Here is a 56253-nt window from a genome sequence, read left to right as displayed (position 1 = left end):
GGAGTTCACCGTCGCGGAACTCCGCCGCGTCTACGAGATCGTTTGGGGCACCAGCCTCGACCCGCGGAACTTCCATCGGAAGGTCACCGGAGCGGACAGATTTCTCATACCGACCGACCGGACGACGACCCGGGACGGCGGCCGTCCGGCCCGTCTGTACCGGCGCGGGGACGCCGAACAGCTGCGTCCGCCGATGTTGCGGCCCCGGGGCCGTGACCTGGGGTGACGTCGCGGTCATCGGGGGACGGTTGCTATTTTCGCTGCCTATGAACGGTGAGTCGCCCGAAATGCTCAGCCTGCTCGTTCGGGACATCGGCGAGGCCGGCGTCGCGGAGATGGCCGGGTCGCCGGGGCTGGCCGCGGCCGTCGACCAGCATGTCGCGGGCCTCATGGAGGAGCTCGGCCCGCCCGGTGAGCCGCCCGGCGAGGACGACCTGATGGGGTACCTGCGGGATTTCGCCGAGGACGCGTTCAACCGGGGCTGGTGGCCGGACAACACCCGCGACTGGGAGTTCGTCCGCATCGTGGCCCTTTGCTGGATGATGAGGGACGCTGCGTAGGCTGGGGCCCAACACCCCTGTGCTGACTGGAGGACATCGGTGTCCGAGGCAACGACTCCGCGCTTCCGCTCCGTCCTCGACCGGTTCGTGGCTTACAAGCCCGGCAAGGTCGCCATGTCACCCGACGGCCGTTCGTTCAAGCTGTCGTCCAACGAATCACCGCACGGCCCCCTCCCTTCGGTCGTGGAGGCGATCGGCGAGGCGGCGCGGAACGTCAACCGGTACCCCGACAACAATGCGACCGCGCTCACAGAGGCGATCGCCGCGCACTACGGCGTCCCCGCCGACCATGTCGCGGTCGGCTGCGGCTCGGTCGGCATGACCCAGATGCTGCTGGAGGCCGTCGCGGAGCCCGGCGCCGAGGTCGTGTACGCGTGGCGCTCGTTCGAGGCGTACCCGCTGCTGGTGTCGCTGTCGGGCGCGACGCCCGTCCAGGTGCCGCTGCGGGACGAGACCCACGACCTCGCCGCGATGGCCGACGCCATCACCGACCGGACCCGCCTGATCTTCCTCTGCAACCCGAACAACCCGACGGGCACGGTCGTCCGGCGCGCGGAGATCGAGGCGTTCCTGGACCGCGTCCCGGCCGACTGCCTGGTCGTCCTGGACGAGGCGTACCGCGAGTACGTCCGCGACGACGAGGTCCCGGACGGCCTCACCCTCTACGGCGACCGCCCGAACCTCGCGATCCTCCGCACGTTCTCCAAGGCCTACGGCCTCGCCGGCCTCCGCATCGGCTTCCTCGTCGCGCACCCCCTGGTCGCCGGGGCGATCCGCAAGACGTTCCTCCCGTTCAGCGTGAACTCCGTCGCCCAGGCGGCGGGCGTCGCGTCCCTGGCGGCGACCGACGAACTCCTGGAACGCGTCGAGGGCACGGTCAAGGAACGCGACCGGGTCCGCGCCGCCCTCCTCGCGGACGGCTGGAAGGTCCCCCCGACCGAGGCCAACTTCGTCTGGCTACGCCTGGGCGACCGAACCATGGAGTTCTCCGACGCCTGCGACGCCCAGGGCGTCAGCGTCCGCCCCTTCCCCGGAGAAGGCGCCCGAGTCTCCATCGGCTCCCCCGAAGAGAACGACGCCTTCCTCGCCGTGGCCACCACCTTCCCCCACCGCAACTAACCCCACCGCGGCCGTCTTCGGGGCGGTGGGGTGGGAGCGGGCGAAGCCCCGGGCGTGGCCCGGGGCTTTGCTGGTGTCAGGGGGTCTTGGTGGGACCCAGTTTTTCGACTATGAGGCGGTAGAGCTGGCGGGGTCGGCCGGGCTGCGGGGTGCGGTTCGGGGGGAGCGGCCAGGCGAGCCCCTCTTCGACGAGGGTGCGCAGGAGGCGGCGGGCCGTGCGCGGGGTGACGCCGAGCATCTTTCCGGCGTTCTCCGCGTCCACGATCAGCGGCTGTTCCTGGTCGCCGAGCTTGTCGGCGAGGCGGGCGAGGATTTCGAGGCCTTTGGGCTTGGCCTGGGGTTGGGTGCGTGGCGGTGTTCGGGGAGCGGGGACGAGGGCTCGGCCGTCGCGGTCCAGGGCGAAGCCCTGGGCGCGCTGGGAGCTCTGGGAGCGGGCGAGGGCGGCGCGGGCGTGGTTCTCCGCCTCGTGGGCGGTGCGACCCATGCCGATGCCGACCTCGATGGCGAGGCCGAGTTCCTCGCGGACGCGTTCGACGAACGGCGGCGTCCGGAAGCCTTCGGTGGACGCGGTGACCGAGCCGCGCGTCGCGATGACGAGGTAGCTGTGGTCGTCCAGCGGCCAGACGGAGGCGTTCATCCGGTGCGCCTCCTGGAGGAGGACGCGGTGCAGGGCGAGTTTCAGCTCGTCGCGCCAGTAGCGAGGGGTGACGCGGCGGGGTGTCTCGCGGAGGGTCGGCACGTCCACCAGGACGACGACCAGTTGTGACTCTTCCAGGCGGTGGTGGGCGCCGAGCAGTGCGGCGGTCTGCAGGGAGCTGCGGATGGCCGCGCCGGTGGGACGGACCCGGATGGTCGGCACCCCGGCCATCTCCATCCGTTCCGCGGTGGCGTGCACGCACGTCATCGCGACCGTCGTGGCGCCGCGGCGCCGCGGCGCCACAGCCGTTCGTGGAAGGCGGCGAGCGTGCCGGGGCCCGCGGACTCCTCACGCAGATGCACCTGTTCGGTGCCCAGACTGATCTCGGAATACGCCTCCTCGACCTCGGCACGGCCGAGCACGTCGATGCTCACCCTGGCCGGGTCGAATCGGTCGTCGAGTGAGGCGCGTAGTAATGCGCCCTGGAGTGCGGCGCCGTTCAGCGGCACATACGTGGCGGGCATGGTGAGTACGCCCGCCTTGCGGGCGAAGTCGTACGGGACGGGACTGGCGAACAGGCATACGTCCACGCCCGATCCCAGCCGTACTACCTTGTCTGCGGCCTCCTGTTCGTCTCTGTATGCGGCGGCCACCAGCCGGCTCGGTACCGGCGTGGGGCCGTGGCCCATCAACATGACTCGTTCGACCAGGTCATGCGGGCCTACGACGCCGATCGTGAGGTCGGGGGTGACCGACCCCGTTCGTGCGGCCGTCATCGATGATCGCTCGCTTCCGGTCCATCCTCTCGGCGGGGGTCCGGCCCCGACCACGCGTTCGCGCACGATCCGCCCAACGGTTGTCTCATGGCTTTCGCCCCTGCCTTCTGACCCAGCACCGCGGTCCTCGTTCGGTATTCGCCTCCGCTCAGGCCCCCCAGCCGTGCGGCCTCGGCCGCCGACCGCCCCGGAAGGGATGGGAGCCCCTTAGCGGGCAGATCGGGTCGGGGCCACGGTGTGTGACGCTCAGACGCGAAATCGAATCAAGGGTGCGGCGAAAAAGTAACCTACGGGACCCCCTAGTCAGTAATTTGTCACCATTCGGCCAGTCTTGATCCTGCATCTTCGGTCGTCCGAAGTTGAAAAACAAGACCCGAAATCTACCGGGAAGGGTGCTTCTGGCGCAGTTGCACCCGAGGCGACTTCCATGATGCCCCTTCGAGGCGCGTGAGACCGAAACCCGTCCGTCCTGATGACGCCACGGACCGAAAGACGAGTGATCCGTTGGCACCTGGGCGTTCGAGGAGACCGGTGATTTTCTACCGGGTTTCGGCCCGTCCGTACCGGACCGTTCCAGGGGTTTCTTCCCAGTTCAGCGAGGTATGCGGCGGCCGGTGAGCGTGTTATGCGCGAGCCATGAGTAGCCGGAGCATCACACAACGCTGAACATTTTCCGCGCCCGAAGTTACTCGGGTCGTCAGGAGCCGCGCCCGAGTTGGTCAGGACGGGGCCACATTCGGCCGAAAGAGGCCGTCGGCGCGGCGTCGCTCGGAACGACGCCGCGCCGGGAACGGCTAGCCGACCTCGCGGACGATCTCCGCGCCGAGCTGGGAGAGGCGCTCGGCGGTGTGGGCGTGGCCGCGGTCGAGGTAGTAGGCCGAGGTGATCGTCGTCTCGCCCTCGGCGGCGAGTCCGGCGAGCACGAGGGCGCTGCCGCAGCGCAGGTCATGGGCCTCGACCTCGGCGCCGCGCAGGCCGCGCGGGCCGTTCACCTTGGCGCGGTTGCCGTCGACCTCGATGTCCGCGCCCATCTTGGTCAGCTCGTCGGCCAGCTTGAACCGGCCGTCGAAGATCCGCTCATAGATGTAGGAGGGGCCCTCGGCAAGGCAGGACAGCGCCATGATCGGCGACTGGAGGTCGGTGGCGAAGCCCGGGTACTCGTCGGTGATGACGTTTATGGGACGCAGCGTCCGGTTCCGGCGGACCTGAAGGACCGCGCCCTGCTGGTGGAAGTCGACGCCCATCTGCTCCAGCTTGTCGGCGGCGACACCGAGGTGCTCCAGCGTGGCGCCGACGAGGTTCAGGTCGCCGCCGGTGATCGCGGCGGCCATCACGAACACGCCGGTGTCGATCCGGTCGGGCATCACCGTGTGCTCGACGGCCGTCAGCTCGTCCACGCCCTCGACGGTGATGAACCCGGTCCCACCGCCGCTGATCTTGGCGCCCATCGCCTGCAGGATCGCGATGTTGTCCAGCACCTCGGGCTCCAGCGCCGCGTTCTTGATCAGCGTGGTGCCACGGGCCAGGGCCGCCGCCATGATCAGGTTCTCGGTGCCGGTGTGGGACGGGGTGTCGCAGTAGAGCGTCCCGCCGCGCAGGTCACCGGCCTTGATGTGGATGATGCCGTCGCCGTTGTCGGCCACCTGCTCGGTGACCGTGGCGCCCATCCGTTTGAAGCCGTTGTAGTGGAAGTCGAGGTTGCGGCTGCCGAGATTGCAGCCGCCGACGCCCTCGATGACCGCCTCGCCGAGACGGTGCAGCAGGGCCGGGACGAACAGGAACGAGCCGCGGAACCGGGACGCGATGTCGGCGGGCAGCACCGGGCTGCTCAGCGACGAGGCGTCGATCACCAGCGTGCGTTCGGTCTCGTGCAGTTCGGCCTTGGCGCCGATGGCCCGCGCGAGTTCCACCGCGCGCCGGACGTCCTCGATGATCGGTACGTTGCGCAGAACGGTCCGTCCCGTGCTCGCCATCAGCGAGGCGCCGATCATCGGCAGAACGGCGTTCTTGGCTCCCTGGACGAAGACGGTGCCGTGCAGTTGACGACCGCCGCGCACGCGGTAGCGAACCTCGTGGCCCATGCTGCCTTACTCCTTTTTCGGTGCGGGAAACGTGCCTGCCAGTGGGAGCACGAGGGCCGAGCGCGCCGAACGGTCCCCCCTCTGCGCCAACGCGACCCCAGTAAACCATCGGGCCGGGGGTGTGAGATCCGGCCCGCTGTTCTGTGGGCATCAGTCTGTCCGTTGGGATGCCCGCCGAACAGAGAAAGTTCGCGGTCACCGCAACCGAACTACCCGGATCATGTTCAGGAATGCTGTTCTGACGGGCGACGGTGTTCCAAGACTTCCACCGGATCGCCAAGGGTGAGCCGACCGAGAGTGCGGGGCACACAGTTCTGACCGAACCGGATTCCACGGTCGCGGGTGCGGTAGGTGGCGAGCGTCCGTAGCGGTTCGCGGCCCCGCTCACCGGTGTCCTGGTCGGTGGTGGTGACGACGCAACGGCCGCACGCTTTGACCATCTCGATGACGGTCTCCCCGATGCGCAGCAGACGGACCTCGTCCTCGGCGAACGCGCCGAGCCCCTCGATGACGAGGCTCGGTCGGAACCGGTTCATCGGGAGCGGCTCGTCCAACCGGGAGTTCAGGTCGTCGAGCGACTCGGCGGAGATGACCAGCAGCGGGTACGCGTCGGCGAACATCAGCTCGCCCTGACCGCGTGAGGTGGCGCGGTTTCCCGTGAAACGAACCAGACGGCAGTCCTGGTCGAGGAAGGACGTGAACCATTCCGCCGCCTCATCGCCCTGGTCGACGCCCTGGCACTCCGTCCGGTGGACGGTCACGTCCAGAACGTCGCCGTCGTCCACGGCCTTGTGGACGAGCGGTGCCGCCGCGCCCACACCGTTCACCGTGAGGACCTCGCCGTCATAGGACGGACGCAGCAACGCCATCCGCCCGAGATCCCGCTGGGACATGAACCGCCCGCCCGGACCGACGAGCATGAACTCGCGGTCGAACGGCACGCCCCTGGCGGTCAGTTCCGCGCTTTGCAGTGCGGTGCCACGGGCGCCTTTGAGTGGATAGGCGTTGATCTCGGTGAGTGTCGCCGTCGATGTCGGCGTCGATGTCGCCGTCAATGTGCCTCCGGTCGCGTGTCGGTCACTGGAGAGCGGTCAGGCGGGCGAAGACGGGACCGAGCCGCTCGACGAACCGTTCGGGACGGCAGACCTCGTCCAGGCGCGCCTCGTCCAGCTTCAGGCCCTTCTCGGCGGCGTGCCTGCGGAGCGTCTCGCGGAACGGCGTGCCGGTCTCCCAGGTGTCCATCGCCGCCTGCTGGACGAGCGGGTACGCCTCGTCGTCGCGCGACATTCCGGCCTCGACCAGCTCCAGCAGCACGGTCGAGGTGTAGATGAGACCGCCGGTCGATTCGAGATTGGCCCGCATCCGCGCCTCATCGACGACAAGTCCGGACATGAGGCGGTTCGTCAGGTTCAGCATGTAGTCGAGCGCGATGGACGCGTCCGGCAACGCGATCCGCTCCGTCGACGAGTGCGAGATGTCGCGTTCGTGCCAGAGCGGAATGCCCTCCAGCACCGGGACGATCTGCGCCCGCACGATCCGCGCCATCCCCGCCAACCGCTCGGAGATGATCGGGTTCTTCTTGTGCGGCATCGCCGACGAGCCCTTCTGGCCCTTCTCGAACGGCTCCCACAGCTCGCGGACCTCGGTGCGCTGGCCGTGCCGCACCTCCAGCGCGATCGCCTCGCACACCGTCGCCATGATCGCCAGCGTCGACACCCACTCGCTGATGCCGTCCCGCAACACGACCTGCGTGGACACGTCCGCGGGCCGGAGGCCGAGCTTGCGCGCCACATGCAGTTCGACGGCCGGGTCGATGTTGGAGTACGTGCCGACGGCGCCGGAGATCGCCATCACGCCGACGGCCTCACGGGCCCGCCACAGCCGATCCCGGGACCGGGCCATGGCGAACGCGAAGTCGGCGACCCGGTGACCCCAGACGTCCGGTTCGCCGTGGATGCCGTGCGTCCGTCCGACCCGCAGCGTCGCCTTGTGCGCCAGCGCGTGGTCGCGCAGCGTCGCGACGAGCGTGTCCGCCTTGGCCAGCAGGATGTCGGTCGCCTCGACCAGCTGGATCGCCAACGCCGTGTCGAGCAGATCGGACGACGTCATGCCGAAGTGGACGTACCGGGCCGCCTCACGGGGCTCGGTGTTGTCCGCCCATGCCGACAGGAACGCGATCACGTCATGCTGTGTGACCGCCTCGATCGCGTGCACCGCCTCCGGCGTCGGCGGCGGCGCCGCGCGGACCGGCTCCACCACCTCCGGCGGGATCGTGCCGGCCTCGGCGTGGGCCTCGACCACCAGGGTCTCGACCTGGCACCACAGCTCGTACTTGTGCGCGTCGCTCCAGACGCGTCCCATCTCCGGAAGCGTGTACCGTTCGATCACCCGACGATTGTCCCAGGTCGCACGGCCCGCCGTCCGGGCGGGTCGTCACGCGTCGTCCACAGGGCGCGGCGCGGCGTCGCCCACCGCGCGCAGCGCGATGTCGGTGCGGTGATGCGAACCCCGCATACCGATCCTCGACACGGCGGCATAGGCGGTCTCGCGGGCCGCGGCAAGGCCGGGGCCGGTGCCCACGACGTTCAGGACGCGCCCACCCGAGGAGACGAGCCGTCCGTCCTCGTCCCGGGCCGTGCCCGCGTGCAGGACGTACGCGCCGTCCACCGCGGCCGCCTCGTCCAGCCCGGTGATCTCGTCGCCCTTCACCGGCGCGGCCGGATACCCCTCGGCGGCCACGACCACCGTCACCGCGGCGCCGGGGTGCCACTCCGGCCGGAACGCCGGGTCGAGGCCGCCGAGCGCGCACGCCTGGAGGAGCTTCCCGATCGGGGTCGCCAGCCTGTCCAGGACGACCTGCGTCTCCGGGTCGCCGAACCGCGCGTTGAACTCCACGACCCGCACGCCCTTGGACGTCAACGCCAACCCCGCGTACAGCACCCCCACGTACGGGGTCTCGCGGCGGCGCAGCTCGTCCACGGCGGGCTGGACGACCGTGGTCATGACCTCGTCCACCAGCTCGGGCGGCGCCCACGGCAGGGGCGTGTACGCGCCCATCCCGCCGGTGTTCGGACCCTCGTCGCCGTCGTACGCGCGCTTGAAGTCCTGCGCGGGCAGCAGCGGGACGGCGTGCTCACCGTCGCACAACGCGAACAGGGAGACCTCGGGACCGTCCAGGAACTCCTCGATCACCACCCGCTCGCACCCGGCGGCATGCCGGGACGCGGCCGCCCGGTCGTCGGTGACGACGACGCCCTTCCCCGCCGCGAGCCCGTCGTCCTTCACCACGTACGGCGGGCCGAACGCGTCCAGCGCCTCCTCGACCTGCGCGGACGTCTCGCACACCCGCGCATCCGCGGTGGGGACGCCTGCCTGCGCCATGACGTCCTTCGCGAAGGCCTTCGACGCCTCGATCCGGGCGGCGGCCGCATCGGGCCCGAAACACGGGATGCCGACCCTGCGCAGCGCGTCGCCGACCCCCGCGACCAGCACCGCCTCCGGCCCGACCACCACGAGTTCCACGCGCAGCCGTCCCGCCAGCTCCGTCACCGCCACGGGATCGGTCGGGTCGAGCCAATGATTCTCCGCGATCTCCGCCGTGCCCGGGTTGCCCGGGGCACAGTGCAGAGCGGTGACGACGGGGTCGCGATGCAGGGCGCGGGCGAGCGCATGCTCGCGGCCACCCGATCCAAGGACGAGTACTCGCACGTGACGCGAGCTTACTGGGCCCGCCCCACCGGTAAGGGGCTGAGGCGACCGTCACACCGCGCGGTGTGAACCTCGCCGTTCCGGACGGCGTCCTAAATGTCGGCTGGTAAGCTTCCACGGGCTTGACGGCCCGCTGTCTGGACGCGTGAAAGGAGGTGGTCGGGATGAGTCCTGGTGATCCTTGCGGTTCGCCGGAAAACCCTCACAGTCCGAGCAGGACTGTCCGACCGTCCGCCTCTCTCTGGCGTCCGGCCACGCCTCCAGCGCGCTCCCCTCTCTAACCCCCGGGTCGAGCGCGCGCTGCGTGCGTGGCCGGCGGGTTAGGAGCACCTCATGGCCATGACACGAGTCCGCCCCGGTCGCGTGCTGTTCAAGACGCGTGGCCGCCCGAACGGCGTCCCGGCGCCGCAGCGCGACTCCGCCGTGATCGACTGGGCCGCCTACATCGACGGGCACCGGGCCTCGACCGAGACCGTCGCCGACGCCATCCGCCTCATCCGCGACGGCCGCCTCACCTCCGACGGTGACAGCGCCGGATTCGTCTGGGTCGGCCTGCACGAACCGTCCGCGACCGAACTCACCGAACTCGCCGAGGTCTTCGGCCTGCACCCCCTCGCCGTCGAGGACGCCATCCACGCCCACCAGCGTCCCAAGCTGGAGCGCTATGACGACGTGCACTTCGTCGTCATGAAGACCGTCGGCTACGTCGCCAGCGACCCCGGCGGCACCGAGGCCGTCGAGACCGGCGAGATCATGATCTTCTGCGGCCCCGACTTCGTCGTGACCGTCCGGCACGGCGCCCACGGAGCCCTCGGCCCCGTCCGCCGCGACCTCGAAAAGGACCCGGCCCGCCTCGCGCTCGGCCCCGCCGCCGTCCTGCACGCCGTAGCCGACCGCGTCGTCGACGGCTACGTCGGCGTCGCCGACGCCGTCATGGAGGACATCGACGAGGTCGAGGAGGCGGTCTTCTCGCCCGAACGCACCGACGAGTCCCGCCGCATCTACCGCCTCAAGCGCGAGGTCATCCAGCTCAAGCGCGCCGTCGGCCCCCTCGCCGGACCGCTGCGCAACCTCTCCGGACGCCGCTTCGTCCCCGCCGAGATCAAGGAGTACCTCCGCGACGTCGAGGACCACCTCACCCGCGTCCGCGAACAGGTCGAGGCGTACGACGAACTCCTCAACCCCATCCTCCAGGCCCACATGACCCAGGTCACCGTCGCCGACAACCGCGACATGCGGAAGATCTCCGCCTGGGGCGCCATCTTCATGGTCCCGACCGCCATAGCCGGCGTCTACGGCATGAACTTCGACTTCATGCCCGAGACCCAATGGCGCTACGGCTACCCCATGATCCTCGCCGTCATCACCCTGGCCTGCTTCTCCCTCTACCGCGGCTTCCGCCGCAACGGCTGGTTGTAGCGCTTATTGTATTTTTCTCCTCCTTCGGCCCTGGCGGGCCTCCATCGTCGAAAAACACGGTGCGATCGCTGGCATCGCTCCGACTCGCCTTGCGGCTCGCTGCGCGATCAGGTTTCTCGCAGGCTCGAAACCTGCCTTCGGACGCGATCGCAGTGGTCGAGGTCGTTGCGGGGTTGCGGAGGCGAGCTGAGGTTGGCGCGTTCGGCGGGTTGCTGTTGGCGGTCAGGGCGGCTCCTGGCCGGAGACTCGGGGCTTAGTGGCGGTTGGTGAGGGTTTGTTCGATGCTGGTGAGGGCGTCGAGTTGGGCCGGGGTCAGGTGGTCGGTGAAATGGCGTTGGACGGACGCCAGGTGCGTCGGAGCGGCCTTCTCGTAGGCGTGGCGGCCTGAGTCGGTGAGCAGGACGTCGTCGCCGCGTCCGTCGAGTTGGCAGGGTTCGCGGGCGATGAGGCCACGGCGTTCCATCCGGCCGAGTTGGCGGGACAGGCGGCTGTGGGCCCAGCCCATGCGGGCGGTCAGCTGACCGACACGGATGCAGTGCTCGCCGCTCGACATCGCCGCCACGGCGGACAGCACCTCGAAGTCGGGGAGCGACAGGCCCGACTCGCGCTCCAGGTCACGGGCGATCTCGGCGTCCACGAGCAGTTGAAGGCGGCGGTACGCGCGCCAGGCGTCCTGGGCGGCGGTCTCCGGCTGGGGGCGGGACATGTCAGGGAGTCTACGAGGATTTTTCTTTACATGTAACGGACTCCGGGTCTAGCTTGTTCGTTACATGTAACGATCTGAAGGGACGTGGGATGTCGACCGGTGAGCGGATCGTCAAGGTCAACGGCGTGGAACTGTGCGTGGAGGCGTCCGGCGATCCGGCCGACCCGGCCGTTCTGCTGATTCACGGCGCGGGCCATTCCCTGACGGCGTGGGACGAGGAGTTCGTGAACCGGCTGGTGGCCGGGGGCAGGCGGGTCATCCGTCACGACAGCAGGGACGCGGGCCGTTCGACCGCCTACCCGGTGGGATCACCCGCATACGGGCTCCGCGACCTGGTCGCGGACGCCGCCGCGCTGCTCGACGCGCTCGGTGTCACCGCCGCCCATGTGGTCGGCATGTCGCAGGGCGCGGCGGTCGCCCAGCTCCTGGCCCTGGACCACACCGACCGGGTGGCCTCGCTCACCCTCGCCTCCGGCACGCCCGGCGGTCCCGGCCACCACCACCCCGACCTGCCGGGGATGTCGCGGGAGATTCAGCAGCTCTTCGCGGACGAGCCCGCCGAGCCCGACTGGTCCGACCGGGCGGCGGTCATCGATTATCTGGTCGAGGCCGAACGGCCCTTCGCCGCGCGTTCGCGTCCCTTCGACCGGGACGGCATGCGGGCCGCGGCCGAACGCGTCGTGGACCGGACCGTCGACGTGGCCGCGCAGCTCACCAACCCCTTCCTGATCGACGCGGGTGAGCCCTGGCGCGGACGGCTCGGCGAGGTCGGCGTTCCGACGCTGGTGTTCCACGGCACCGAGGACCCGTTCTTCCCGGTCGGCCACGGTCGCGCGCTCGCGGCGGAGATCCCGGGCGCCCGCTTCATCCCGCTGGAGGGCACCGGTCACGAGGTCTTCCCCCGGCACCGGTGGGACGTGGTCGTCCCGGCGATCCTCGACCACACCGCGGGACGCTGAGGTGATCGCCATCGTCCTCGCGCTGGGCGCGGCCCTCGGCTGGGGAGCCTCCGACTTCCTCGGCGGGTTGAAGAGCCGCGCCGCGCCGCTGCTCACGGTGCTGCTGATCTCACAGTCGGCGGCTCTGGTCCTGGTCACTGTTCTGGTGACCGTACGCGGCGCCGGCCCGCCGGGCATGGGATCGCTCGGTCAGGCCGCCGCGTCCGGGCTCGCCGAGACGGTCGGGGTCGCCGCGCTCTACCGTGGCCTCGCGGTCGGCAGGATGAGCGTCGTCGCGCCCATCGCCGCGACCGCGCCGGTCGTCCCGCTCCTGGCGGGTCTGGCGACCGGGGAGGTCCCCGGGACGATCCAGTTCGGCGGGCTGGCATTGGCGCTGCTCGGGCTCGTGATCACCTCGCGGCGGGCCGGGGGCGAGCAGGACGCGACCTCGCGGGCACTGCCCAGTGTCCTGTACGGACTGCTGGCAGCCCTTGGGTTCGGCGCGTTCTTCTTCGCCATGGACGGCGCGAGCAAGGGCGACGTCGGCTGGGCCCTGCTGACCGCTCGCCTCACCGCGACCGCGGCCGTCGCGACGGTCGTCGTCCTCAGCCGCCATCGCGTCGCCGTGTCGCGAACGGACCTCCCCGCGGTCGCGTCGATCGGCGTCCTCATCGTCACCGCCGACACCCTCTACGCGACCGCCTCGACCCACGGTCTGGTGAGCGTCGTCGCGGTTCTCGGCTCGCTCCACACCGTCGTCACGATGGTCCTGGCGCGCGTCTTCCTGAAGGAGCGGCTGGCGCGTCCACAGCATGTCGGGATCGCGACCTCGCTGCTGGGCGTGCTGACCATCTCCGCGGCGTGACCGGCCTCAGTTCGTGATCCGGTCGGGGTAGTCGGTGACGACGGCGTCCACGCCGTAGGCGGTGAAGCGGGACAGGTCTTCGGGGGTGTTGACCGTCCAGACGATCACGGGGAAATCGGCGGCGTGAGCCTGGTCGACCAAGGCGGAGGTGGTGATCGCCGCTTCGGGGGAGATGGCGGTCGCGCCGATGGTCGTGGCCGTGGCGACCGGGTCGTCCGGTGGATGGCCCGCCAGCCAGGCGGTCTCCGGCGCGAGGGTCTTGGCCTCGAACAGGGCCACGCGGCCGAAGTCGGGGTGGTGTTTGCGGGCCGTGGTCAGGACGCGCCAGTCGAAGGCGAGGAGGCGGGTCCGGTGTGTGAGGGCGTGGGACGTCAGGACGTCGGCCACGGCGGCGGTGAAGTGCTCGATCTCGGCGAGCGGCCAGGTCGGGTCGGTCTTCAACTCGACGGACAGGGTCACGTCCGTCGCGGCCAGCAGCGCGCACGCCTCATTGAGGGTGGGGATGCCGGCGCCCGGGACGGGCACCTGCGTGAACGCCTCATGAGGTCGGGAGCCCGCGTCGATGGTGCGGAGTTGGGCCAGGGTGAGTGAACGGATCTGCTTTCCCACGTAGGGGAAGGCGGGATCGTCGGGCCACGCGGGTGCGGTGTCGGTGAGGTTGGCCGGTGAAAGAGCCTGGTCGTGGTTGAGGACGACCATGTCGTCCGCGGACAGGCCGACGTCGAGTTCGATGGCGTCCACGCCGAGGGCGACCGCGTGGGCGAAGCCGGGAAGGGTGTTCTCCGGCCGCACCCCGCGGGCGCCTCGATGCCCGTGGATCTCCACGCTCAGACGAGCGGGCGCAGGGAGAGGGTCTGGTCGCGGCCCGGTCCGACGCCGATCGCGGAGATACGGCAGCCGGACATCTCCTCCACGGCCCGGACGTACGCCTGCGCGTTCTTCGGCAGGTCCTCGAACTTCTTCGCGCCGCTGATGTCCTCGCCCCAGCCGTCCAGGTGCTCCAGGATCGGCTTGGCGTGGTGGAACTCGGTCTGGGTGGTCGGCAGTTCGTCGACGCGGACGCCGTCCACCTCGTAGGCGACGCACACCGGGACCCGCTCCAGCCCGGACAGCACGTCCAGCTTGGTGAGGAAGTAGTCGGTGATGCCGTTGACGCGGGTCGCGTAACGGGCGATGACGGCGTCGAACCAGCCGCAGCGGCGGTCGCGTCCGGTGGTGACGCCGTACTCGCCGCCGGTCTTGCGCAGGTACTCGCCCTGCTCGTCCAGCAGCTCCGTCGGGAACGGCCCCGAGCCCACACGGGTCGTGTACGCCTTGATGATGCCGATCACGCGGCTGATCTTCGTCGGGCCGATGCCGGAGCCCGCGCACGCGCCGCCCGCGGTCGGGCTGGACGACGTCACGAACGGGTACGTGCCGTGGTCGAGGTCGAGGAGCGTCCCCTGGGCGCCCTCCAGCAGGACGACCTTGTCGTCGTCCAGGGCCTGGTTAAGGATCAGCGTGGTGTCGGCGACGAACGGCTTCAACCGCTCCCCGTACGCCACGTACTCCTGGACGATCGGGCCCGTCTCGATGCGGCGCCGGTTGTAGACCTTCGTCAGGACCTGGTTCTTCTCGCGCAGCGCCAGATCGAGCTTCTGGGTCAGGATGTTCGGGTCGAACAGGTCCTGCACCCGGATGCCCATGCGGTTGATCTTGTCGGCGTAGGTGGGGCCGATACCGCGTCCGGTGGTGCCGATCCTGGCCTTGCCGAGATAGCGCTCGGTGACCTTGTCGAGGGCCCGGTGGTGCGGCATGATCAGATGCGCGTTCGCCGAGATCAGCAGGCGTTCGCAGCTCACCCCACGATCGCGCAGCCCGTCGATCTCCTGGAGCAGCACGGCCGGGTCGATCACCACGCCGTTACCGATCACCGGGACGACGTCGGGGGACAGCACCCCGGACGGCAACAGATGCAGCGCGTAGCTCTGGTCGCCGATGACCACGGTGTGCCCGGCGTTGTTGCCACCCTGGTAGCGGACGACGTAGTCGACGTCCCCGCCGAGCAGGTCTGTGGCCTTGCCCTTGCCCTCATCTCCCCACTGGGCCCCGACAAGAACGATGGCAGGCATGCCACTTTTCCTTCCCACGACGAAGGCCCCGGTCGCCGCAAGCGCGAAGGGGCCTCTTGCGATCAAAGCGTACCCGGACCTGGGCGCCAAGGAAACCGGACACCGGCTCCCCACCACCCCCGACGACTCCGGGCCCAGCAAGAGCGGGCCGTACAGCAGGGCCCCTCGCCAACGTCCCGGCAAGCCCTTGCCTACTCAACCAACACGCCTAAGCCGCGCCTTGACCTCAACAGCGACCGCCCGCCACCCGCGCGGCCCCTGCGCCCTGCGGGGCGGAGAGGTCTTGCGGCGTCGGGCCTCGCCGTCCTCGGGACGCGCGTCGAGCGGTTCTGGGATGACGCCTTAGGACGCGGACAGGGTGTCGGCGGCGGTCGGGCTGCTGTCGCGGAGGAAGGTCCTGCAGCGTTCGGCCTCGTCGTCCTCGCCGATGGCGGCGGCGGCTCGGCCGAGGGCGTGGAGGGCGCGGAGGAAGCCGCGGTTGGGCGCGTGCTCCCACGGGACGGGGCCCTGCCCCCGCCAGCCGGCGCGGCGGAGTTGGTCGAGGCCGCGGTGGTAGCCGGTGCGGGCGAAGGCGTAGGAGTCGATGACGCTGCCGTTCGCGAAGGCGCGGTCGGCAAGTTCGGCCCAGGCGGCCGGGTAGTCGGGGTGCCGCGCGGCGACCTCGAACGGGTCGAGGCCGCCCTCCAGGGCCTTGCGGGCCTCGGGGTGGTCCGGCAGTTCGGTCGGAGGAAGGCCGCCGAGCAGGTTCTGGGTCATGCGGGTCATCGTAAGCAGGCCCAACGTGATCGGTTCAACCGGGCTCGACGGCGCGTTCACACCGGGAGGGGGAGGTGGAAATGCGTGAGGCCGCCTTCCCAGGTGGAGCGCACGGCGGGCCAGCCGCGCCGGATGAGTCGGACGGCACCGGTGTTGGACGGGACGACGTCCGCGTCGAACTCGGTGATGCCGCGCCGTGCGGCGAGTTCGGCGAGGTAGGCGACGAGGACGGTGCCGATGCCGAGACGCTGCCACGGGTCGGTGACGAGGACGGCGATGTCCGCGCGCCGGGGCCGCTTGCGGTGGCGGACGTACTCGGCGATCGCGACGATCTCGTCTCCGTCCAGCGCCACCAGGGCGTCGCGGTCCCAGTGGTCGAGGCCGTCCAGCAGGGCGAGGTAGTGGCGGGGGAGACGGGGGGTGCCGGAGGAGAAGCGGGTGTAGAGGCTGTCGGAGGACAGCCGGTCCGACATCCGCAGGACGCGGTCGCGGTCGGCGAGCCCGTACGGCCGGATTCGCAGGTCGTCCGGTGGCACGGTGAGTTGTTCCATACAACTCATTGGACCGTAGAAGGTTGCGTGAAGCAACCGAGATTCCGATCAGGCGCTCGGGCCGGGGCGCGGGTCCACATCGCCCGGTCCGAGGAACGCTCCACAGACGTCGCAGGTGAACCGCGGGGTCAGGACGCCGGCGCAGCCGCGGTGGCCGATGATCAGAGGCGGTCCCGCGGGCGCGTAGTGGCGGTCGCCCCACATCATCAGCGTCATCACCGCGGGCCACAGTTCGACGCCCTTGCGGGTCAGTCGGTACTCGTGCCGCTCCGGCCGTCGCTGGTACGGGACGCGGCGCAGGACGCCCTCGTCACAGAGCCGGTTGAGCCGGTCGGTCAGGACGTTGCGTGCCACGCCGAGCGCGTCCTGGAAGTCGTCGAAGCGCCGCACACCCTGGAAGGCGCTGCGGATCACCAGCATCGTCCACCGGTCGCCGACGATCTCCAGCGAGCGCGCGAGCGAACAGTGCTGTGACTCGTAGGTGCGGGGTAGTGCCATTCTCTCGACACTACCCAGGTTTCGTCACACAACGCACTGGTCACGACGTGGTCATGAGCTCGCGAAGTTTGGTCATGCCCCGGGACACGGTCGACTTGACCGTTCCGACGCTGACGCCGAGGGTCTCGGCGATCTCCCGTTCCGACATGTCCTCGTAGTAGCGGAGCATGACGGCGAGGCGTTGCCGTTCGGGGAGGCGGCGAAGCGCGCGGCCCAGCACGTCGCGCATCTCGCTGCGGCCGGCGTGGTCCTCGTCCACGGGACGGTCGGGCAGCCGGTCGGTCGGGTACACGTCGAGTTTGCGGCGGCGCCACCAGGAGATCTGTGTGTTGACCATGGCGCGGCGGACATATCCGTCGACGGCGGACGGGTCCTCGATGCGGTCCCAGGCGAGGTAGGTCTTGGCGAGGGCGGCCTGGAGGAGGTCCTCGGCCTCACCGCGGTCGCTGGTGAGCTGGGTCGCGGCGCGGAGCAGCACGGTCCCGCGTTCCGCCACGTACTCGCGGAACTCCTCGTGCCGCGTCCCGTTCACCTCACCACCGGACCAGGGGTTGCGGAGCCGCCACCGGCTCCCGGTATGTCGACGATCGCATGGGAATCGTAATTTCGGGCATACGAAAAATACATATCCGGGTCAACCAGAGAATAATCTTTCTCCCAGGTGGATCGAACGTCCTCCACTCGCTGACTAATCGCGACAAATCCGTCGACAGCGAGAGTCACCGCGCGTGACGCTTGACTCACCGTCCTCACAGCGGTGAGACGGAGTGATGATGGACGCCGGAGCCCCCTGATGCCCCCACCCCCACCCAGTGGTGCCAGCCGCCGCCGACGCCGCGCCGCCGTCCTCGGCACACCCCCCGACGACGCCCGACCGGAGCGGGCACGGCGCCCGCTGGACGTGGTGACCGGGATCGTGCTGGACGCGAGCCCGCACCTGCTCGTGGTGGGCACGTCCGGCGGGGAGGCGCGGCTCGCGATCAGCGAGGCCACGACGGTCTGGCATGGCGGTCGCGGAGGCACCGCCCTGCTCCGACCGGGTCGCCGGGTGGTCGTCCGGCCGCGGGACGCCGGGCCCGGCGCCGCCGATGACGGCCGGACGCCCGCTCGCGTCCCCGGCGGTGCACGCGCCGCCGACCGGATATGGGTCGACATCGCCCGGGTCACCGGAACGATCCTGGCGTGCGGCAAGGGCACCGTGGACGTGGACATGGGCCCGCACCGGGGCCGAACCCGGGTGGAGATCCCGTCACAGTCCCTCGAACGGGTCCTGGTCCGGCATCCGCGGCTGGAACCCGGTTACCTGATCGACGTGATCTGCGTCCGGTCACCGGACGGTCCGCGGGCCATGCTGCCGGGCACGTCCCAGCCGGGTTACCGGGTCAACGATCTCGCCGCGCCGGAGCACGGCGCCCCGGTGCCCGACGTGCTGCGCGGAACGGCGACCTGGTTCGGGGGGCTCGAGGACCGGGGGGACGAGGGGGACGCGGCGGACGGGGCGGCTTACCCGGCGGTCGATGCCGAGGGGGACGCCGGGGGATGCGGAAACGCCCCGTCCGGCTGCGTCGCCTTTCCGTTCCTGTCGCTCGGCAGCGAGATCACCGTCCACAACGAGTGCGACGGGCGCGCCGCAGCGGTGCCGGTCGTCGAATGCGGCTGCGTCGCGGCCCACTACTGCGACCGGTGCGTGGAGTGCGGCGCGTCACCGCGCGGGCGGATCGTGGAGCTGACACCCGCCGCGTTCGCGCGGCTCGGCGGCGACCTGGAGTCCGGCTGCTTCAACACAGCCGTCCGCCCCCTGCCGGACCGGCCGGAAGAGCAGTGCGCCCTCACCAGAGCATCGGGAGTGGGGGCGTCATGGTGACCTCGTTCCAGAACACGCAGGTGTTGCTGCTGGCCTCGGTGCTGCTCGCCGCGTGCCTGGCGAAACTGGCGGTCCGCGAACCGGTGGTGGCGTCCCACCATGTCCACGGTGTGCCGGTCCCGGCGGGGCTCGCCCGGCTGACGGCACTGCGCGGCAGCCGCCGGATGGCGGTCGGGCTCGGCGTCGGCGAGGGGATTCTCGGGCTGGCGTTGCTGGTGACGTCGCACCTGTCGGTGCGCCTGGCGACGACGGTGGCGTTCGCCGCGGCCACCTGGGTGGTCGGCGAGTTGCGGGTCCGCCGCCCCGACGCCGGGTGCGGCTGTTTCGGCGGCCTGTCCAGCCGGAGGGTCGAGCGGCGGAGCGTGCTGCGGGCCATGCTGTTCACCGCGGCGGCCGTCGCCTCACTCGGCGCGCCGCTGGCGGGCCTGGACGTGCTGCGGGACGTCCAGGCGCAGGTGTGGCTGGTGTTCGCGGTGGAGTTGGCGCTGTTCGCGGCCCTGTCCCCCGAACTGCCCGCCCTGCTGGAAAGAGGCGCGCTGCCCCGATGTCCGGGCCGCACGTCAACGCCGTGCGAACGACGACGCAGCCCGATCGAGGAGACCTACACGACGCTGCACGCCAGCGCCGCGTGGTCCGCCTACGAGAACGTGATCGCAAGCGCCACACCGCTGGACGTGTGGCGAGAGGGCTGCTGGCGCTTCGTGGTCTTTCCCGCCCATGTGGACGGCCAGAACATGGAGGTCGTCTTCGCGGTCTCAACGACCGAACGCGACCGAACCGTCCGCGCCACACTCACCCCCTCAGACACCCCCACCCTCTCCACCGCCCTCTAACCCTTCTCAGCTCACCTGGATGCCATCGATTCAGCCTCCCCGCCCACGCAGACGAACACACGATGGTTCGTCCTCCCCGCGCCGACCACCCAACACAACCGAACCACCGGACGACACCACTCCCTCGGAACGAAGGCCCCTCCGCCGTTCCTTGATCTTCTCGGCCGCGTCTGAACGCGCAGCGGAAGGGGGTGCTGGCGGTTCGCGATCCTGCCGCGCACTGACGCCGACGGAAGCGGGCGACCTCTGCCGCTCTATAGGTCTTTCTTGGACGTGCCCAAGAAAGACCTATAGAGCGTTAGGGGCTATTGCCAGCCGCGTTCGGTGTCGTCCTTCGGTAGGTCGCTCTCAAGGTCGGCGAACTCGTCTTCCGGATGCTCGTCGGTTTCGTCGATGCCACCGGCCATGTCGGACGGGTACTCGTCCTGGCCGTAGTAGTCCTGTTCTGGTGCGCCCGGGTCCTGCTGGATGCCGGCTTCGTCGTAGCCGCCCATGGAGGTGGAGAGGTCGTCCTGGGTGTAGTCGCGGTCTGGATCCTGGTGGCGGAACCGATCGTCGTGCTCCATGTCTTCCATTCCCCCGAATTCTCCGCTTCGCGCCCTGAGGACGGGCGCGCCCTACGGGGTGCCATACCCAGGCGACTCCACGCCTCTCTACGCCCCTCTAGAGAAAAACGTAGAGAAGCATAGAAAGAACCAGAGGCAGGCGAGAGGAATCTACGGCTTTCTACTCCTGACGCTAGAGAGTCGAAGATTTCTCGAACAACACGACTCCATGCGGCTCTCTACCGCTCTCTAACCTTCGCGCTAGAGAGCGATATGAAGCCGAACGGTCGGGTCAGGCGGGCTGGGAGCGGAGGAACTTGCCGAAGTGCGGAACCGTGAACGCGACCATGCCGCGTTCGGCGCTGTAGATGAGTCCCTTCTTGATGAGGCCGTCGCGGGCGGGCGACAGGCTGGACGGTTTGCGGCCGAGTTCGTCCGCGACGGACGCGGTCGGCACCGGGTCGTCGCCGAGCATGGCCATGGCGCGCATGTAGTCGCGCTCGGCCGGGGTGGCGCGTTCGTAGCGGCTGCCGAAGAAGCCGACCGCGAGTTCACTCTCCGCCTCCGGAGCGGCGACCTTGATGTCATCGGCGGTGATCGGGGTGTCGGGCGCCACGTCCCAGACCACCTTCGCGTATGCCTGGACGAAGTACGGATAGCCGTCGGCCGCGCCGTACAGCGCGTCGAGGGCGTCCTTGGTGAACGTGACGTCCTCCCGCTCGGCGGGAGCCAGCAGGGCGTGGTCGGCGGACTCGCGGTCGAGACGGTCGATCCGGGCGTAGCGGAACAGCCGCTCGGAGTACGACTTGCTCGCGGACAGGACGGCCGGTAGATGCGGAAGCCCGGCACCGACCACGATCAGCGGCCCACCGACCTGCGACAGCTCATGACAGGCGGCGCACAGCGCGGACACGTCGTCGGCGGGGATGTCCTGCATCTCGTCGACGAACAGGGCGATTCCGACGCCCACATCGGTGGCCACGGACGCGGCGTCCACGAAAAGCTCGGTGAGGTCGATCTCCAGGTCGCCGGAGTCGGCACGTCCCCGCGAGGCGGGCACGTCGATGCCGGGCTGCCACCGGTGCGCCCGCGCCTTCTCCTTGCCGGCCGGTTCCGGCCCCGACTGCGCGAACGCCTTGAGCACGCCCAGGAAGTCCTCGATGCGGTCGGGCGCCCGATGCCGGGGCGCCAGTTCCCGTACGGCCCGGTGCAACGCCGAGGCGACCGGCCGCCGGATCGACTGGTCGGGACGGGCCTCGATCTTCCCGGTGCCCCACAGCCGCTGGATCGCCATCGACCGGAACGCGTTGAGCAGCACGGTCTTGCCCACCCCGCGCAGCCCGGTGACGATCATGCTGCGCTCGGGACGACCCCGGGCCACCCGTTCGAGGACCACCTCGAACTGCTTGAGCTCACGGTCGCGACCGGCCAGCTCCGGAGGGCGCTGCCCGGCGCCCGGGGCATAGGGATTGCGCACGGGGTCCACGCTCTCGGACTCTATGAGGCGATATAGCTGAGGCCGTAGATTTGCGTAGAAACCGCTGCGGCGTGTCGCGTGCTCGCGTCGCCGTCCGCAGCGCGCCGGGCCGTCCGGCCCTCGCGTGGCCACCGTCGCCACCATGCCGCCTCCCCGGCGAGCGCGCCCTTGACTCATCGAACTTCTGTTCGACTATTCGAACACACTAGCGCACGCCGCCCCCGTCCGTCACCCGGACCCGAGAACTTCCGGACCAGGTCTTGCTACCGTGAAGATGACGCGCATTAGTTGAATCTTCAATCATGACGTATACTGGACATCATGAGTGAACCTCGCTGGCTCGATGCCGCCCAGCAGCGCGATTGGCGAGCGTACGTCGACGGCAGCGTCCGGCTCACCGAGATCATGGATCGTGATCTGAAGACGCGGCACGGGCTGTCGGTCTCGGAGTACGAAATCCTCGTCCGGCTGTCGGAGGCTCCCGATCGACGGCTGCGCATGGCGGAACTCGCCGAGAACGCCAGCCAGTCCCGCAGCCGCCTGTCCCACACCTGCTCCCGCCTGGAGTCGAAGGGCCTGGTCAAACGGGACAACTGTCCGAACGACAAGCGCGGCGTGTACGCCCACCTGACCGACGAGGGCTTCGCCGCGCTCGACCGGGCCGCCCGCGACCATGTCGAGACCGTCCGGAACTACTTCATCGACATCATCGACCCGCACGACCTCGAGGCCATCGGCCGCGCCTTCTCCCTCGTCCTCAAAAACCTCTCGTCCTGACCCGCCCCTACAGGGGGACGGTGATGCCGGTAAGAAAACCGACCGACAGCAACGTCAGGAACACCCAGGCGAGCATCATCCCGAACCCGAACGTCCGCCACCGCCCCCCGACCTTCCACACCAGCAGCCCGCCGAGCCCGAACGCCAGCACCAGCAAGGTCACGAACTGCGGCAGAAGGCTCGGCCTACGGCTCGTCATCAACGGCGCGTACATCATCACGGCGTCAACGAACAGGAAGATGCCGAAGCCCGCCCCCAACGCCTTGACGTCGCGTCCGAGGAAGGCCCGCGCACGTTCCGCGTACGCCTGGGCCCGGTCCGTCCGCAACCGCGGACTGACCGTCTCCTCCACCTCGACGTTGTGCGCCACGGCGAAGATCTCGTCTTCGAGGCTGGGGAAGTCCCGCTCCCGAGGTTCCGCCATCCCGGCTCCCCCCTGGGCCGTACACCGCCGGCGACATGCCCGGCGGACGAATGAGTTCACGGCCCGTCCGTTCCGGCCCCTTTCCTGCGGACGCGCCGTCAAACGCACCGTAGCGAATCCCCGGTGGCACGTGCAGGCCACCGGACATGCCATGCTGGAAAGATGCCAGGTAGAGGGCACCTTCGCAGCGCGGCTCTGCTAGCCGCGGTGATCATGACGGCGCTGGCCGGTTGCGGCGGCGGCTCCGACGACACGGGCGAGTCCGCTCCCCCCACACCCCCGCCCACCGCGCCCGGCACCACCACACCCACCGCACCCGCGACGTTCCAATCGGAGATCAAAAAGGTCACCGCCGCCGACCTGAAGCACTCGTGGCGCAGGGGCTGTCCGGTGCCACCGTCCGGCCTACGGATGATCGAGATGACCTACTGGGGCATGGACGACCGGCCGCACCCCGGCGGACGGCTCGTCGTCAACGCCGCCGAGGCCGAGGACCTGGTCGGCGTGTTCAAGAAGCTGTACGACATGCGCTATCCCATCGAACGCATGGAGCCGGTCGACAAGTACAAGGGCAGCGACTTCCAGTCGATCGAGGCCAACAACACCTCGGCCTTCAACTGCCGCGCCGCAACCGGATCGAGCTCGTTCTCCCAGCACGCCTACGGCCTGGCGATCGACATCAACCCCTGCCAGAACCCGTACGTCTCCGCGAACGGCCGCATCGCGCACAAAGACTGCACCAAGTACAGAAACCGCAAGAACGACGACCCCGGCGTCATCCACGCCGGCGACAAGGTCGTCAAGGCCTTCGCCTCCATCGGCTGGGGCTGGGGCGGCAAGTGGAGCGGCACCAAGGACTACCAACACTTCTCCAGGTCAGGCCGCTAGTCCTTTCGCAGGCCCGGCCCACTCCGCTCGCCTGGCGGCTCGCTACGTGACCGTCCCTGAGGCGAACGCGACATCGCTCCGCGATCCACCCGGCTCCGCTCGCCTCCGGCATCGCTCCACCGGGCAGGTCACGCGTCCGCGCGCGGGGCAGAGGCCACGTCGAAACAGGCTTTGCCCTCACCAGCGCGGCCGGGCCGATCACCCCATAGGGCCGAAGCGATGCACCGCAGCCACGGCGCTCAAGGCCCGACAGCCTGTACGGGTCCTCTAACCAACAACCCCAACCCGCCACCGCAACCCCGCAACGACCTCAACCACTGCGATCGCGTCCGAAGGCAGGTTTCGAGCCTGCGAGAAACCTGATCGCGCAGCGAGCCGCAAGGCGAGCCGAAGCGAAGCCAACGACCGCCCCGCGGCCAAGACGCTGGAGGGCCGCCAGGCCCGACAGCCCGAGTGGGTCCTCTAACCAACGACCCCAGCCCGCCACCGCAACCCCGCAACAACCTCGACCACTGCGATCGCGTCCGAAGGCAGGTTCAAGCGAAGCGAGAACCTGATCGCGCAGCGAGCCGCAAGGCGAGCCGAAGCGATGCCAGCGATCGCACCGCAGTTCACGACGATGGAGGCCCGCCAGGGCCGAAGGAGGAGTGAACTGCAATAAACACAGCGGAGAGTGTGGGATTCGAACCCACGAGGACTGTCCCCAGCCCTGGGCGCTTTCAAGGCGCCTGCACTAGTCCACTATGCGAACTCTCCAGGTGGCCAACGTCAACGATAGCGGTCGAGGGCCACTGGCTTCGACCGCATATCGTCGGTTACATCAACGCGACGTCGGCGCGTGAGTAGTCGCACTTGCAGGGCTCCCCCCAGTTGACGTATGTCATGGTCGCCTCACCTTGCCGTTGCCCTTTTCTGGTCGACGCCGTTACCCGCACGGGTAGGTTTGCGACCTTCCGGGCGTCCGTCTGGTTGAGGGTGATTTGCAGTCGGCGTGGGCTGCCCGTCTCGTTCAGTGAGCAGGCCACGGCTCCACAGGACACCAGGTCGTTGCGGCGTGTGAGCCGGAAGCTCGTGCAGGGCTGCTCGCCGACACAGAGGCGCATCCGCACACCTTCGGCGGTCACCTGGTCGAGCCCGGAGACGCTGAGCGTCACGGGCATCGGGCAGGGGCCGCAGATCGCTCTACCGTCGGACGAGGAGCAGCCCACGCACAAGGCCAGCAGCGCGGCGGCGACTGCCGGTCGTGCTCCACCGATCATGGCGCTGGGACGCGGTCCGCGTCCCAGCGGTTCCAACGGCTACTGCGGACGCTGGTACGCGAAGCCGTCACCGACCACGGCCGCGAGCATCAGGTACGCCTCACGTGTGCCGGGAGCGAGCTGCTCCAGCTCCACCTCGGCGCCCTCTTCCAGGTGGTCGTCGTACGGGATGCGGACGACGGCGCGGCACCGGCTCTCGAAGTGGGCCTGGAGCTTGTCCAGGTCGACCTGACTGCGGGTGCGGTTGCGGACCATCGACAGCACGACCACGCCGTTGCGCACCAGATGGCCGTGGTTGTGCGCCTCCAGCCAGTCCAGCGTCGCGCTCGCGGAGCGGGCACCGTCCACGGACGGGGAACTCACGAGGACGAGCTGGTCGGCCAGGCTCAGGACGCCCGCCATCGCCGAATGCAGCAGCCCGGTTCCGCAGTCGGTGATGCAGATCGAGTAGAACTGCTCCAGGACGACGGCCACGGCGGCGTAGTCCTCGGCGCTGAACGCCTCGCTCACCGCCGGGTCACGGTCGGACGCCAGGACCTCCAGCCGCGCGCTGTTCTGGGACGTGAACGCCCGGACGTCGGCGTACCGATGGATCTTCTCGCGGTTGTTCAGCAGGTCTCGGACGGTCGCCGCCGTTTCCAGCTTGACCTTGTCCGACAGCGTCCCGCGGTCGGGGTTGGCGTCCACAGCGATGACGGTGTCGCCGCGTAGCTGGCCCAGCATCGAGCCGAGCCCGGTCGTAGTGGTCGTCTTTCCGACGCCGCCCTTCAGCGACATGACGGCGACCCGGTGATGCCCGCCCGCCACCGGGGTCCGCGCCCGCGCGATCAGGTCCTTGCGGCGAAGGTCGACCTGCGACTCCCCCGGGTGGATGTTGCCCGCGGTCGCCTTGTAGACGGCGCGTCGCCAGCCGGAGGACGGCGCGATACGACGCTCGCCGAGCAGGTTCTCGGAGCTGAGGCTGTCGGCGTTCTGTGGCTGCTCATGCTGGGCGTACTGCGCGGGATGGCCCTGCGGCGGCTGCCCCGGGTAGCCGTACCCCGCCATGGGCTGTCCGGTGTTCGGATCAATCGCCGGGTATTGCTGCGCTGCGGCATTCGTGCCCTGCGCATACGGCTGACCCGCAGCGTTCGGCCCCTGCGGATACGGCTGGCCGGTGTTCGGATCGACCGGCGGGTAGGGCTGGGCCGCGGCGTTCGGGTCCTGCGCATACGGCTGGCCCGTGCTCGGATCAACCGCCGGATACGGCTGACCTGCAGCGTTCGGATCCTGCGGATACGGCTGTCCGGTGTTCGGATCGACCGGCGGGTAGGGCTGGGCCGCGGCGTTGGGGTCCTGCGCGTACGGCTGACCGGTGCTCGGATCAACCGCCGGATACGGCTGACCCGCGGCGTTCGGATCCTGCGCATACGGCTGACCCGTGCTCGGATCAACTGCCGGATACGGCTGGGCCGCGGCGTTCGGGTCCTGCGCATACGGCTGACCCGTGCTCGGATCGACCGCCGGATACGGCTGGGCCGCGGCGTTCGGGTCCTGCGCATACGGCTGACCCGTGCTCGGATCAACTGCCGGGTACGGCTGACCTGCAGCGTTCGGGTCCTGCGCGTACGGCTGACCGGTGCTCGGATCAACCGCCGGATACGGCTGACCTGCAGCGTTTGGATCCTGCGCGTACGGCTGGCCCGTGCTCGGATCGACCGGCGGGTACGGCTGGGCCGCGGCGTTCGGGTCCTGCGCATACGGCTGGCCCGTGTTGGGGTCGAGCGAGGGGTAGGGCTGTGCGGCGGTGTTCGGGTCCTGTGGGTAGGGATGGCCCGTGTTGGGGTCCATCGGCGGGTACGGCTGGCCCGGGGCGTTTGTGTTCTGTGCGTATGGCTGGCCCGTGTTCGGGTCGACCGGTGGGGTGGGTTGGGCCGCGTTGGGGTTGTGTGGGTCGGACGGGTACGGCGGCAGCTCTTCAAGGGGTGGTGCCGTGTTGCCGTTGGCCTCGTAGGGCGGCTGGGGAGCGGCCTTGGACGGGTCGTTCTCCGAGTAGCCGCTCGGGGTCGCGTACGGGGGCGGGAGCATGCCGCCGTCGAACGGCTGTGGCATGGGGCCGCCGTCGTAGGGCGGAGGCTGTGGCGGGCCGGGGGTCTCCGGCGCGTACTTCTCGGACGGCTGCTGGAAGGTGGGGGGCGGCGGGGGCGGGGGCGCGGAGAGCCAGGGGTTGGCGTTGGGGTCGAACGGTTCGTTCTCCGGTGGAGCGTTCTCCTGCTCGGCGGGAGGCTGTTGGTTCGAGTCCCCGCTCAGTGCGTCGAGTGAGGCCAGCCGCTCCTCAAGGGAACGCCCGTCATGCTCGTTCCTCGCCACCGTTCTTCCCCCTAGTGCACGCCTTTGATGATCAACACGGTGCAGGTGGGCAAACTGGCCCCCACGCAGGATACCCGTGCGCCAACGGCGTGTATCCCCCGTGGAGATCGGGCTTGGCGCGGTGTTGACCTGGTCCGGGTGAGACCCGTCCGTGCCCGGTAGCGTGGCCGGTATGCATGCGATCGTGATCCGTGAACCGGGGGACGCGGACGTCCTGGAATGGCGGTCGGTCCCGGATCCGGCGCCGAAGCCGGGCGAGGTCCTGATCGATGTGGTGGCGAGCGCGGTCAACCGTGCGGACGTCATGCAGCGCAGGGGCCTTTACCCGCCGCCGGACGGCGCCCCGCCGTACCCGGGCTTGGAGGTGTCGGGCCGGGTCGCCGAGCCGGGTCCCGAGGTGACCGGCCTGCGGGTCGGGGACGAGGTGTGCGCCCTGTTGAGCGGCGGCGGCTACGCCGAACGGGTCGCGGTGTCCGCGTCGCAGGTGCTTCCGGCGCCGCGCGGGGTGGACGTCGTCGACGCGGCCGGGCTGCCCGAGGTGGCGTGCACGGTGTGGTCGAACGTCTTCATGCTCGGTGGGCTTCGCGCCGGGGAGACCCTGCTGGTCCATGGGGGCGGCAGCGGCATCGGAACGTTCGCTATCCAGCTCGCCAAGGCGCGTGGCGCACGGGTGGTGACGACGGTGGGCAGCGCGGAGAAGGCGGCCCGCTGTCGGGAACTCGGCGCGGACGTGACCGTCAACTATCGTGAGGACGATTTCGTCCGGCATGGGCCGTACGACGTGATCCTTGACCTGATCGGGGCCAAGTACCTGGCGAGGAACGTGGACGCCCTCGCCGTCGGCGGACGCCTGATGGTGATCGGGTTGCAGGGCGGCACGCGGGCGGAGTTGGACATCGGAAAGCTGCTCGGTAAGCGGGCGCTGGTGCATGGGACGACGTTGCGGGCCCGTCCGTTGGAGGAGAAGGCGGCGATCGTGGCGGACGTCCTGGAAAATGTGTGGCCGCTGCTGGAGTCGGGCGCGGTCCGGACGGTCGTGGACCGTCGGATCCCGATGCGGGACGCGTCGAGCGCGCACCGACTGCTCGAAGACAGCGGTCATGTCGGAAAGATCCTGCTGACCGTGTGAGGATGAATGGATATGAGCGAGCCTTCGAACAAGCAGTCTGACAAGGATCCGCAGGTGCTCGTGGTCGGCCCGAACGGCATCGCCGTCGAGGGCGGCGGTGGCGGTGACTCCGAAGGCAAGTCGGTCACCGACATGGTCGAGCAGCCCGCGAAGGTGATGCGGATCGGCGGGATGATCCGGCAACTGCTGGAGGAGGTCAAGGCCGCGCCGCTGGACGAGGCGAGTCGGGCGCGGCTCCGGGAGATCCACAAGTCGTCCATCAAGGAGTTGGAGGACGGTCTCGCGCCGGAGCTGGTGGAGGAGCTGGACCGGCTGTCGTTGCCGTTCACGGACGGCACGGTGCCGAGCGAGTCGGAGCTGCGGATCGCGCAGGCGCAGCTCGTCGGCTGGCTGGAGGGCCTTTTCCACGGCATCCAGACGACGCTGTTCGCCCAGCAGATGGCGGCGCGCGCCCAACTGGAGCAGATGCGGCGCGCCCTGCCCGCGGGCATGATGCCGCCCGGCGCCGAAGAGGACCACAACCCCGGTTCCCGCTCGTCCGGCCCCTATCTGTAAACCCCGGCGTACACGGCCGCGCCCCACGCGGGCGCGGCCGTCGCTATGGGAAGAGGCGTTCGAGGACCTCCGCGACACCGTCGTCGTCGTTGCGGGACGTCGTGTGCGTGGTGGCCGCCAGCACGAGCGGATGCGCGTTGGCGACGGCGTAGGAGGTACCCGCCCAGGTGAGCATCGCCAGGTCGTTGGGCATGTCACCGAACGCGGTGACGTCGGCGGAGGTCACGCCGTGCTCGCCGCACAGCGCGGCGAGGGCGGTGGCCTTGGTGACACCGCGGGCGCTCATCTCCAGCAGCCCCCGCCCGGACGAGTGGGTGACGGTGACGAGGTCACCGACGGCCTGTTCCGCCTTCTCCGCGAGCGTGTCGGGGTCGGCGTCGGGCTGGAACGCGAGCAGTTTCGTGCCGCTGCGGTTGACGAGGTCGTCGCCGTCGACGGGACGTCCACCGAAGGCCTCAAGGTCCCAGCGTTCCAGGGTGTAGGAGGACTCGAACACGAACCCGGTCGTGTGCTCCACGGCGAACCGCAGTTCGGGGGAGATGCCGCGGAGCCGACCGACCACCTCGGCGATCACGTCCGGGCCGAGTTCCCGGGTCTGCAGGACGGTATCGGTGTGCAGGTCGTACACGACGGCGCCGTTCGCGCAGATCGCGACGCCGTGATGGCCGACGGCCTCGGCGATCTCCGTCATCCAGCGCGGTGGGCGTCCGGTCACCATGACGAGCATCGCCCCGGCCCGTTCGACACGGGCCAGGGCGGCGACCGTCCGGTCTGAGATCGTTCCATCGGAGCGCACGATCGTTCCGTCGAGGTCCGTGGCGATCAAGCGCGGCGAGGTAGATGTCATGTCACCTTCCAGGGCAGATGAGACAAACCCTAAGTGACGCGTCCGACAGCTCGCCCGGTGGGCTTCAGCGCTTGATCGGTTCCAGGACGTCCTGGCCCAGATATTTCTGGAGGGCCTTGGGGACGTGGACGGTCCCGTCCGCCCGCTGGTGGTTCTCCAGGATCGCGACCAACCAGCGCGTGGTCGCTAGCGTCCCGTTCAGGGTCGCGACCGGGCGGCTTCGGCCGTCGTCGCCCTTGAACCGCACCGCAAGGCGCCGCGCCTGGAACTCGGTGCAGTTCGACGTGGACGTGACCTCCCGGTACGTGTTCTGCGTGGGCACCCACGCCTCGCAGTCGTACTTGCGCGCCGCGCTGGACCCGAGGTCGCCCGCCGCCACGTCGATCACCCGGTACGGGATCTCGACCTTGGCGAGCATCTCCTTCTCCCACTCCAGCAGACGCAGATGCTCGGCGTGCGCTTCGGCCGGGTCGCAGTAGGAGAACATCTCCACCTTGTCGAACTGGTGGACGCGGATGATGCCGCGCGTGTCCTTGCCGTAGGACCCGGCCTCGCGGCGGAAGCACGAGGACCACGCCGCGTACCGCCGCGGCAGCCCGTCGATGATCTCGTTCATGTGGTAGGCGGCGAGTGGGACCTCCGACGTCCCCACCAGGTACAGCTCGTCCTGCGGAAGGTGGTACACCTCCGCGGCGTGCGCGCCGAGAAACCCGGTGCCCTCCATCGCCTCCGGCTTCACCAGCACCGGCGGGTACATCGGGACGAACCCGGCCGTGACGGCCTGTTCCATGGCGAGGTTGAGCAGCGCGTACTGGAGCCGCGCGCCGACGCCCGTCAGATAGTAGAACCGGGCTCCCGACACCTTCGCGCCGCGTTCCATGTCGATGGCGCCGAGGCTCTCACCCAGCTCCAGATGGTCCTTCGGCTCGAAGTCGAACTTCGGCGGCTCGCCGACGTGTTCCAGGACGACGAAGTCCTGCTCACCACCGGGTGGGGCACCGTCCTCGATCAGGTTCGGGACACCGCGCAGCACCGCGTCGAGTTCCTCACCGAGCCGGTCGGCGTCGGCCTCGGCCTCCTTGACCTGCTGCGCCAGTTCCTTGGCGCGGGTCAGCAGCCGTTGCCGCTCGTCGCCCTGGGCCTTGGACACCGACTTGCCGAAACTCTTCTGTTCCGCCCGCAGCCGCTCGAACGACGTCAGCGCCGTGCGGCGCCTTTCGTCCAGGTCGAGCAGCCGGTCGACGACACCGTCATCCTCCCCGCGGGCGCGCTGGGAGGCGCGCAGCCGGTCGGGGTCCTCTCGAAGAGCTCGCAGGTCGATCACAGACCCGAGGCTACCGGCCGGACCCCCCGGTCCGCGCGTAGGTATCGCCGGTTCAGCGGACGCCGCTCGCGAGCAGCGCGTGCGCCGGAAGCTCGATCGTGCCGTCCGCCGTCGCGTACTCGGCGACGATCTCGTCGTAGGCGTCCTTGATCCGCGCGACGGTCGGGGCGTCCTGCCGTCCGACGATCACGCCGTTGGTGCCGACCTCGGACAGCGCGCCGAGCCGCCACCACTCCTCGGGGTCGACGGCGTGCTTCCAGGACACCTCCTCGACGGTCACCTCACCGAGCCCCGCCTCCGCCACCAGCCGCCGGAACGCCGTCGCCTCGCCGTACCGCATGAACGGCGACTCCGGAATGTCCTCCGGCCACGGCACACCGACCCGCTCGATCGCCTCCCGGACGACGCCGAGGGCCCCGCTGCCGGGCATCACCCAGCAGCTCAACGCGAGCCGCCCGCCGGGCCTCAGCACCCGCCGCAGCGCGCTGATCGCCACGTCCGGGGCGCCCACATGGTTGATGACGAAGTTCCCGGCGACGGCGTCGAACGTCTCGTCCGCGAAGGGCACCTCGGGCAGGACGGCGACACGCACGTCCAACCCGGGAACGTTCCGGCGCGCGGCCTCCACCATCCCCGGATCGGCGTCCAGGGCCGACACCTCGGCCCCCCGCCGCACCGCCTCCGCCGACACGAACCCGGGCCCCGCCCCCACATCAAGAAACCGCGTACCGTCCCCAACCCCCGCGGCATCCAACAGCGGCCCGACCATATACCGCGTGACCTGCGCGAACCCCCGCTCATAGGCGGGCGCCCGCCCCTCCCACAACTCTCGCTCATAAAGATCGAAGTCCTTCACCACCCCCGCACCCTACGCCCCCGTCCGACACCGAGCGCGGTCACTTGCGATTCCTTCGGCCTGTGCGAAAATCGCACTATGGGCAGCGTCGAGAACTGGGCCGAGGTCGGTGGCCGTGTGCGTGAAGCACGGCTCGCACACGACCTGTCGCAGACCGAACTCGCCCGCCGACTCGACCTGGAGCGAACCGCGGTCGTGCGGATCGAGTCGGGCCGACGGCAGATCTCGGCCATCGAGCTCTTCAAACTGTCGGACGTCCTCGGTGTGCCCGCCGCCCACTTCGTCACACAGTCGCCTCCGGCGGTGGTCTCCCAGCGGCAGGCACTGACGGAAGACGCCGACTCGGCCTCAAGGACCCGGTTCCAGATCGATGCCGCTCTGGAGAGTCACGCACGTGACACAGGCCGGCTGATCGACCACGAACTGCTCGCCAAGGCGGCACCTGCTTCGGCTCTGAGGGCCAAGAACAGGAAGGAAGCCAGACGGCTGGCCGCCGACATCCGCAAACAGGCGCGATTGGGCGACGATCCCATCGGTGGCATGGCCGAACTGTCCGAACGGTTCGGCCTTTACGTGCTCGTCCTCGACACGGACACCGAAGGGGCTTCGCTGCTGCTCGACGGCTATGGCGTGGCCGTTCTCGGCGGCCGTCGAGCACCGGGCCGACGCAGGTTCACCGCGGCTCACGAACTCGGTCACCATCTCCTCCACGACGCCTACCACACTGACATCGGCGTCGCCGCCAGCCTCCAGGAGCGCGAGGCGGTCATCAACGCCTTCGCGGCCGAGCTGTTGTTGCCTTCACCCGTCCTGAAACGCATCGCCAGGTCGGAAAACCCACGCGAAGAACTGATCCGGCTCGCCGGCATGTATCGGGTCTCGTGGTCGGTGGTCGTCGGTGAAGCGGAGCGAATGAAACTGTTCTCCCCTGACCAGCTCACAGCCCTGCGGACGGACACTCCGGTCAAGGGTGAGTTCCTCGCCGTCCTCGGCGAGGAACCCAAGCCCGACCTGGAAATCGGCGACACGGGGCCCGCATGGCGCCGTGCCGTCCTCGCCGCATGGGAGCGATCACTCATCACCGCGTCCAGAGCGGTGGAGCTGCTCAAGGGGCAGATCACCGTAGCCGAACTCCCGCCCCGGCCGTCCCACCGCGACGCCGAATGACGAGACGAGCCGTCTCGATGAGCAACGGCCTCCAGGTCTGGGACGCCTCCGCGCTCCACGCCGCCGCCACAGCCGACCGCCTCGACGTCCTCGGCGACAGGCACGTCCAAACTGGGAACTTTCCGGCGCGCGACCTCGGCTGATCTCGCGATCGGCGTCCAGAGCCGATACCTCGGCGCTCGCCGTGCCACCTCCGCCGACACGAACTCGGCCCCGTCCCCACGTCAAGAAATCGCGTGGCCCCCCGACCCCCACAGCATCCAACAACGGCTCGACCATCTACCGCGTAAGCTGCGCAAACCCCCGCGTCCTACGCCCGTCCGCTGGTCGCTTGGGTGGTCAGGTGGTTTTGGTGAGGGTGCGGATTTCTCGGGCTTCTGGGAGGGCGCGGGCCGGGGTGGGGAGGAGGTTGACCACGGAGCCGGCGAGTAGGCGGGCGCCGCTGTTTCCTCGGCGTTGCGTCTGGAGCGTGTTCAGCGCCAGTTGGAGGCCGTCGCGTACTTCTCGACTCTTGACCAGGGAGACCGATTCCATCAGGTCGAGGTTGGAACGCGCAGCGACCGCGTTGGCGGGATACAGCGCGCGGGCCTGGGACAGGGACGCTTCAGCGCGCCTATCTCCGAGATGAACGTATGCGTACGTCTCGCTCCAGAGTCGCTGGGTTTCACGCTCCTCGAAAACCGACTGGGTGACGTTGGAGCCGGAGATCTGTTCACATGTGCGATTCAGGTCGGCCAGTCGCGCATGGGCGCGTGCTTGTTCGCCCCGCTGGATCGCCAGACACGTGCGGGCGGTCTGGGCCTTTGCGAGGCCGGGTGAAGATTCTCCAGCCGCGATGCGCTCGGCCTCGTCGGCGAGAGTCGTCACCACGGCGGGTGCGCCTCCGGCGAAGAAGGCGTCCTCGGCTGCGCGGCCACGCGTCCATGTCCGCATTCTTTGGTCGCCGGACGCGTCCGCCGCTTTGATGGCGGTATTCCATATGGTGCGCGCGGACCGCTGGTGATTCGCGTCGCCGAAATCGATGGCCAGTATTCCGGAGAGCGCGGCGTAGGCTCGTAGCAGCCCCGCCTGCTGCAACGGTGGAACGCGGCGCTTGAACAGTTCGCCTAAGGCGACGACGTCGGCGGTCAAGTCGCCGATCAGAGCGCCCGCGGGCGATGCGTGGATCCGGTGGTCGTAGTCGGCCACCAGACGTTCCCATTCGGCGACGTCGAGCGGATCGCCCAGCGCGTCCTCGATTCCCGACAATGCGGTTTCCAGGACACCCGGCGGAATGGTCACGCCCGCACCGAGCGCGGCGATCACCTGGAGTGCGGCACGGCGTCTCACTTCGTCCTCCTGGTGGGGGGTGGACCTCCTGGAGTCCATACCCGCCGGAGGCGCGGTTCGACCTTTGCCACGCCCCGGGAGGAGGGCGACCAGTTCGCCACCGGCGTCGAGGGCGTCATCGAGGACCTGGGCCAGCTCCGCCGACGGTCGCTGGAGCCCGTTGACGATCCTGCACATGTATCCGGCGTCGTAGTGGACCTGCTTGGCCAGCCCACGCTGGGACACGCCGCGCTCGGCCATCAACTCGGCCAGCTTCTGACCGAACATCGAGTCCATCCGTCCTCCCGCCGATCATCTGTGACCGCGTGCGATCAGTCAGTGACACTGTGCAGCAGATTAGCCCGGGTGCGGCTGACCTGTCGGCGAAATGGGGATGTCGGCTACTGGTGGCCGGTGCGGATTGATTGGAGCCAGGCGGCGGCTTCGGTGAAGTCGTTGTCGTGGGTGCCGCGGCGGATTTCGGGGCGGACGCGGTCGGCGCGGGGGTAGGAGCCGACGAAGCGGACGTCGGAGCAGATGCGGCGCAGGGCCATCAGGGCCTCGGCGACGCGGGCGTCGGCGACGTGGCCCTCGAAGTCCATCCAGAAGAGGTAGGAGCCCAGTCCGGCGCCGGTGGGGCGGGACTGGATGAGGGTCAGGTTGATGCCGCGGACGGAGAACTCGGTGAGGATCTCCAGCAGGGCGCCCGGGTGGTCTTCGCCGATGAAGGCGACGATCGTCGTCCGGTCCATGCCGGTGGGGGTGGGCGGCGGGCAGGGGCGGTGCAGGACGACGAAGCGGGTGACGGCGTCGGCGACGTCGTGGATGTCGTCGGCGAGGACGGTCAGGCCGTAGCGGGACGCGGCGAACGAGCCCGCGAGGGCGGCGTCGTAGTGGCCGTCGGCGACGTGTTGGGCGGCCTCGGCGTTGGACGTCGCGGCGCGCCATTCGGCGTCGGGGACGTTGCCGAGGAGCCAGTGGCGGCACTGGGGCTGCGCGATCGGGTGGGACGCGACGGTCTTGATGTCGGCGAGCGTGGTGCCGGGACGGACGAGCAGCGCGAACGAGACGGGCAGGTGGATCTCGCCGACGATGTGGAGGGGTTCGCCGGTGGCGAGTTCGTCCAGGGTGGTCGGGACGGAACCCTCGACGGAGTTCTCCAAGGCGACTACGGCGGTGTCGGCCTCGCCGCTGCGGAGCGCCTCGAGGACGGCCGGGACGGTCGCGAGCGGGAGGTGGTCGCCCTCCGCGGCGCCCGGCAGGGTCAGTAGCGCCGCCTCGGTGAACGTGCCCCGCGGACCCAGGTAGGCATAGCGATGCGGCCTGTCGTCTGCGGTCACGGGGTCTCCCGGGGCATGGGTCACTGGTGTGACCTCGAGTCTACTGTCCCGGGAGGGCCGTCAGCTGCGAGCGGAGGTGCGGTGGCCGTTGCCGAAGTCGGGAAGGGGGTCGTCCATGGAGACGACGGGACCCTTGCCGAGGCGGGCGGCGCGCAGGGCCTGGTTCTCCTCGGGAGAGAGCACCTCGACGGAGTGTCCGGCCCGGATGGCCTTGGCGTAGGTCCGGGTCTCGGTGCGTCCGTTGATGGAGCTGATGACGATTCCGTCCCCGACCGCGTTGATCAGGGCGAGGGAGAAGGACCGGTGCCCGGACATCTCCTTGAGGGCGTCGTAGTGGACGATGGCGAGGTCGCGCATGGCGCGCTCGTCCGCCGAGCCACTGGCGACCTGGAGTTGGCGCCTGAGCATTTCCCCGCACTCGTCGACGACCTGGTTCACCCGGTTGTGCGCGACCACGGCGATGGACAGCCCCGCAACCCCGGCGACCAGGCCCGCGACGGCCACCGCGACAAGCATCACGGGGTGAGCGTACCCATCCGGACCTCGCGTTGCGAAGGATCTTCGGCGGCGATCCGTGATTCGAGACGTTTGACCAGCCACGTTCCCAGCAGGACGATCGCCGCGAGCGCGGCGATACCGAACAGATCGCGGACGACGTGGCCGGCGAAGACGGAGACGGCGGAGTGGTCCGGGCCGATCAGCGATCGTCCCCACCAGGGGATCGGGAAGAGGAACAGGAGCCACAGGCCGAAGGCGGCCAGGCAGCGTCGGACGTCGCGGCCGTCGCCCAACAGGGCGCCGAACACGGCGATCATCCAGACCAGGTGGTGGATCCAGCCCACCGGGGAGAGCATGACCGACAGGAGTCCCACGATCGCGACGGACGCCAGGAGGAGGCTGGAGGAGGCGGGTCCGGTCTGGCGTTCGGCGGCCTCGGACGCGCGTCGCGCCCAGGTGAAGCCGTAGTACGCGACGATCGCGGCGAGGACGAGCCACACGAGCGTTCGGGCGGGTCCCTCGTCCAGGATGCGGGCCACGATCCCCTGGACGGCCTGGTTGGTGGTGCCGTCGACCGCGCCCGTCCGGTCGCCGCCCTGCAACAGCGCGCCGAACCAGTAGTCGGACGAGTCGGCCGGCAGTAGCGCGAACGCCCCGAGGGTCGCGGCACCGGCGGTGAACATCGCGTTGGCGAAGGCGTCCCGGCGTCCGGTGATCAGGAAGTAGATCAGGAAGACGCCCGGCACCAGTTTGATCGCGATGGCGAGGCCGACGAGGGCGCCGCGCGGCCACCGGGCGGTGCGGGTGCAGCAGTCGGCCAGGCACAGGGCGAGGAGGAACAGCCCGACCTGGCCGAAGCGGAACTGGTCACGGACGGGGTCGAGCCACGCCATTCCGGCGACGAGGATCCCGGCGGCGAGCGGCGCCCAGCGTCCGGCGCGGTGGAGGAGGTCGCGGAAGGCGTACAGGACGCAGATCACGAGCGCGACGCAGATGAGGCCCGTCCAGACCAGTTGCGCGGCCCGCCACGGAATGACGGTGAACGGGACGGCGAGGACGGCGGCGAACGGCGGATACGTGAACGGCAGCAGTTGCGGCGGCTGGGTGAGGACCTCGTACAGCGGCGCCCCGCGCAGGATGGCGGCGCCGCCGTCCCGGTAGACCTCAAGGTCGACGAGCCGCTGGTCGGGTTCGTTGCCGAGCCAGCGGGTGACGATCGGGGAGAGCGCGCCCACGGCGACGGTGACGCCCGCGAGGACGATCAGCAGATCGGCCGCCGTCCACCGTCGCCCGCCCGCCCGCTGCCTGGGATCGTCCACAGCCCGCAGGATAAGGCCCCTTCGCGGTCATCGCCCTCTTGTACCCTGAGCGCCATGACTTCGCGGGGGGCCAGGATCGGTGCGTTTCTCGCCATCTTGGGCACTTCGCTCATAACGCTGCTGATCGCGCCGTCGGGCCAGGCCCGGGCCGAGACGTCGGCCCCGACCACCGGGCGGGTCGTGGTCGTCGGGGTTCCCGGGTTGATGTGGAGCGACATCGACCGGACGACGACACCCGCGCTGTGGAAGCTGACGAAGGACGGCTCCGCCGCGGCCCTCAGCGTCCGGACGACACGGACCAACACCTGCCCGACGGACGGCTGGCTGACGCTGTCCTCCGGGCAGCGGTCCCGGCTCCAGCACGCGAACTGCGCGCTGCCCGCCGCGCCGATCCTGCCGGGCGAGCGCTCCCCCACCGGTCCGCCGCCGCAGGAGGGCGCGATCGCGCCCGGCTGGCCCGCGATGAAGAGCGACAACGCCGACACCAACTACCACGCCCGCATCGGCCTGCTCGGCGACGCGGTGAAGGCGGCGGGCGGTTGCACGATGGCGGTCGGGCCCGGCGCGGTGTTCGGTGTCGGAGACGGCGGCGGGCGCGTCGACCGCTACGTCGCGACCCCCGACCGGGCGACCACCGCCGACTGGACGCGCTGCGCCCTCACCGCCGTGGACGTGGACGACCTGTTCCGCGCCTACATCACCGTGGGCGTTGACGCGAAGGGCGAGCAGATCCTGCTGTCGCCGCGCAAGCGGGCCGCCGCCGCTGCCGCCGCGGACCGCCGGGTCGCGCAGGTCATGGCCGCCGTGCCGAACGGGACGACGGTCCTGCTCGCCGGGCTGTCGGACGTCGGCCCCGACCCGCATCTGAGGGTCGCGCTCGCGATGAGCAAGACCGCCGACGGCGCCCGCCGGTACGGGCCCGGGTACATGACGTCCAGCGCCACCCGCCAGGACGGTCTCGTCACGCTCACCGACCTCACCGCGACGACGCTGAACCTGCTGGGGCTTAAGCAGCCGGAGGCGGCCGTCGGGTCGGTGTGGCGGCCGCAGCCGTCGGAGGCGTCGACGCAGGAGCGGGTCGAGGCGCTGGAGGACGAGAACGTCGCCGCGCAGGCGATCCGCAGCGTCCAGACGTCCTTCTACTGGGTGCTGTTCGCGGCACAGCTCGTCCTGTACGGGATCGCGGCGCTGGCGTTGCGGCGGCTCGGCGACGACCGCAGTTCCCGGGCGCGGATCCTCGGCGGCACCCGGGTGATCGCGTTGCTCGGCGGCGCGGCGCCCGGCGCGTCCTTCCTCGCCGGGCTGCTGCCGTGGTGGCGGGCGGGCAACGCGACGCCCATCCTGATCTGCACGGTGCTGGGGTTCGCCGGGCTGCTGACGGGCCTGGCGCTGGCCGGGCCGTGGCGGCGTTCGGCGTTCGCGCCCGGCCTGGTGATCACCCTGGTGACGGCGGTGGTCCTCGCGGTGGACGTGATGACCGGGTCGACCCTCCAGATGAACACGCTGATGGGGTACACGGCCCTCGTCGCGGGACGGTTCTACGGCTTCGGCAACCAGGCGTTCTCGCTGTTCGCCGTCGCGGCGATCCTGACGGCGGCGTGGCTGACGGAGTATCCGCTGCGCGCGGGACGCAGAAGGCTCGCGCTCGGCATCGTCGTGGCGATCGGCGCGTTCGCGGTCGCGGTGGACGGTCTTCCGGCGTGGGGCAGCGACTTCGGTGGCGTGCTGGCGATGGTCCCCGCGTTCGCGGTGCTCGCCCTGATGGTCACGGGGCAGCGGGTGTCGCCGCTGCGGCTCGGGCTGTTCTGCGTGGCCGGGGCGGTCCTGGTGATGTTCATCTCGTACCTGAACTCCAGAAGCGACAACCCGACGCATCTCGGCCGGTTCTGGCTGGACGTCGTGGACGGCGACGCGTGGGGCGTCATCGCCCGCAAGTTCGACGCCATGCTGAACAGCGTCGGGTACTGGCATCTGACCCTGCCGCTCGCCGCCGCGATCGCGTTCCTGTTCTTCGTGCTGGCGCGGCCGACGCGGTGGCGGGTGTCGCTGTTGCAGCGGGCCTACGAGCACAGCGTGACGATGCGTCCGGCGCTGCTGTGCGCGCTGACGGTCGGTGTCATCGGCACTCTGGTGAACGACTCCGGCACGGTGATCCTGTCGGTGTCGTTCAGCCTGGCGACTCCGCTGATGCTCGCCGCGGGTGTCCGGGCGCTCGAGATCGACCTGTGGAACGAAGACTCTGAACCACCAGCGCCACGAGAATCAGGAGAAGGGTCCAGGGAACCACGGTCGGCCGAACAACGGTGAACAGCCATGACAGGTCGTCCGGCAGTCTGATGCGGGCGGGCGCGCGGGCCGGGAGGTAGGCGAGGCTCAGGGCCGTGGTGTGGGCGAGCAGGATCCAGTCGACCCGCGTCCAGGGCAGCAGGGCCAGCACCGCCCAGCCGAACCCGTCGTACCACGGCAGCGCGTAGGGGGCGGCGAGGAGCCAGGCGAGGATGAACGCGGCCGCGACCCGCCGGTTCTCCTCGTCCCGGGACGCCGGCTCGTCCGGTCGGACGGTTCCGTTCCCGCCGTGCGCGGGCAGGACGCGGACCAGCAGCGCGAACAGCACCAGCCCGAGCAACAGGGCGCCGGTCTTGATGACGGTGCGCTGCGAGCCGCGGCCGAGGAGTTCGTCGAGGAGATGCCAGGGCGTGGCGAACGAGACCATGTCGCTCGCCTCCCGCACCCGGTCGAGGGCGTGCGGCCCGGCGAGCGCGTAGGCGATCACCGTGACGGCTCCGGCACCGCCGAACAGCGCGGCGAGCCCGCCGACCGACCGCCATCGACGCTCGGTCCACGCCTCGCGGAGCAGCGTCCACGCGGGCCCGCCGCCGACGAGCGCGGCCGGCACCTTGATCGCCGCACCGGCTCCGGCGAGGGCGCCCGCGGCGAGCGCCCGTGCCCAGCCGGGGTGGACGCGTCCGCCGAACACGGCGAGCGCCGCGACCATCGGGGCGACCGCGATGACGTCGTTGTGCGCGCCCGCGACCAGGTGGAACAGCACCAGCGGGTTGCACGTCCACAGCAGCGCGGTGCGGAGTCGCCGTTCCTCGTTCTTGGACGTCCGGTAGAGGATCAGCGCCGTGACCGCGAACGCGAGCGTGTTGACGACGGACAGGACGAACACGGTCAGCCGCACGGATCCGCTGCCGATCCACGCGGCGAACGCCTGCTCGCCCGTCGCGATCGGCCCGTACACCGACGGTGTGGTGCGCCACTCCTCGGGCGCCCCGGCGACCGGGTCCTGCGGGAGGTCGACGGCGCGGGTGGCGTACGGGTTGTGGCCGGTCGCCGCCATCCGCCCGTAGGAGGCGTAGTTGAGATGGTCGGTGGACCCGACCGGTGGCATCGCCATGAACGCGACCGCCGCCAGCAGCCCAGCGATCACCAGGGGCCGCGCCGCGATACGCCAGCCTTTCCGGACGGCGACGAAGCACAGCGCGAGCCCGGCCGAGCCCGCCGCGACGCCCGCGACGACGAGCCCGATCACCAGGTAGGGCGACGGGTCGACGTGCAGCGAGAAAGGCGGCTCGCCGGAACGTCCCTCCAGCACGGGCTGGAACACCGACGGGCCGAGAAGCGCGGTGACGAAGAAACACGCCAGGCTGAGCCCGATACAGCACAGCCCGACCCTTCCGAGTCGGGTCACCGGCCGCTGCCGCGCGGGCCGTCGATACGGCGGGTCGCCCGCCCGGTCAGCCGGGCCGCCGCGGGGTCGCGGACGGCGAGCGCTCGCGCGACGTCCCGGAACTGCCGGGCACGATGCACTTGGGAGCGCCAGTCGGTGCCGGTGGCGCGGTGCGCGAGCGGCACCTCGACCTCCGTCACGCGGAAGCCCTGGCGGAGCAGGTCGATGGTGAGCGCGGTCTCGACGCCGAACCCGGCGGCGAGGGGAAGCGCGGCGTCGAACGCGGCGCGGGTCAGGCAGCGCTGCCCGTTGAGCGGCGCGGTGGCCTCCCAGCCGGTGGCGCGGCGGATGCCGTCGCGGGACAGCCGGACGACGAACCCGTGCCCGCCGAGTTTCACGGTGGTGGTGAACACGGCGATCGTCATGTCGGCGTCGCCGGCCCGGACGGGTTCGGTGAGCGGTGCCGCGTCCCGGGCGGTCTCGGCGAGGTCCGCGTCGAGGAACAGCAGGTGGCGGGGTTGTTCGCGGCCGTCGTCGAGAAGCCGGACGGCCTCGGCGCCGGTCTCCATCGCGGCGCCCTTGCCGCGGTTGCGGCTGTGCCGGACGACCCGGGCCCCGGCCTCGCGGGCGACACGTCCGGTGCCGTCGGACGAGCCGTCGTCGACGACGACGACGAGGTCGGCGCCGGGAAGGTCGGAGGCGGCCTTGACCGTGGCCGCGATGCGGTCGGCTTCGTCCTTGGCCGGGATGATCACCGCTACGTCCTGCATATCGGCGATCGTAGTCCGCGGCGGTGGTGCGGCGGGCCGGTGCGGCATGGATCGATCGATCCCGTCACCCGCGCGCATGGGCGACGTCCCCCGGTGTTCACCCCGGGGGGCACTGGTCGGCGGAAGGGTCGGTGGTTTCGGCGGAGGGTCAGCCCGCGTCCAGGGCGGGCACGGCGTCGTTCACGGTGAAGACGGTGTCGAGCCCGGTGACCTGCAGGATGCGCCGCACGGCCGGACGCGGGGCGGCGAGGTCGAGCGAGCCGCCCTGCTCCTTGAGTCGCTTCATGGCGGCGAGCAGCACGTTCATGCCGGTCGAGTCGCAGAACTCGACGCCGCTGAGATCGACCGTGATGCGGTCGATCTTCTCGCGCAGCAGCCCCGCGAGGGCCGCCTGCAGCCTGGGCGCGGTGTAGAGGTCGAGCTCACCGGTCGCCGTGACGACGGCGTGACCCTCCTGAGACGCGGTCGAAACGTTTAGCTCCACGTCCGGAACACTATCTCGGGATCGGCCCATGGGCCAGACGGTTCGCCAAGTCCCCGGTGGCGCGGGCGTGTCGTGGCGCGGGCAGTCCCGTACGCTTTGAGAACTACGCTCGGTAATGTACCGGTTTCACCGTTGAGCCCATGCCGGCACGCGCCCGGGACGATCTCAGCGGTTCCCCTCTCGCGGAGCCCGAGATTAGGAGAGGCTGAGCACGTGCAACAGCGGAGGTGGTGTGCCGCACATGGAGGCTGACCCGAGAGAGACCCGGCTGCGCGAACGTCTGGAGCTGATTCGCGCGCGTTCGGCGAAGTCCAGTTCGTGGCGGACGTCCACCCGGTATCTGGGCCGTCTGGTGAACCGGAACGGCTTCGTCCCGATCAAGACGCAACTGTCCCGTGAAGACCTCGCGTTCCTCTCCGGTGCCCGCGAGGAGGTCCTCACGTTCGCCGACCTCGGCGTCCGGCTGCTCGACCTGCACCGTCCGCAGGAGGCCGGGGGCATCTCCAGCGACCCCGGCAACCCCATCCGGCGGTGCCGCGCCTGCATGTCCCGGTGGCCCTGCCCCACGTTCCGCGCCATGGCCGAGACCCTCGACCCCTGACGATCCCGCGGCCCGGTTCAGACGGCCGGTTCGGACGGACGGTTCGGACCGACGGCTCGGACCGACGGCTCGGACCGACGGCTCGGACCGACGGCTCGGACCGACGGCTCGGACGGACGGTTCGGACGGACGGCTCAGACGGACGGCTCGGACGGACGGCTCAGACGGTCAGCGGCAGGCGGACCTCGAACCGGCAGCCGGGCCCGTCGTTGGCGACACCGATCTCGCCCGCGTGCGCCTCGACGATCCCGCGCGCGATGGCGAGACCGAGGCCCGCGCCACCGCCCGGCGTCCGGGCCGCCTCGCCGCGGAACGCGACGTCGAACACGCGCGGCAGGTCGTCCTCGGGGATGCCGCCGCAGGCGTCCGCCACCGTCACCCGCGCCTCGCCGCCCCGAACCTCACCGATGATCTCGACGGCGCCGTCGCTCGGCGTGTGCCTGATCGCGTTGACGACCAGGTTGCGGAGCGCGCGGCCGAGTTCGCCGCTGTCGACGTCGACGGGCAGGCCCGCCCGGACGTCGCCGTGCAGCCGGACGCCCTTCGCGCGAGCCAGCGCCTCCGTGCCCGCGACGGCGTCGGCGACCAGGTCCGCGAGACCGACGCGCCGCCGCGACAGCCGCAGCGCCCCGGCGTGGATGCGGGACAGTTCGAACAGGTCGTCCACCATCTCGGTGAGCCGCTCCACCTCCACCCGGATACGGCCGTGGTACCGCTGGACGGTGCCGTGGTCGGCGACGACCTCGTCCTCCAACGCCTCCGCCATCGCCCGCAGCCCCGCCAGCGGCGTGCGCAGGTCGTGGCTCACCCAGGCGACCAACTCCCGGCGGCTCGCCTCCAGGGCCTGCTCGCGTGCGTGGGACGCGGCGAGCCGGTCATAGGCCGCCGCCAACTCGTCGGACAGCTCCGCCAACTCGGCGGGCAGCGGCACGGACGGCGCCCGGAAACGATCAGCCCGGACCGCCTCGACCAGCGTCCGGTTCGCGGCCACGAGACGCCGTCCGAGCAGGACCGACACCGCCATCCCGACCAGGCCCGCCGACACCACCACCGCGAGGACCACCGAACGGTCATGGTCGTTCAGCAGCATCAGGAACGAGATCACCAGAATCCCGGAGATCGTCGCCAGCACGGTCGCCCCGCACACCACGACCAGTTGCGTGGCGACCGACCGGCTCCGCAGCGCGAACAGGACACCGAGCGCGACCGCGGCGACGACGGACGCGGCGAGGGCCGCGTAGAACACGACGAGAAGAAGGTCCGGAAGCGGGATCATGAGGCGTCCCCGCCGCCCGCTCCGGTGGGCTCGTACCGGTAGCCGACGCCCCAGACGGTGACGATGCGGCGCGGCGCGGTCGGATCGTCCTCGATCTTCTCGCGGAGCCGCCGGACGTGGACGGTGACGGTGGACGAGTCACCGAACGTCCAGCCCCACACCCGTTCGAGCAACTGCTCCCGTGTGAACGCCTGCCGGGGGTGACGGATCAGGAACGCCAGCAGGTCGAACTCCCGGGACGTGAGCGACAGCAGCTCACCGCGCGACTCCACCTCGTGGGCGCTGACGTCAACGACGAGATCACCGTCGCGCAGCGGACCCGCGGGCCCGGTCGGGCTGAGCGCGCCCCTCGCCCGCCGCAGCACCGACCGGACCCGCAACGCCAACTCACGCGGACTGAACGGCTTCGTCACATAGTCGTCGGCGCCGGTCTCCAGTCCGACGAGCCGGTCGGTCTCCGTGCCGAGCGCCGTCAGCATCACGATCGGGACGGTGGAGGTCTCGCGGAGCCGTCGGCACACCTCCAGGCCGTCCATTCCGGGCAGCATCAGGTCGAGGACGACGAGGTCCGGCGGATCGTCCACGGCCGCGCGCAGCGCCGCCGGTCCGTCCGCGACACAGGCCACCTCGTGTCCGTCGCGGGCCAGGTAGCGGGCCACGACGTCCGCGACCGTCGGGTCGTCGTCGACCACCCAAAACGCGGCCGGGAGGGGTCACCGAGTTCACGACATCACGTTACGGCGATGGGAGGCCGGTTCACCTCGCCCGTCATCACCTCGTAAGACATGAGTACGACATGCGAGCAACGAAGATCGCCGGTTTAATGGCCCGATGGCTCGCTCCCGTACCAACACCCCCCTGGCCGGAGTCCTCGCGCTCGTATTCGTCGGCGGCGCGGTCGCCACCGTCATCGGCGTGATCATGACGGTCGTCGGCCTGTACGAGACGACCCTGCTGGTGGGTTTCCGGCACTCGACCGCCTACTACGCGATCCAGTGCCTCATCGTCGGCGTCATCACGGCGGCGGGAATCATGCTCACCCGCCCGCGCGGGCCGGTCGCGCCGATCTTCGCGGCGGTCAGCGCGTACTTCGCCCTGTACGTCGCCACCCGGACGGGCCTGCTCATCTACATGTTCTACCGGGGCTCGGTGCCGACCGACTTCATCGTCGAGGCGCTGAAGCCACGCTTCTACGGCTGGGACCTGCTGGCGCCCCTCGCCGCCGCGGCGGTCGGCGGCCTGCGCGTCCTGATGGTCGCGGGCGCCTCAACACCCGGGCCACAGCCCTTCACCCCGCCCGGCCAACCCTTCACACCGCCCGGTCAGCCCTTCGCCGCGCCCGGCGCACAGCCTCCCGTCCCCGGCCCGCCGATGCCGCCCCCGCCCTACCAGCCGCCTCCCGCCCCAGGTCAGGGTGCGACCCCGGGGTGGTCTCAGGGTGGCCCTCCGCCGAACGTCGGGGGCTGAGCCGGGAAGGGTCGTCCCGCAGAGTGATGACCTTCGCGGGACGAGCGCATACGGTGGTGCCCATGGGTAAGACGATTCTGACCGTCCTCGGTGTCATCCTCGCGGTGTGGCTCGCGATGACCGTCATCGGCGCGGTCCTGTCGATGCTGAAGCTCTTCTTCTTCGTCGGATTCATCGCCGTCCTGGTGGTCCTCGCCGTGACGGTCGTGTCCAAGATGTCGAAGAGCCACTAGCGATAACGAACCACGGCCGACAGCGGCCGGTGGTCGGACGTCTTCACGCGCTCCGTGGGAACGCTGCACGACACCGCCGCCGACCTGCTGATGAACAGGTAGTCGGTCTTCGCCACCGCGGCGCCCGTCCAGTCCTGGCGGGTGCCCGCCCCGGACCGGGACGTCCCGGACTGGTCGCACTCGGCGTACGACCGGTACAGCGGGTCGAGGGGCGAACTGTCCGGTGTGTCGCCGAGGTCGCCGCCGAACAGCACCCGGCCGCCGCCCGCGAGTTCGGCGAGCGCGGCGGCCTGCTTACGGCGCGTCTCGGCGCTCCCCGTCTCAAGCCGAGTGACGCACACCCGGGTCGCCCACGACGGCACCTCCCCGCACAACGCGATCTGCGCCCGTCCGGGCAGGTTGGTGGACCGCGGCTCGACGAGCGGCGCCTCGGTGGCGATCGCGACTCCCCGGCGGCCCTCTCCGTTCGAGCATGAGGGGCCCTTGGACGGCGCGGCGAACGCCCACGTCCAGGAGGACAGCCACGAGACCTTCTTGAACGCGCTCACGTGCCCTTCGCAGACCTCCTGCAGTAGGACGGCGTTCGGCGTGACCTCGCGTCCGCCGACCTCCGTCGTCCGCATCCGCTCGGCGACCTCCTTGGTGAGCCGGTCGGGAGCGGCGCCGAGCGGGCAGTCGGGCTCGGCGTCCCCGCACACGTTCCACGTCATCGCCTTGATCGTGACGGCCTTGGGGCTGGTCACCGCGCCGTCGGCGAGCGCGGATCCACCTCCGCCCGGCAGGCCCTCGATGCTGGCACCGGTGGCGGCCGCGGTGACGACCGCGGCGGCGGCACAGATCGAGAGAAGGGGGATCAGGGCGCGGGGAGATCGCACGCATTCTCCAAAAGAGGGGGTCAACCGGGGACGATGTCGAAATCCCACCACATCAAGATCGCCCTCGCCAGTGATTCGCCCCCGAAGCCCGCCTCACTCTCCCGATTCCACGCGAACACCCGCCTCCAGCACGTCAGCCGCGGGCACACGCAGGAGCAGCAGCCCGACAAGCGCCCCGCCCACCTGGAACGCCGCGATCGCCAGCACCAACCCGACCGCCCCGATCGCGTCGGCGGAAGCGGCGGTCAACGCGGCCCCGACCGCCGAAGCACCGATCTTGAGGCTTCCCGCGGTCGTGTTGACCTGACCGAGCCGGTCGGGCGGGGCCTCGCGCTGCCGGAGCATCAGCGTCGCGGCGAACACCGGCCCCTCAAAGACACCCGCCGCGACGAACGCGACCGTCGCCCACGTCAGCGACGGAACCACCGCCAAGGAAGCGAGCGAGGCACCGAACGCGACAAGCCCCACGAGCATGACGGGTTCGGCATGCCGGGGCTTCAACCACCTACTGGACGCCAGCGACCCGATCAGTGAGCCGACCGCCAGCGCGACGAGAAGGCGCCCGCCCGCGCTCGGCGCAGCGCCGATGTGCTCGGCGAGCAGCACCGCCATCACCGCGACTCCGCCGAAGCCCGTCCACGCGAGCGTCGTCGCCGCGGTCAACGCCCGCAGCACCCGTCCCTCGACGAGAACCATCAGCCCACCCGTGATCATCGACGTCATCCCGGCCCCACGACCGCCGTCCACGTCCACCCCGGGAAAAGGCAACAACGGAAGCGTCAGCAGCCCGAGGACCCCCACCGCCACCACGGCTGTCCCGGCGTACTGACCGCCCGCCACGGCGGCGAGCCCCGCGGCGAAGCCGGGCCCCGCGATCGCGGCCACGTTGTAGCTGGACGCCTCCAGCCCATAGGCACGCGCAAGCCTGTTCTCGGGGACGAACCGCGGCAGCAGGCTGGTCAACGCCACCACGATCGGCTCGGTACAGCCGATCACCGCGGCGACGAGCAGCGCGAGGACCAGCGGCGACCGTCCGGCCGTGGCCAGCAACAGCCCGGTCGCGACGACATACCCGGCGGCCAGTGCCACGGCGATTCCGCGCGGACGTCCCACCCGGTCCAGCGCGTTTCCGATCAGGGGGCCGCTCAGCACGTAGGGGAGCGTCATCGCGGTCTGGAGGTAACCGGCGGTTGCGGCGTCCCCCGTCCGCGCCTCGACGGTCAGGACCAACGCCGTCGCGACACCCTCGGCCGACACCCTCAACAACGTCGCCGATCCGAGATGAAACGGCAGCGCAGCCGATTTGATCATTTTCGCATGGTGGCACAGAGATTTCCGTGAAGATCCACGGCCTACACTGCGAGGGATGAGGGAGTATCGGGTCACCAGCGAGGTGGGACGGCTCCGTACCGTCCTTCTGCACCGTCCCGGCGCCGAACTGAAGCGGCTGACCCCGCGCAACAGCGACAAGTTGCTGTTCGACGCGATCCCGTGGGTGGGCCGGGCGCAGGAGGAGCACGACGCCTTCGCGGAGGCCCTGCGATCACACGACGTGGAGGTCCTCTACGTCACCGAACTCCTCCAGGACGCCCTGGAGTACGAGTCGGCACGCGACCAGGCCATCGCCGACGCCACCGCCGACCTCCGCCTCGGCGACCAACTCCGCCGCGTCGTCGAGGCCTACCTGCGCGACCTCGACCCCGAGAACCTCGCCCACACACTCATCGCGGGTCTGGCGCACGAGGAACTGAAGGCGGGCCACGGTCTCGTCTACCGCCTCATGGACCGCCTGGACTTCATCATCGACCCCCTGCCCGGCCTGCTGTTCACCCGCGACAACAGCACCTGGATCGGCGACCGGGTGGCGGTGACGAGCCTGGCGATGGAGGCCCGCCGCCGCGAGTCCGCGCTCACGGGCCTGATCTACGCCCACCATCCGCGGTTCGCCGACGTCCTCCCCGTGTACACGCCGTCCCTCGAACACCTCGAAGGCGGGGACATCCTCCTCCTCGGCCCCGGCGTCCTCGCCGTCGGCACCGGCGAACGCACGACCCCCGCGGGCGTCGAACGCCTGGCCCGCCAGGTGATCGGCGCGGGCCTCGCCCACACCGTCCTCGCCGTCCCGATCGCCCAGGAACGCGCCACCATGCACCTGGACACGATCTGCACCATGGTCGACGTCGACACCGTCGTCATGTACCCGCCCGTGGCGCACTCCCTGACCGCCTACAAGGTCACCCTCACCAACGGCGACCTCAGCATCGCCGAACCCCGCCCCTTCCTCCAGGCGGCCGCCGACGCCATGGGCCTGGACCGCCTCAAACTGATCGACACCGGCCTCGACCCCGTCACCGCCGAACGCGAACAGTGGGACGACGGCAACAACACCCTCGCCGTCGCCCCCCGCCTCTGCGTGGCCTACGAACGCAACATGGAAACAAACGCCCAACTAGAGGCATCCGGCATAGAGGTCATCCGAATAGCAGGCAGCGAACTAGGCACCGGCCGCGGCGGCCCCCGCTGCATGTCCTGCCCGCTGTATCGATTGGAAGTTCACTCCTCCGTCGGCCCTGACGGGCCTCCATCGTCGTGAACTGTGTTTGTTGGCAGTGCACTCCTCCTTCGGCCCTAGCGGGCCTCCATCGTCGTGAACTGCGGGCGATCGCTGGCATCGCTCCGACTCGCCTAACGGCTCGCTGCGCGATCAGGTTCTCGCTTCGCTCGAACCTGCCTTCGGACGCGATCGCAATGGCCCAGGTTGTCGCGGGGTTGCGGAGGCGGGCCGAGGTCGCTGACCAAAACGCGCCAACTCGCCACCACGCTCACGTCCTACGACAGGCAAGGCCACAAAGAGTCGATCCACCCCGCCATCGGCCGCAAAGCGGCCGATAGACGAAATAAGCGATGCGGACCGCCAACAGCAACCCACCGGACGCACCAACCCCGGCCACCACAGCAACCCAACAACAACCTCAGGGTCTGCGATCGCGTCCGAAGGCAGGTTCGAGCCTGCGAGAACCTGATCGCGCAGCGAGTCGGAGCGATGCCAGCGATCGCACGTGTTTTTCGCCGATGGAGGGCCGCCAGGCCCGAAGGAGAAGAAAAATACAATAAATACAGCTCGGGCGGTGTCGACGGGGGCACGACATCGCCCGAGCTTGATGAGGACTTTACAAGGTCTGTGCCGGTTCTTCCAGGCGGCGTCCCGTTTAGGCCGGATATGCGCGGCTTGGCGCGGAACCGTTTCTCGCCTCTTCGCGGCGTTCGTCGCCGGGTTCGTCGAGGAGGTCGGGGAAGTCGGCCAGGTCAGGGACGACCGTGGGCGCGCAGGCCGGCGCGGCGGCGCCGTTTCCGGTCGCTGATCTTGGTGCGCGGAGGACGGCCCAAACCGTGGTCGCGCCGTCTTCGTGGCGGACGCCCCAGCCGTCGGCGAGGGCCTCGACGATGCCGAGTCCGCGTCCGCCGAGGGAGGAGAGGGTGCCGGGGCCGCGGCGGGGTTCGGTCATGGCGCCGCCGTCGCTGACTTCGAGTTCGAGGATGTCTCCGCGGCGCAGCCAGCAGACTCTGACCTGGCCGGACGGCAGTGGGCGCGCATGGCGGAGGGCGTTGCTGAGGAGTTCGCTGACGATGACGCTGGCGTCGTCCACGATTGATTCGTAGACGCCCGAGTCGACCAGCTCGGAGCTGAGGCGTTTACGGGCGACCGCGACGCTGGACGCCGCGTGTGGGAGCAGTACGACGCTCGACGTCCTCACCTCCCCGTGTTTGCTGTCCTTGAGCGAGTCCCGTCACCGCTGTTCCCGTATGTCCGGAATGCCCTGTTGGACAGGACCGGAAACCAGAGCGGGTCACTTCGCCGCCTGTACAACGAGTCACCGGCCATCCGGTCACGGTGATCACCTCTGGTTCGGAATCCGGTTACCAACGGCAACCATCAATGGATCTATCCAGCCAACGGTGGATTTACTCCTCACGCGCGCGTTTCGTCCGTCACACCCCGTAGACACCGTACTTTCCGGCAGAAGGCCGCTGTGACCTCCCTCGGAACCCCACCTTGCCACCCCTTGAACTCGGTGAACGGCCTGGTCATAGCGGTCTCACCGCACCGTAGTGGATGGTCTTTCCTTACGGTGAGTAATCGCCGCGCGTCGTCGCGGCGGGGGCGTCGCGGGCCCTCTCAGGGCGCCGCGCGAAGGACGAGCCGCATGCACGTTCCGCGCCGGATGTCCGCACCACCTGCGCGTCCATGCTTCTCCGCCTCGCGCAGAAGGACGTTCGGACGACCCCCCGCCGACCCGATCCGTCGGGTCTCGTCCGGTCGCGGCGATTCGATGTGAGATCCGTCACTCTTGCCAATTTCGGCCGGATGTGCGGAGATCGTTCCGCCCTGCTCTTCGGTGAGCCGTTTCACGATGTACAGCCCGAGCCCGATGCCGCCGAACCTGCGACGATCCCCGGTCTCCCCCTGAACGAACCGCTCGAAGATCCGCTCATGGTCGCCGTCCGGGATCCCGATGCCCTCGTCCGTCACCGTCACCACGATCCCGGTGCCCTCCCGGACGGCCCGGACGAACACCGTCCCGCCGTCCGGCGAGTACTTGAACGCGTTCTCCAGAAGCTGCCCGAGGATGATGTCGGTCGCCATCGCGTCCCCACGGCAGGGCGGCAGGCCCGGCTCGATCTCCAACTCGACCCGGTGCAGCGGCGACAGCGACCGGAACCCGGCCACCACGCCCTCCAGCACCCGCGTCAGGTCGAACGGCTCGATCGTCACGGTCAGCTCGTCCGCGCCCGCGCGGGAGCCGAGCAGCAGGTGCTCGACGAGCCGGCCGAGCGACTGGGCGCGTTCGGCGATCGTGGCGACGGCGGCGCGGCGGTCGCCGTCCGCCATCTCGTCCCACCGGTTGACCAGCGTGGACGCGAACCCCTGCACGACCGTGATCGGCGTGCGGAGCTCGTGGCTGGTGGTGGCGAGGAACAGGTCCTTGGCCTCCTCCAGCGCCTTGGCCTCCGACACGTCGCGGAAGTCGACGACCAGCTCGCCGGTCTCCTCGATCTCGGCGGCCAGGACGTTCAACCACCTTCCCGACTCCAGCCGGAACGTCAGCATCTCGCCGAGCGCGGGCATGTCGAACGGCAGCGGCCGCCCGAGGGCGTGCTCCGGCGCGATGCCGGTGAGGGAGTGCGCGGCGGGGTTCCACTGCCGGACGACGAGGTTGTTGTCGAGCACGGCGATCCCGTCCGCGCTGGAGTCGATCACGGCGCGTTCGTGCGCCCGCTGCCGGACGACCTCCGCGTAGGCGACGGCGTTGCCGACCGCGACCCCGGCGTGTCCGGCGAGCAGTTCCAGCAGTTCGAGTTCGGTGTGACCGATCTTGCGGCCGGAGAACAGGGCGTACAGCGCGCCGTACGGACGGTTCTGGAGGTACGACAGGCCGAGCGCGATCGTGTGCAGCCCGGGAAGTTCCGACCAGATCAGATCGCCGAGGCGCCGCTCGCCCGTCGCCAGCTTCACGGTCTTCCCCGACCGCAGCAGCTCCCCGACGAGGCTGGAGCGCAGGTCGGCGGACGTGCCGCGCATCCGCTCCGGCAGCCCGGACATGCTCACCAGCCGCAGCCGATCACCCTCGATCCGGACGAAACCGCCCGCGTCCGCGCCGGTCAGCTCGATCAGCGCCTCGGTGATCCGGTCGAGGACGACGGCGAGGTCCAGTTCGGCGTTCAGGTCGGCGACGATGTCGTTCAGCCGCCGGACGAGCCGGGCCCGCTCCGTCATGTGATGCTGGACGATCTCGTTCTCGTCGACCGGGTGGTACACGCCGACCCAGCCGAGCGGCGTCCCGGACGGGTCCTTCAGCAGGCTCGTGTCGATCCGGACGTCGATGAGACGGCCGTCGCGATGGAACCTTCGGGTCGCGAAGGAGATCTGCCCGCTTTCTCCGTCGCCGTCGTCGCCGCGCCGGGTGAGAAGCCGTTCCTGGACGGCGTTGTGCTCGGCCTTGAGCTCGTCCGGGACGATCGGCGGCACCCGTCCGACCATCTCCTCGGCCGTCCAGCCGAACATCCGCTCGGCGGCCGGATTCCACACGGTGACCTGGTGGGTCTGGTCCACGGCCACGATGGCGTCGGCGGCGCTGTGGATGACGGCCCGCGCTATCGGATCATGGACGTGGTGCTGCACGTCTGTCATCGTGCCATCGGACCTGGCCGTGGCGCCGGGCAACTTACGCCGAAACTTTCTCCCGCCGGGCCATCGATAGAGAAACCTTACTTACTGGTAAGTCTGCCAAGAAGGAGCGCGGCGGCTCCCGCGACGAGGAACGACAGCAGCGACGCGCTCATCCAGCTCTGCGGAACGAAGTGCAGAACATCCCGGACGTCCTCCCAGAAACCGCCCCATCGGCTGACCGTTCCGGGGTTGATGAGCTGGTATACGACGAAGCCCACCGCCCAGGCGACGATCATGCTCCAGCGGGACGGCGCCGTCCGCGACACGTCCCAGCCGCGGCGCCGACCGAGGAAGAAGTCGGCGGCCAGCACGCCCAACATGGGCACGAACACCGAACCGATCAGCAACAGGAAGCTCGCGTAGTCGCCGATGTCCAGCGCCAGCGCCAGCACGGTGACGATCACCCCGAGCGCCACGCTCAGCACCCGCCGGTCGGCGCGCGGCACGAGGTTCTGGATCGACACGGCCGTGGAGTAGGTGTCGGCGAACGACTGGTCCGCCTCCCGCAGCACGAAGATCGCGAAGAAGACCACGCCGAACGTGACGTTCAGGAACGGGTCGAACACCTTCGTCGTGTCGCCCGCGACGAGCGCCAGTGCCAGGAGACCGAGCACGTAGGCGACGATCTGCGTGACGGAGTAACCGACGGCCGCCGCACCGAAAGCCGCCCGTTCCGTCCGGGAATGCCGGGTGTAGTCGGCGGCGACCGGAACCCAGGAGATCGACACCGCCAGCGCCGCGTCCGCCCCGAGCCAGAACCCGCCCCATGACCCCTCCGTCAGGTCGGGCATCGGCTCTCGCAGAAGCTGGACGTAGAAGTACACCAGCGCGATCGCCACGGCGACCGTGACATAACGGCGCAGCAACCGCACCGAGCCCAACGGCCAGACCGTCAGCACCGTCGTGATGACCCCGGCGGCGACGACGTACGTCCAGCGCGGCACGCCGTCCCACAGCTGCCGGGCCGCGTCCGCGATGACGATCAGCTCGAACGTGCCCCAGCCGACGAGTTGCGCGATGTTCAGCACGGTCGGCGCGTACGACAGCCGCGCGCCGAACAGCCCGCGCAGCAGCACCATCGCCGGTTGCCCGGTACGCGCCCCCGGAACGGCCGCGAGCCCGAGCATCAACCCGCCCAGGACCGTTCCAACGGCCATCGCGACGATGCCCGCGACGATCGACAGCGTCGGCCTACCATCGGCACCGGGCGCGAGGACGGTGTAGGCCCCCGAGAACGCCAGCAGGCTGACCCCGAGATTGGCCCAGAACGCGCTCTGATCCCAGAAACCGAGCACCCTGGGCGCCGGCTCATCAAGCGTGAAAGGGGCTTCCGCCCGCTCGACCTCGGACGTCACCGGACACACTCCCTACGCCGGCATTACCCGGACAGGTTCATGCGGTCGGCGACGCCTGGAAAGGTCGCCCTCTCAGCCCGGCTTGCACAATGCGGCCCGAGCTCCCGCGGACAACGATCGCGCCCGATCGTACAACCACCAGTTCTTGCTCAGGCCACGTAGGGGGGACCGTCTCCGTCCCTCTCCATCGGACGCCCCACCTCGGCCCAGTCCTTCATTCCACCGTCGACGTTCCTGGCGAGCCAGCCCGCCTGGTTCAGTGCCACCGTCACCTGCGCGGACCGCGCCCCCGACCGGCAGATCACGAAGACCTCCCGGTCGCGCGGGACCTCCGCGGCACGGTCGCCGAGCTGGCGCATCGGGATGTGCACCGCCGAGGGCGCGTGGCCCGCGTCCCACTCGTCCTGCTCCCGGATGTCCAGCAGGTAACCGTCCTGCGGAACGTCAGCGGCTCTCACGGCCGGCACGTCGTCCCCGAAAATCATCACACCCCCATGGAACCGCGCGAAGTACCCCCGCGTCGAATCACGTATGCGGTATCGGACGCTCCTGTACGCCGCACCCGGGTTGGCCATGCTCCTATCTCTGGCCGCCTGCGGCGACGAACAGGCAAACGGAAACCCCGCCGGCGCGCCTTCGGGCACGACGTCCGTGAAGCCCTCCGGACCACCGGCGAACACGCTGACCGTCAATGTCAAGGCCTCCAAGGAGGCACCCGCGAAAACCTGGACCCTGACCTGCGAGCCGCCGGGCGGCAGCCATCCCGAGGCCGCCAACGCCTGCGCGGCGCTCACCAAGGTCAAGGATCCTTTCGCACCCGTTCCCAAGGACCAACCATGCACCTTGATCTACGGCGGTCCGGAGATCGCCACGGTCAAGGGCACCTGGCAGGGCAAGGAGATCGACACCGAGTTCTTCCGTGACGACGGTTGCCAACTGGACCGCTGGTCGAAGATCGGCCCGCTCTTCGGCAACGTCCCGAAGGTCCGCTGAAACGAGCCATCCCCGTTCCGGCTCGCTTCACCCTCGGCCCCGCCCGGCCCACCGGGCGGGGCCCTTGCTTGCGATCATGGTCTTCCGCCCGCCGACAAGGAGAGCGATGGATCTGCTGGCGGGGTGGTTGTGGTGTGAGTGGTCGGACGGCGCACTGAGGCGCGTTCTGGTTGGCTACTTCAGCAAACGTGACAGGCGGCGGTCGGCTAGGGGTTTGCCGCCGGTCTGGCAGGTGGGGCAGTACTGGAGGGACGAGTCGGCGAACGACACCTCGCGGACGGTGTCGCCGCAGACCGGGCATTTCTGGCCGGGTCGGCCGTGGACGCGCAGGCCGGTCTTCTTCTCGCCCTTGAGGTCCTGAGCCTCCAGGCCGCGGGATCGCTCCACCGCGCCCCGCAGGGTGGTGACGATGGCGGTGTGCAGCGCCTCGACGTCCTCGGCGGTCAGCGATGCGGCGATCTTGAACGGGGACATCTTCGCCACGTGCAGGACCTCGTCGGAGTAGGCGTTGCCGATCCCGGCGATCACCTTCTGGTCGCGCAGCAGCCCCTTGATCTGGGTGCGTTTTCCCTCGACGATCGCGCCCAGCGCCTCGGGGGTGAACGTGTCGTCCAGCGGGTCGGGCCCCAGGGACGCCACACCGGGGACGTCGGCGGGATCGCGCACGACGTACACGGCGAGGCCCTTCTTGGTTCCGGCCTCCGTCAGGTCGAAGCCGGATCCGTCGTCCAGGTGGACGCGCATCGCGAGGGGGTTCTTCCCCCCGGGCCGGACGGGCCTGGACGGGATCTCGTCCCGCCATCGCAGCCACCC

Annotated in this window: 53 protein-coding genes, 1 tRNA gene, 2 pseudogenes and 1 riboswitch (2 of these 57 running past the window's edge); of the genes and pseudogenes, 20 read left to right on the top strand and 36 right to left on the bottom strand. The window is 69.9% G+C overall.

The genetic code is table 11. From position 1 onward, the window contains the following. The 3 genes in view from BZB76_RS04465 to hisC are tightly spaced (at most 40 nt apart) and all read left to right on the top strand, a layout consistent with a single transcriptional unit that may run on beyond the window. Positions 1-226, top strand: the final stretch of a protein-coding gene (locus BZB76_RS04465) for an NUDIX hydrolase (protein WP_121432971.1). The gene continues 461 nt to the left of window position 1, outside the view; only the last 226 of its 687 coding nucleotides appear in the window; the start codon falls outside the window, past its left edge; it ends in the stop codon at positions 224-226. Positions 227-266: 40 nt separating this feature from the next. After that, positions 267-560, top strand: coding sequence for a DUF6401 family natural product biosynthesis protein (locus tag BZB76_RS04460; RefSeq protein ID WP_147449308.1), 294 nt, complete (start codon positions 267-269; stop codon positions 558-560). A gap of 39 nt (positions 561-599) precedes the next feature. Further along, positions 600-1679 carry a histidinol-phosphate transaminase gene (gene hisC, locus BZB76_RS04455; protein WP_121432969.1) on the top strand — a complete coding sequence of 360 codons (1080 nt, stop codon included), beginning with the start codon at positions 600-602 and terminating at the stop codon, positions 1677-1679. 76 nt (positions 1680-1755) lie between these two features. Here the strand turns inward: hisC and BZB76_RS04450 are convergent. From BZB76_RS04450 to purD, 5 genes and pseudogenes are all read right to left on the bottom strand, one after another. Next, positions 1756-3011, bottom strand: a pseudogene (locus tag BZB76_RS04450) (transcriptional regulator). 875 nt (positions 3012-3886) lie between these two features. Next, the gene (murA, locus tag BZB76_RS04445) at positions 3887-5173 is read right to left on the bottom strand and encodes a UDP-N-acetylglucosamine 1-carboxyvinyltransferase (RefSeq protein ID WP_117397276.1); all 1287 of its coding nucleotides are present in this window, start codon (positions 5171-5173) and stop codon (positions 3887-3889) included. A gap of 224 nt (positions 5174-5397) precedes the next feature. After that, positions 5398-6228 carry an MOSC domain-containing protein gene (locus BZB76_RS04440; protein WP_121432968.1) on the bottom strand — a complete coding sequence of 277 codons (831 nt, stop codon included), beginning with the start codon at positions 6226-6228 and terminating at the stop codon, positions 5398-5400. 22 nt (positions 6229-6250) lie between these two features. Further along, the gene (purB, locus tag BZB76_RS04435) at positions 6251-7561 is read right to left on the bottom strand and encodes an adenylosuccinate lyase (RefSeq protein WP_121432967.1); all 1311 of its coding nucleotides are present in this window, start codon (positions 7559-7561) and stop codon (positions 6251-6253) included. 45 nt (positions 7562-7606) lie between these two features. Next, a complete protein-coding gene (purD, locus tag BZB76_RS04430) occupies positions 7607-8881 on the bottom strand; it encodes a phosphoribosylamine--glycine ligase (RefSeq protein ID WP_121432966.1) in 1275 nt (424 codons plus the stop codon). A 333-nt stretch (positions 8882-9214) separates the two neighbouring features. Between purD and BZB76_RS04425 the strand changes: the two genes are divergently transcribed. Beyond that, on the top strand, positions 9215-10300 hold the full coding sequence (locus BZB76_RS04425) for a magnesium and cobalt transport protein CorA (RefSeq protein WP_121432965.1): 1086 nt from the start codon (positions 9215-9217) through the stop codon (positions 10298-10300). 253 nt (positions 10301-10553) lie between these two features. Here BZB76_RS04425 and BZB76_RS04420 read toward each other — a convergent pair whose 3' ends face one another. Further along, positions 10554-11006 carry a MarR family winged helix-turn-helix transcriptional regulator gene (locus BZB76_RS04420; protein ID WP_121432964.1) on the bottom strand — a complete coding sequence of 151 codons (453 nt, stop codon included), beginning with the start codon at positions 11004-11006 and terminating at the stop codon, positions 10554-10556. Between the two features lie 89 nt (positions 11007-11095). On the opposite strand from BZB76_RS04420, the gene BZB76_RS04415 reads away from it, so the two are divergent. Beyond that, positions 11096-11965, top strand: a complete 870-nt coding sequence (locus BZB76_RS04415; RefSeq protein ID WP_121432963.1) for an alpha/beta fold hydrolase — start codon at positions 11096-11098, stop codon at positions 11963-11965. Position 11966: 1 nt separating this feature from the next. Then, complete coding sequence (locus tag BZB76_RS04410) at positions 11967-12809, top strand: EamA family transporter (RefSeq protein ID WP_121432962.1); 843 nt, start codon at positions 11967-11969, stop codon at positions 12807-12809. A 6-nt stretch (positions 12810-12815) separates the two neighbouring features. On the opposite strand, the gene BZB76_RS04405 is transcribed toward BZB76_RS04410, so the two are convergent. From BZB76_RS04405 to BZB76_RS04380, 6 genes are all read right to left on the bottom strand, one after another. Beyond that, the gene (locus BZB76_RS04405) at positions 12816-13634 is read right to left on the bottom strand and encodes a glycerophosphodiester phosphodiesterase family protein (RefSeq protein WP_246006747.1); all 819 of its coding nucleotides are present in this window, start codon (positions 13632-13634) and stop codon (positions 12816-12818) included. A 2-nt stretch (positions 13635-13636) separates the two neighbouring features. Next, a complete protein-coding gene (locus tag BZB76_RS04400; protein ID WP_121432961.1) occupies positions 13637-14920 on the bottom strand; it encodes an adenylosuccinate synthase in 1284 nt (427 codons plus the stop codon). A 342-nt stretch (positions 14921-15262) separates the two neighbouring features. After that, positions 15263-15685: a DUF3151 domain-containing protein gene (locus tag BZB76_RS04395; protein WP_121432960.1), complete on the bottom strand. Its 423-nt coding sequence runs from the start codon at positions 15683-15685 to the stop codon at positions 15263-15265. Between the two features lie 47 nt (positions 15686-15732). Beyond that, entirely contained in the window at positions 15733-16227 is a 495-nt protein-coding gene (locus BZB76_RS04390) for a GNAT family N-acetyltransferase (RefSeq protein ID WP_246006746.1), read from the bottom strand. 48 nt (positions 16228-16275) lie between these two features. Further along, on the bottom strand, positions 16276-16725 hold the full coding sequence (locus BZB76_RS04385) for a winged helix-turn-helix transcriptional regulator (RefSeq protein ID WP_121432958.1): 450 nt from the start codon (positions 16723-16725) through the stop codon (positions 16276-16278). Positions 16726-16765: 40 nt separating this feature from the next. After that, positions 16766-17257, bottom strand: coding sequence for a SigE family RNA polymerase sigma factor (locus tag BZB76_RS04380; protein WP_121432957.1), 492 nt, complete (start codon positions 17255-17257; stop codon positions 16766-16768). Positions 17258-17518: 261 nt separating this feature from the next. Here BZB76_RS04380 and BZB76_RS04375 point away from each other — a divergent pair, with 261 nt between their 5' ends. Next, entirely contained in the window at positions 17519-18589 is a 1071-nt protein-coding gene (locus BZB76_RS04375; RefSeq protein WP_211342821.1) for a hypothetical protein, read from the top strand. Then, positions 18583-19422: a MauE/DoxX family redox-associated membrane protein gene (locus BZB76_RS04370; protein ID WP_121432956.1), complete on the top strand. Its 840-nt coding sequence runs from the start codon at positions 18583-18585 to the stop codon at positions 19420-19422. The genes BZB76_RS04375 and BZB76_RS04370 overlap by 7 nt, the downstream gene beginning before the upstream one ends. Before the next feature lie 305 nt (positions 19423-19727). On the opposite strand, the gene BZB76_RS04365 is transcribed toward BZB76_RS04370, so the two are convergent. After that, positions 19728-19997: a hypothetical protein gene (locus BZB76_RS04365; protein ID WP_147449307.1), complete on the bottom strand. Its 270-nt coding sequence runs from the start codon at positions 19995-19997 to the stop codon at positions 19728-19730. A gap of 262 nt (positions 19998-20259) precedes the next feature. Continuing rightward, on the bottom strand, positions 20260-21444 hold the full coding sequence (locus BZB76_RS04360) for an ATP-binding protein (protein WP_246006745.1): 1185 nt from the start codon (positions 21442-21444) through the stop codon (positions 20260-20262). Between the two features lie 321 nt (positions 21445-21765). Between BZB76_RS04360 and BZB76_RS04355 the strand changes: the two genes are divergently transcribed. Further along, positions 21766-22221, top strand: coding sequence for a MarR family winged helix-turn-helix transcriptional regulator (locus BZB76_RS04355; RefSeq protein WP_117397304.1), 456 nt, complete (start codon positions 21766-21768; stop codon positions 22219-22221). 7 nt (positions 22222-22228) lie between these two features. Here the strand turns inward: BZB76_RS04355 and BZB76_RS04350 are convergent, their stop codons facing one another. Then, entirely contained in the window at positions 22229-22645 is a 417-nt protein-coding gene (locus BZB76_RS04350; RefSeq protein ID WP_121432953.1) for a hypothetical protein, read from the bottom strand. A 162-nt stretch (positions 22646-22807) separates the two neighbouring features. Between BZB76_RS04350 and BZB76_RS04345 the strand changes: the two genes are divergently transcribed. Beyond that, positions 22808-23533, top strand: coding sequence for a M15 family metallopeptidase (locus BZB76_RS04345; protein ID WP_121432952.1), 726 nt, complete (start codon positions 22808-22810; stop codon positions 23531-23533). A gap of 667 nt (positions 23534-24200) precedes the next feature. Here the strand turns inward: BZB76_RS04345 and BZB76_RS04340 are convergent. After that, positions 24201-24289, bottom strand: a tRNA-Ser gene (locus BZB76_RS04340). Positions 24290-24831: 542 nt separating this feature from the next. Beyond that, positions 24832-27141, bottom strand: a complete 2310-nt coding sequence (locus BZB76_RS36525) for a MinD/ParA family ATP-binding protein (protein WP_337959733.1) — start codon at positions 27139-27141, stop codon at positions 24832-24834. A gap of 172 nt (positions 27142-27313) precedes the next feature. Here BZB76_RS36525 and BZB76_RS35155 point away from each other — a divergent pair, with 172 nt between their 5' ends. Both BZB76_RS35155 and BZB76_RS35150 read left to right on the top strand, forming a co-directional pair. Then, positions 27314-28270, top strand: a complete 957-nt coding sequence (locus tag BZB76_RS35155; protein WP_211342820.1) for an NAD(P)H-quinone oxidoreductase — start codon at positions 27314-27316, stop codon at positions 28268-28270. A 12-nt stretch (positions 28271-28282) separates the two neighbouring features. Further along, complete coding sequence (locus BZB76_RS35150; protein ID WP_211342819.1) at positions 28283-28825, top strand: bacterial proteasome activator family protein; 543 nt, start codon at positions 28283-28285, stop codon at positions 28823-28825. A gap of 43 nt (positions 28826-28868) precedes the next feature. Here the strand turns inward: BZB76_RS35150 and BZB76_RS04320 are convergent, their stop codons facing one another. The 3 genes from BZB76_RS04320 to BZB76_RS04310 form a co-directional block, all read right to left on the bottom strand. Beyond that, the gene (locus BZB76_RS04320) at positions 28869-29672 is read right to left on the bottom strand and encodes a Cof-type HAD-IIB family hydrolase (RefSeq protein ID WP_121432950.1); all 804 of its coding nucleotides are present in this window, start codon (positions 29670-29672) and stop codon (positions 28869-28871) included. Between the two features lie 64 nt (positions 29673-29736). Beyond that, positions 29737-30996: a serine--tRNA ligase gene (serS, locus tag BZB76_RS04315; RefSeq protein ID WP_121432949.1), complete on the bottom strand. Its 1260-nt coding sequence runs from the start codon at positions 30994-30996 to the stop codon at positions 29737-29739. A 52-nt stretch (positions 30997-31048) separates the two neighbouring features. Beyond that, a complete protein-coding gene (locus BZB76_RS04310; protein WP_211342818.1) occupies positions 31049-31852 on the bottom strand; it encodes a class I SAM-dependent methyltransferase in 804 nt (267 codons plus the stop codon). Positions 31853-31930: 78 nt separating this feature from the next. Between BZB76_RS04310 and BZB76_RS04305 the strand changes: the two genes are divergently transcribed. Continuing rightward, on the top strand, positions 31931-33019 hold the full coding sequence (locus tag BZB76_RS04305; RefSeq protein ID WP_121432947.1) for a helix-turn-helix domain-containing protein: 1089 nt from the start codon (positions 31931-31933) through the stop codon (positions 33017-33019). Next, positions 33016-33162, top strand: a complete 147-nt coding sequence (locus BZB76_RS35145) for a hypothetical protein (protein WP_211342817.1) — start codon at positions 33016-33018, stop codon at positions 33160-33162. Before BZB76_RS04305 ends, BZB76_RS35145 begins: the two co-directional genes overlap by 4 nt. 196 nt (positions 33163-33358) lie before the next feature. Here BZB76_RS35145 and BZB76_RS04300 read toward each other — a convergent pair whose 3' ends face one another. The 4 genes from BZB76_RS04300 to BZB76_RS04285 all read right to left on the bottom strand — a co-directional run bounded on the left by BZB76_RS04300 (position 33359) and on the right by BZB76_RS04285 (position 37484). Next, positions 33359-34624 carry a helix-turn-helix transcriptional regulator gene (locus tag BZB76_RS04300; protein WP_121432946.1) on the bottom strand — a complete coding sequence of 422 codons (1266 nt, stop codon included), beginning with the start codon at positions 34622-34624 and terminating at the stop codon, positions 33359-33361. A 104-nt stretch (positions 34625-34728) separates the two neighbouring features. Further along, positions 34729-35667 carry a prephenate dehydratase gene (pheA, locus tag BZB76_RS04295; RefSeq protein WP_121432945.1) on the bottom strand — a complete coding sequence of 313 codons (939 nt, stop codon included), beginning with the start codon at positions 35665-35667 and terminating at the stop codon, positions 34729-34731. Between the two features lie 60 nt (positions 35668-35727). Beyond that, a complete protein-coding gene (locus tag BZB76_RS04290) occupies positions 35728-36183 on the bottom strand; it encodes a DUF4446 family protein (RefSeq protein ID WP_121432944.1) in 456 nt (151 codons plus the stop codon). Then, positions 36183-37484: a glycosyltransferase 87 family protein gene (locus BZB76_RS04285; protein WP_170180501.1), complete on the bottom strand. Its 1302-nt coding sequence runs from the start codon at positions 37482-37484 to the stop codon at positions 36183-36185. Before BZB76_RS04285 ends, BZB76_RS04290 begins: the two co-directional genes overlap by 1 nt. Positions 37485-37538: 54 nt before the next feature. Here BZB76_RS04285 and BZB76_RS35680 point away from each other — a divergent pair, with 54 nt between their 5' ends. Continuing rightward, a complete protein-coding gene (locus tag BZB76_RS35680; RefSeq protein WP_246006744.1) occupies positions 37539-39791 on the top strand; it encodes a hypothetical protein in 2253 nt (750 codons plus the stop codon). 559 nt (positions 39792-40350) lie between these two features. On the opposite strand, the pseudogene mptB reads toward BZB76_RS35680, so the two are convergent. From mptB to BZB76_RS04250, 3 genes and pseudogenes are all read right to left on the bottom strand, one after another. Beyond that, positions 40351-41019: pseudogene (gene mptB / locus BZB76_RS36820) on the bottom strand (polyprenol phosphomannose-dependent alpha 1,6 mannosyltransferase MptB); the annotation flags it as partial. Positions 41020-41174: 155 nt separating this feature from the next. Further along, positions 41175-41927, bottom strand: a complete 753-nt coding sequence (locus BZB76_RS04255; protein WP_121432938.1) for a glycosyltransferase family 2 protein — start codon at positions 41925-41927, stop codon at positions 41175-41177. 148 nt (positions 41928-42075) lie between these two features. After that, complete coding sequence (locus BZB76_RS04250) at positions 42076-42411, bottom strand: STAS domain-containing protein (RefSeq protein WP_211342816.1); 336 nt, start codon at positions 42409-42411, stop codon at positions 42076-42078. Between the two features lie 241 nt (positions 42412-42652). Between BZB76_RS04250 and BZB76_RS04245 the strand changes: the two genes are divergently transcribed. Then, a complete protein-coding gene (locus tag BZB76_RS04245) occupies positions 42653-43012 on the top strand; it encodes a hypothetical protein (protein WP_121432936.1) in 360 nt (119 codons plus the stop codon). Positions 43013-43172: 160 nt separating this feature from the next. Here BZB76_RS04245 and BZB76_RS04240 read toward each other — a convergent pair whose 3' ends face one another. Together BZB76_RS04240 and BZB76_RS04235 are read right to left on the bottom strand one after the other, a co-directional pair. Continuing rightward, positions 43173-44288 (bottom strand): sensor histidine kinase, encoded by a 1116-nt coding sequence (locus BZB76_RS04240; protein ID WP_121432935.1) that lies wholly within the window; start codon positions 44286-44288, stop codon positions 43173-43175. Then, positions 44285-44980: a response regulator transcription factor gene (locus BZB76_RS04235; protein ID WP_121432934.1), complete on the bottom strand. Its 696-nt coding sequence runs from the start codon at positions 44978-44980 to the stop codon at positions 44285-44287. Before BZB76_RS04235 ends, BZB76_RS04240 begins: the two co-directional genes overlap by 4 nt. Positions 44981-45119: 139 nt before the next feature. Between BZB76_RS04235 and BZB76_RS04230 the strand changes: the two genes are divergently transcribed. Both BZB76_RS04230 and BZB76_RS34585 read left to right on the top strand, forming a co-directional pair. Then, the gene (locus BZB76_RS04230) at positions 45120-45755 is read left to right on the top strand and encodes a hypothetical protein (RefSeq protein WP_121432933.1); all 636 of its coding nucleotides are present in this window, start codon (positions 45120-45122) and stop codon (positions 45753-45755) included. Positions 45756-45817: 62 nt separating this feature from the next. Continuing rightward, positions 45818-45988 (top strand): hypothetical protein, encoded by a 171-nt coding sequence (locus BZB76_RS34585; RefSeq protein ID WP_170180500.1) that lies wholly within the window; start codon positions 45818-45820, stop codon positions 45986-45988. Here BZB76_RS34585 and BZB76_RS04225 read toward each other — a convergent pair. Continuing rightward, the gene (locus BZB76_RS04225; RefSeq protein ID WP_121432932.1) at positions 45985-46863 is read right to left on the bottom strand and encodes an endonuclease/exonuclease/phosphatase family protein; all 879 of its coding nucleotides are present in this window, start codon (positions 46861-46863) and stop codon (positions 45985-45987) included. The genes BZB76_RS34585 and BZB76_RS04225 overlap by 4 nt on opposite strands. A gap of 93 nt (positions 46864-46956) precedes the next feature. Then, complete coding sequence (locus tag BZB76_RS04220) at positions 46957-48174, bottom strand: MFS transporter (RefSeq protein ID WP_121432931.1); 1218 nt, start codon at positions 48172-48174, stop codon at positions 46957-46959. 55 nt (positions 48175-48229) lie between these two features. Between BZB76_RS04220 and BZB76_RS04215 the strand changes: the two genes are divergently transcribed. Beyond that, positions 48230-49456, top strand: a complete 1227-nt coding sequence (locus tag BZB76_RS04215) for an arginine deiminase (protein WP_121432930.1) — start codon at positions 48230-48232, stop codon at positions 49454-49456. A 616-nt stretch (positions 49457-50072) separates the two neighbouring features. Here BZB76_RS04215 and BZB76_RS04210 read toward each other — a convergent pair. From BZB76_RS04210 to BZB76_RS04195, 4 genes are all read right to left on the bottom strand, one after another. Next, on the bottom strand, positions 50073-50618 hold the full coding sequence (locus tag BZB76_RS04210) for an ATP-binding protein (RefSeq protein ID WP_246006743.1): 546 nt from the start codon (positions 50616-50618) through the stop codon (positions 50073-50075). 422 nt (positions 50619-51040) lie between these two features. Next, entirely contained in the window at positions 51041-53053 is a 2013-nt protein-coding gene (locus tag BZB76_RS04205; RefSeq protein WP_246006742.1) for a sensor histidine kinase, read from the bottom strand. A gap of 77 nt (positions 53054-53130) precedes the next feature. Beyond that, positions 53131-54447 (bottom strand): purine-cytosine permease family protein, encoded by a 1317-nt coding sequence (locus tag BZB76_RS04200; RefSeq protein ID WP_121432929.1) that lies wholly within the window; start codon positions 54445-54447, stop codon positions 53131-53133. Next, a riboswitch (TPP riboswitch) is annotated at positions 54440-54565 on the bottom strand. Its footprint overlaps the gene before it by 8 nt. 31 nt (positions 54566-54596) lie before the next feature. Further along, a complete protein-coding gene (locus BZB76_RS04195; RefSeq protein WP_420534763.1) occupies positions 54597-54929 on the bottom strand; it encodes a rhodanese-like domain-containing protein in 333 nt (110 codons plus the stop codon). A 91-nt stretch (positions 54930-55020) separates the two neighbouring features. Here BZB76_RS04195 and BZB76_RS04190 point away from each other — a divergent pair, with 91 nt between their 5' ends. Next, entirely contained in the window at positions 55021-55440 is a 420-nt protein-coding gene (locus BZB76_RS04190) for an SSI family serine proteinase inhibitor (protein ID WP_246006741.1), read from the top strand. A 174-nt stretch (positions 55441-55614) separates the two neighbouring features. Here BZB76_RS04190 and BZB76_RS04185 read toward each other — a convergent pair whose 3' ends face one another. Further along, positions 55615-56253: the 3' portion of an Fpg/Nei family DNA glycosylase gene (locus BZB76_RS04185; protein ID WP_121432926.1), read on the bottom strand. Its footprint extends 225 nt past the window's final position; 639 of the gene's 864 nt are visible here — the last part of the coding sequence; the start codon falls outside the window, past its right edge — the gene reads right to left on this strand; the stop codon is at positions 55615-55617.

It is taken from the genome of Actinomadura pelletieri DSM 43383, assembly GCF_003634705.1.
Lineage (GTDB): Bacteria > Actinomycetota > Actinomycetes > Streptosporangiales > Streptosporangiaceae > Spirillospora > Spirillospora pelletieri.
The sequence above is the reverse complement of the archived record's forward strand: the minus strand, read 5'-3'. Positions and strand labels throughout refer to the sequence as shown.

Excerpts from the sequence above, each read along its gene's own strand:
- BZB76_RS04460 (WP_147449308.1), top strand. The coding sequence starts at position 267 with ATGAACGGTGAGTCGCCCGAAATGCTCAGCCTGCTCGTTCGGGACATC.
- murA (WP_117397276.1), bottom strand. The coding sequence starts at position 5,173 with ATGGGCCACGAGGTTCGCTACCGCGTGCGCGGCGGTCGTCAACTGCAC.
- BZB76_RS04425 (WP_121432965.1), top strand. The coding sequence starts at position 9,215 with ATGGCCATGACACGAGTCCGCCCCGGTCGCGTGCTGTTCAAGACGCGT.
- BZB76_RS04420 (WP_121432964.1), bottom strand. The coding sequence starts at position 11,006 with ATGTCCCGCCCCCAGCCGGAGACCGCCGCCCAGGACGCCTGGCGCGCG.
- BZB76_RS04415 (WP_121432963.1), top strand. The coding sequence starts at position 11,096 with ATGTCGACCGGTGAGCGGATCGTCAAGGTCAACGGCGTGGAACTGTGC.
- BZB76_RS04400 (WP_121432961.1), bottom strand. The coding sequence starts at position 14,920 with ATGCCTGCCATCGTTCTTGTCGGGGCCCAGTGGGGAGATGAGGGCAAG.
- BZB76_RS04395 (WP_121432960.1), bottom strand. The coding sequence starts at position 15,685 with ATGACCCGCATGACCCAGAACCTGCTCGGCGGCCTTCCTCCGACCGAA.
- BZB76_RS04390 (WP_246006746.1), bottom strand. The coding sequence starts at position 16,227 with ATGGAACAACTCACCGTGCCACCGGACGACCTGCGAATCCGGCCGTAC.
- BZB76_RS04385 (WP_121432958.1), bottom strand. The coding sequence starts at position 16,725 with ATGGCACTACCCCGCACCTACGAGTCACAGCACTGTTCGCTCGCGCGC.
- BZB76_RS04375 (WP_211342821.1), top strand. The coding sequence starts at position 17,519 with ATGCCCCCACCCCCACCCAGTGGTGCCAGCCGCCGCCGACGCCGCGCC.
- BZB76_RS04370 (WP_121432956.1), top strand. The coding sequence starts at position 18,583 with ATGGTGACCTCGTTCCAGAACACGCAGGTGTTGCTGCTGGCCTCGGTG.
- BZB76_RS04365 (WP_147449307.1), bottom strand. The coding sequence starts at position 19,997 with ATGGAAGACATGGAGCACGACGATCGGTTCCGCCACCAGGATCCAGAC.
- BZB76_RS04355 (WP_117397304.1), top strand. The coding sequence starts at position 21,766 with ATGAGTGAACCTCGCTGGCTCGATGCCGCCCAGCAGCGCGATTGGCGA.
- BZB76_RS04350 (WP_121432953.1), bottom strand. The coding sequence starts at position 22,645 with ATGGCGGAACCTCGGGAGCGGGACTTCCCCAGCCTCGAAGACGAGATC.
- BZB76_RS04345 (WP_121432952.1), top strand. The coding sequence starts at position 22,808 with ATGCCAGGTAGAGGGCACCTTCGCAGCGCGGCTCTGCTAGCCGCGGTG.
- BZB76_RS35155 (WP_211342820.1), top strand. The coding sequence starts at position 27,314 with ATGCATGCGATCGTGATCCGTGAACCGGGGGACGCGGACGTCCTGGAA.
- BZB76_RS35150 (WP_211342819.1), top strand. The coding sequence starts at position 28,283 with ATGAGCGAGCCTTCGAACAAGCAGTCTGACAAGGATCCGCAGGTGCTC.
- BZB76_RS04320 (WP_121432950.1), bottom strand. The coding sequence starts at position 29,672 with ATGACATCTACCTCGCCGCGCTTGATCGCCACGGACCTCGACGGAACG.
- BZB76_RS04305 (WP_121432947.1), top strand. The coding sequence starts at position 31,931 with ATGGGCAGCGTCGAGAACTGGGCCGAGGTCGGTGGCCGTGTGCGTGAA.
- BZB76_RS35145 (WP_211342817.1), top strand. The coding sequence starts at position 33,016 with ATGACGAGACGAGCCGTCTCGATGAGCAACGGCCTCCAGGTCTGGGAC.
- BZB76_RS04300 (WP_121432946.1), bottom strand. The coding sequence starts at position 34,624 with ATGGACTCGATGTTCGGTCAGAAGCTGGCCGAGTTGATGGCCGAGCGC.
- BZB76_RS04290 (WP_121432944.1), bottom strand. The coding sequence starts at position 36,183 with ATGCTTGTCGCGGTGGCCGTCGCGGGCCTGGTCGCCGGGGTTGCGGGG.
- BZB76_RS35680 (WP_246006744.1), top strand. The coding sequence starts at position 37,539 with ATGACTTCGCGGGGGGCCAGGATCGGTGCGTTTCTCGCCATCTTGGGC.
- BZB76_RS04255 (WP_121432938.1), bottom strand. The coding sequence starts at position 41,927 with ATGCAGGACGTAGCGGTGATCATCCCGGCCAAGGACGAAGCCGACCGC.
- BZB76_RS04245 (WP_121432936.1), top strand. The coding sequence starts at position 42,653 with ATGGAGGCTGACCCGAGAGAGACCCGGCTGCGCGAACGTCTGGAGCTG.
- BZB76_RS04240 (WP_121432935.1), bottom strand. The coding sequence starts at position 44,288 with ATGATCCCGCTTCCGGACCTTCTTCTCGTCGTGTTCTACGCGGCCCTC.
- BZB76_RS04230 (WP_121432933.1), top strand. The coding sequence starts at position 45,120 with ATGGCTCGCTCCCGTACCAACACCCCCCTGGCCGGAGTCCTCGCGCTC.
- BZB76_RS34585 (WP_170180500.1), top strand. The coding sequence starts at position 45,818 with ATGGGTAAGACGATTCTGACCGTCCTCGGTGTCATCCTCGCGGTGTGG.
- BZB76_RS04220 (WP_121432931.1), bottom strand. The coding sequence starts at position 48,174 with ATGATCAAATCGGCTGCGCTGCCGTTTCATCTCGGATCGGCGACGTTG.
- BZB76_RS04215 (WP_121432930.1), top strand. The coding sequence starts at position 48,230 with ATGAGGGAGTATCGGGTCACCAGCGAGGTGGGACGGCTCCGTACCGTC.
- BZB76_RS04205 (WP_246006742.1), bottom strand. The coding sequence starts at position 53,053 with ATGACAGACGTGCAGCACCACGTCCATGATCCGATAGCGCGGGCCGTC.
- BZB76_RS04190 (WP_246006741.1), top strand. The coding sequence starts at position 55,021 with ATGCTCCTATCTCTGGCCGCCTGCGGCGACGAACAGGCAAACGGAAAC.